The following is a 53866-nucleotide window of genomic DNA, read 5'->3' on the forward strand; positions in this document are numbered from 1 at the left end:
GGACCGGACGCCCGGTCCCGTACGGCCCCGGCGCGGCTCAGGAGGCCCCCGCCCCCGTGGCGCTCAGGAGGCGCCCGGGTCGTCCGCCCTCTGCTCGGCCGCCCGGACCTGCTCGGCGAACTCGCGCGCGTCGATCCGCTCGACCGAGGCCCCGTGCCGGGCGGCCAGCTCGTCCGCCGGGGCGGGCGAGGACTCCCGGAGCTCCACGGCGAGCAGCGCCCCGCCGTCCGGCACCCGGGGCGAGAGCATGATCAGCCCGGCGCCGCCCTCGCTCGCCTGGTGCTCCTCGGCCGCGTTGCCGAGCGCCGCGCCGGCCGCGAAGCCCAGCAGCACGCCGACCGGCCCGCCGAGCAGCCCGATCAGGCCGCCCAGCACACCCGAGCCGACGGTCGCCACCCCCGCGCCCCGGGTGAAGGTGTCCGCGACCTCCAGCAGCCCGTCGGCGCTGCGCTCCATCGCCGCCACCATCCGCAGGCCCGGCAGGTGCTGCGCCTCGTCGAAGGCCGGGCGCCAGGCGGCGGCCTCGGGGAAGGTCAGCAGGACGACGTTGTGCTGGTCGCTCATCGCGCTCCGATCGGGCCGGGGCCGGAGGTGGCCGGGCTTCCATCGTGACCCCCGGTGCGGGGCGCTGCCACCCCGGCGGCCTCAGCGCGGTTCGTCCGCCGGGTGGTTGAACACCGGCCCGAGGTCCGGCGGGAGGTGGTCGACGAGCAGGGCGACGGCCTCCTCCGGGGTGGCGGGCGTGCCGAGCACCCCGGCGCCGCCCTGGCCGCGGACCTGGTAGCCACCGCCGTCCAGCGGCACGGCGAACGGCACGCCCGCGGCGGTCCACGGGGACGAGGTCGACAGGCTGAAGTGCAGGTCGTGGTGGCTGGTCCAGGGGAAGAGCCGGCCCAGTCGGGGCTCGGCGCGGGCGGCCTTCAGCAGCCGCACCAGGCCGTCGTGGCAGCTGCCGGGGCCGTGCCCGATGTCCTGCTGGAGCCACTCCCAGGACAGGACGATCCCCTCCCAGCGGGCCTCCACCGCGGCCTCGGGACCGATCGCGCGGGCGGCGGCGACGTCCGGCAGGACGGGCTTGGGCAGGGCGCCCCTCTGATCTTCTGATCGCATGGTGAGCAGTCTGCCCCAGCGCTGCCCGGAACGGAGAGGATCGTCGAGTCGGGGCGGCTTCGCTGGTCGAACGTCAGTCAGTCCGAGGCATCCTGTCGGTCGATCAGATCATCGAGGCGGATTCCTTGCACCGGGCTGTCGCTGCCGTCGCCGCAGGCTACCCGGCCGCGCCGCGCAGGCGGCGCCAGGTGCGGCCGACGGAGGCGAGCCCGGAGCGGCCGTCGGTCGAGGTGGCGGACTCCCAGGTGCGGGCGGCCTCGGTGAGGGTTTCCGCGGGTTCGGCCGGGGCTGCCGGGACCTGGTGGACTCGGTGCGCGGCGCGGGCGGCGCGCAGGAGGTCCTCCGGTCCGAGCGCGTCGAGCCTCGTCCGGGCGTGGGCGAGCAGGGCGGCGCAGGCGTCGGTGATCGCGGGCTCGCCGAGCGGGCGGGCGGGCAGGCCGAGGCCTTCGGCCAACTGCCCTTCCAGGGCGGTGCGCAGGTCCTGGACGGAGAGGTCGCGGACGGTCAGCGACAGGTGGGCGGACAGGCCCCCGGCGCCGACCGCCCGGTGGGCGAAGCCGCGCGGGATGTAGAGCACGCCGCCGGGTTCGAGGACGCCGTGCAGGCGCAGCGGGGAGCGCTCGTCCTCGGGGAGTTCGCCGAGCCGCCAGTCCGCCGTCGTCGGGGCGTCGTGCACGTACCAGGTCTTGCGTCCGGCGGCCTGGAGGACGAACACGTCGGCGTCGTCGCGGTGCACGGCGAGGCCCTGGGCGCCGGCCGGGGTGACGAAGAAGAACGCCTCCACCCGCCGGTCGAGTTCCTCGGAGAGCCGCGCCACCAGTTCGCCGGTCGGGCGGTGCCACTGGTCGACGCAGCGCAGCAGCAGGGTCGCCCCGCGGCGCAGCTGGGCGAGCACCTTCGCGCGGTCCGCGAAGCCGTGGTGCGCCGTGCCGTTGACGGTGCGCGAGGTGGTGAAGGCCTCCGGCGGGATGGTCACCTTGTCGGAGCGGACCATCTCCAGGTAGGGCGTGCGCAGCAGCCCGCCGTCGAAGGCGGCGTCGAGTTCGTCGAGGTCGAACGGCGAGGCGGGCGTGGCGGGCGAGGCGGGCGCCTCCGGGGCCTTCCGGGGGAAGAGCGCGGGCTCGCGCTGCCACTGGCGGCCGGTGAAGCCGTCGACGTCGCCGACCCAGTCGGCCAGTGTGGGCGATTCCATGGTGTGTCCCGTGGTGTCAGGGGTCTTCCGGGGCGGCGGGGGTGTTCCGGAGGCGGCGCCGGGGCGTCAGGCCCGGACCCGCGCCTCGAACCGTACGGCGAGCAGGGAGCGCAGCGGCACCTGCGCGTCCTGCCGCGGGCTGTGGACGACCAGCCGGTTGTCCAGGGCCGCGGTCAGCAGCTGCTCGGCCAGCGGCACGATCAGGTGCTTGGCCCAGCAGCGGGCGCCGTCGAAGCCGAAGGGCATGAACCCGGGTGTCTTCTCCGGGTCCGCGACGCCGTCCCAGCGCTCGGGGCGGAAGTCCAGCGGGTCGGACCAGTAGTCGGGGTGGCGGTGCATCAGCAGCGGGAAGAGCGCGACGTCGTCCTCGGGCCGGATCTCGGGGTGGAGTTCGGTGTACGCCGCGCCGCCGTTGCGGTAGAGCATCCAGGCGGGCGGGAGCAGGCGCAGGGTCTCCCAGAGGACGTCGGTGAGCTTGGCGCGGTGCTCCGGCCGGTCCTGTTCCGGGCCCATGAGCCACAGGGCGTTGCCGGCCAGGGCGGCCACGCCGTCGCAGAGGGTGGCCGTCGCCCGCCGGTACATCGCGATGGCCTGCTTGCGTTCCAGCGTCTCGTCGGCGCCGCGGATCAGTCCGGCCAGTTCGGTGCCCCCGTCCTGGTCGGCGGAGCCGGGCCAGGCGGTGACGGCGCGGTCGACGAGCCGGGAGAGGGTGTCGGAGCGGGTGACGCCGCGCTTCGACAGCAGGGAGACCGGCAGCGGGTCGTCGGAGAACAGCCAGCGGCGCAGGTAGGAGGTGCCCGCGTAGGGCCAGGAGCCGGCCATGCCGCGCGCCGGGGGCGGCGGCTTGCGGATGCCCGCCATGGCGTCCTGCCCCAGTGCGCGGATGGTGCGCGTCGCGCTGTCGTGGGGGATGTCGGAGCCGGCGGCGGGCTTGTAGACCGATCGCTCGGTGGAAAGGACGGGGCGGGCCGCGACGATTTCGGCCATCAGCCGGGAGTCCGAGACGCCGACCTTCGACGGGTCGATCCGGAACACCTTCTCGTCCCTGGCCAGCAGCTCCTGAATCCTCGGGGCGAACACGAGGGAACGGCTGCGCGCGGTTGCCGTCGCCATTTCTTCCACGGGAATCCGGCCTCCAATGCGCAATGGCAGGTCAGTGTGTTCGGCGTGGCGCGCGGAGGAATCCCGGACGCGCCGTGGCGCCGGCGGGGGCTCGGCCGACCCGGCCCCCGCCAGCGGCTGGACACGTTAGATAACGTGCAGCACCCACGCGTGGTTCGCGAGGTCGTCGTTCTTCTTGAACTTCTTGACGAGCGCCTTGACCATCTTCATGACTAACTCTCCATTCCGGGGATTGGCGGGTGTGGCGAGAATGCCGCACCCGAGCCGTCAGAGATATTCGGCATTCCGTTGCCGGAGGCCGAACCGGTTGATCTGTTCATGGACACTAACCGAAACTTCGCCGCCCGGACACCCCCTCGGCAGAGGAATATGCGATCTCTTACGGGCCGTTGACGGCCTATTCGATGGCCGAATCGTTATAACCCCTGGATATCCCCGGGCGGGGGGGTCGGAACGGGAAAGCGAAAGGGCCCCGCGAAGTCGCGGGGCCCTGCTGCCTGCGGCAGTCGGTCGGTCGTGGGGCGTCGGTGTCAGTTGTAGGTCGTGGTGACGGTGACGCCGCCGAAGCCCTGCTGGGCGTAGAGGCTGAAGAAGACGTAGCCGGCCGGCGGGTTGGTGATGGTCAGGGTCTCACCGTTGCCGCCGGTGGCGGACTTGGCCGTGGAGGAGCCGGTGGTGGCCCAGGAGCCGGCGTTGTAGTAGAGGTCGGCGTTGCCGGTGCCCCCGCTGGTGGTGATGGTCAGCTGCTTCACGCCGGCCGGCAGGTTCAGGAAGCTGTAGCTGTAGTTCCCGGTGGTGGCGGCGACGTTGTCGCGGCGGCAGTTCTTGTCGTACTGCCGGGCGTCGGTGGCGGTGCAGAGCGGGGCCTTGGGCTGCTCGGTGGTGGGCAGCGAGCCGCAGTTGTCGGCGGCGCAGGCCTTGAGCCAGGTGGCGAAGTCGGCGTCGTACGCGGTGCCGATGGTGGTCTTCAGCAGCGTGCGGGCGCCGTTCCAGTCACCGGCGCGGTACTTGGCGAGCAGCGCGTCGACGTCCTGCGGGTGCGACTGGAGCATGTAGCGGACGGCCAGGTAGCCCCAGTTGTAGATCCGGGTGGAGTCCGCGTTGTCGTAGGTGGTGTCGAACAGGGTGCTCAGCGCGTAGGTGCCCTTGCCGGCCTGGGCGACCGCGTCGTCGTAGTGGGCGCCGCGGTAGCTGTAGGAGACGTACTCGGCGAGGCCCTCGACCCACCAGATGGTCGGGGTGGTCATGCCGGCCTCGAAGTCGCCGTACATGTCGTAGCGGCCGTCGAGGTAGTGGGTGTACTCGTGGTTGAGGTTCCAGATCTGGAACTGGGGGCGCAGCCAGGAGGCCTCGTGGGCGATGAAGCGGGCCTGGTTGCCGACCGTGGCCGGGTTGCCCTCCTCGTACATGCCGCCGTTGTCGACCTCGATCTTGTACATCTCCCAGGCGTACAGGCTGTAGTTGTAGTAGTCGTCGAAGACGACGACCTCGAGGTTGGTGTTGTTGTCGTTCGGAACCGGGCCGTTGTCCTTGACCACCTTGTGGAAGAACGCGTCCTGGTTGACCAGGCTGGTGCAGGTGTCGGCGAGCTGCTGCGCGGTCATGTCCTGGGCGCGGATGCGCAGGTTGGCGTTGCAGGTGTGGTCGACGGTGAGCACCAGCGGCACGAGCTTGGCCGGGACGTCACAGGTGCCGTAGTAGGAGCAGTTGCCGGCGTCCTTCTTCTCCGTGAACCAGAGCAGGTTCATGGTGAGCGGACCGGTGTTGCCGACCAGCGGGTAGCGGTTGATCAGGTCCTTGACGATCGGCCGGCCCTGGGCGCGCAGCGCGTCGTTGGCGACCAGGTTGCCGAGCTGGATGCCGATCTTGGTGACGGTGTCGCCGCCGTTGAGCTGGCCGCTGTTGCGGGTGACGAAGGACGACACGGTGGTCGCGAAGGCCGGGTCGGCCTGGAGGGCGGAGACGAACTCCGGCAGGTCGAAGCCGCGCTCGATGATGGTCTCGGTGTTGGCCACGGCGGTGGCCATCGTGGCGGGCCAGCTGCCGGTGTAGTCGTTCAGCAGCCGCTTGACGACGCCGGTGTAGCGGGCGTTCTCCTGGGCGCTGTCGATCAGGGTGACGGCCTCGGCGAGGGTGGCACCGTTGGCGTCGGTGGCGTCCTTGCTGTGCGGGGCGGCGTAGAAGGCGTCCAGCGCACCGCGGATGGCGGTCTGGAGGCCGGTGCCGTACGGGCCGACGACGTCCTTGTTGTACCACTGCACGTAGTAGCCAGCCCGCAGGAAGAGCACCAGCTGCCCGGCGGAGGTGGAGTTGTCGCCGGGGTAGGTGGCGGCGGTGTCGCGCAGGGCGTTGGCGACGGTGACCATCTGGGCCTCGTTGAAGGCACCCTTGGCGTCGTTGCCGGTCAGCGTGAACAGGGTGTTGACGCAGTCGAGACCGGCCCCCTTGACCTGCTGGACCAGCGCGGCACCGGACTTGCCGGTGAAGGCGGAGACGTCGCAGGCGGCGGCGGTGAGCGCCCGTGCCGACCTGGCGGCGCCGACGGTGCTGCCCGCCGTCGGGGCGGTGGCCTTGGCCTGCGGGTCCGAGACCAGCGGACGGGCGTCCTTGGGGGTGTCGGGGGACTTGGGCACCGGGATCGTGCGCGGTGCGGCGGTCTGGCCGGCCGAGGTGGCGGGCTGACCGGCCGGGGCGGCCGCGGGGGCGGCGGCCTGCGCCGCGGGTGCGAACAGGCCGAGCGAGAGGAGGAGGGCGGTGCCGAGCGCAGGGAGTCTGCGCGCGCCGTCCTTCGCTATCGAGGAGGGACGCATCTGTGGGGGCCTCCGGGGCCGTTGAGGGTGGGGGTGGCCGCGCTGCGTGGGGCGCACGGGCCTTGCTGTGTGACATGTAAAATGGCACAACGGCGAACACGGAGGGAAGCCCCGGGAACGGATTGCCGGTCTACGAGACCGAAACGTTGCCGGAGGGGCGCCGGTGCGGCGGAGTGACGGGCCGCCGGGGTGACGGGGCGTACGGGCCGGGCAGGTCGGCCGGGCCGGGCGGGCGGGGCGAGTCGGCTGGGCCGGACGGGTGGTCAGCGGCGGTCATTGTGCCCGACGGGACGTGCGGGAATAAGCAGGAGCCCATGCTTCGTTCTTGCAACTGATACGCAATAGTGTTGTCCCGGCACGATCACCACCGTTCAACCCGCCGAAAGGGGCCGTGTCCTGATGGGCACCTACACGCTTCCCGACCTGCCGTACGACTACTCCGCGCTGGAGCGGGCGATGTCGGCCGAGATCCTGGAGCTGCACCACTCCAAGCACCACGCCGCGTACGTCAAGGGCGCCAACGACACCCTGGACCAGCTGGCCGAGGCCCGCGACAAGGAGCAGTTCGGCGGCCTGGTCGGCCTGCAGAAGACCTTCGCGTTCCACCTGTCGGGCCACGTGCTGCACTCGCTGTTCTGGCAGAACCTCTCGCCCGAGGGCGGCGACCGCCCCGAGGGCGAGCTGGCCGACGCCATCACCGAGCACTTCGGCAGCTTCGACGCCTTCAAGAAGCAGCTCACCACCGCCACCACCGGCGTGCAGGGCTCCGGCTGGGGCATCCTGTCCTGGGAGCCGCTCGGTCAGCGCCTGATCGTCGAGCAGGTCTACGACCACCACGGCAACGTCGGCCAGGGCACCACCCCGCTGCTGGCCTTCGACGCCTGGGAGCACGCCTACTACCTGCAGTACCGCAACGTCCGCCCGGACTACGTCACCCGCCTGTGGGACGTCGTCAACTGGCAGGACGTCTCGGACCGCTTCGCGGCCGTCAAGAGCGCCTGACCCGGTTCGGGTGACGGAGGGCCCCGGACCGGTCGGGCGGTCCGGGGCCCTCCCCTTGCGCCCCAAGGGACGTCCCGCGCGGGCGGGTTGACGCCGGGCGCGGCCGACGCCCCGGCGGACCGGTGATTGCACCGTTCCGCTCGCTCGATTCAACCCGGCGTTCGCCCGCGGGCCGCATACGGTCCGTATGCTCGGGCCACTGTCGGTGACCGGCGGTCGACGGCCGCCCGGCCCGTCCGCTCGTGTCCTGAGCGAAAGGCCGTGCGATGGCCCCGCGTCTCTCCCTCGTCGTCCCGATCTACAACGTCGAGCGCTACCTCGGGGAGTGCCTGGACTCGATCGCGGCCCAGACGTTCGAGGACTTCGAGTGCGTCCTGGTCGACGACGGCTCGACCGACGACGGCCCCGTCATCGCCGAGGAGTACACCGAGCGGGACGGGCGCTTCCGACTGGTCCGGCAGCGGAACCAGGGCCTCGGCGCCGCCCGCAACACCGGCTGGCGCCACCTCACCCCCGGCACCGAGTACCTGGCCTTCGTCGACAGCGACGACGTCGTGCCGCCGCACGCCTACCAGCTGATGATCAGCACCCTCGACGGGACCGGCTCCGACTTCGCCGCCGGCAACGCCCTGCGGTTGCGCACCTCCGGCCTCAGCCCCTCGCACGCCCACCGCCGCCCGTTCCACGAGACCCGGCTGCGCACCCACATCGGCGAGACCCCCGCCCTCGTCACCGACCGCACCGCCTGGAACAAGGTCTACCGGCGCTCCTTCTTCGACGGCGCCGGCCTGACGTACCCCGAGGGCATCCTGTACGAGGACGCCCCGGTCAGCGTGCCCCACCACTTCCTCGCCGCACGCGTCGACGTGCTCGCCGACCCGGTCTACCACTGGCGGGTGCGCGAGGACGGCGACCTCTCCATCACCCAGAAGAAGACCGACCCGCGCGGTGTCGTCGACCGGGTCCGCTCGATGGAACTCGTCCGCGAATGGCTGCTCGCCCGTCCCGAACCCGCCTTCGCCGAGCACCTGCGCGCCTACGACCGCAACTGCCTGGTCGAGGAGATCCCGATGTTCTTCTGGACCGTCCCGGACGGCGACCGCGCCTACCGCGCCGCCTACCAGCAGCACGTCGCCCGGCTCCTCCAGGCCATCGGCCCCGAGGCCCAGGCCGGCCTCAGCCCCCAGCTCCGCCTCAAGTACCGGCTCACCCAGGCCGACTCCATGCCCGCCTTCGTCGCCGTCCAACGCGCCCACCGCCTCGCCCGCCGCACCCGCCAGGCCCTCCGCCGCTGAGCCGGGGGGCGCGGGGCGGACGGTTCCGCGGGTACGGCGGCTCAGCGGACGGGACCGGCGCGGTCGGCGCTGTGCAGGAGGACGGGCAGGGCGGCGGCCAACCGGTCGTACTGGTCGTGCGGGTCACGCTGGTCCTGCCGGGCGGCGAACGGCAGCCGCAGGCGGCTGCGGAAGCCGTCGACGGCGGAGAAGGCGGGCCCGGGCACCACCAGCACCCCGGCCCGGCGGGCCAGTTGGGCGGTGGCCTCGGCGTCGGTGCCGGGGAGCTCGACCCACAACGCGGAGCCGCCGGCCGGCCGCTCCCAACGCCAGTGCGGCGCCTGCGCGGTGAGCAGCCGCTCGGCCGCGGTGAGGCGCTCGCGCAGCTGCGCGCGGCGCCGGGCCCGCGCCTCCGGCAGCCCCTGGAGCAGCCGCACCGCGAGCAGTTGCTCCACCACCGGGCAGGAGAGGTCGACGGACTTGCGGAGCTCGGCCAGGCGGTGGATGACCGGGCGGGAGGCGCGGATCCAGCCCAGCCGGAGGCCGCCCCAGTAGAGCTTGGAGAGGGTGCCGATGGTCGCGGTCGTGCCGTCCGGCAGCTGTGCGGCGAGCGGGGGCGGCGCGCCGTCCTCGGACAGGGACAGCTCCGCGTACGCGTTGTCCTCGACGGTGTACAGGCCGCGCTCGGCCAGGACGGCGGCCCAGGCCCGTCGGGCCGGCCCGCTCATGGCGCGCCCGGTCGGGTTGTGCACGGCCGGCTGGAGGTACACCAGGCGCGGGCGGATCCGGCCGGTCAGCCGGGCCAGGGCGGCGGGCCCGTCGTCGTGCACGTCGGTGGCGCGGGCCGCGCCGGAGCGGGAGCCGTACGCGGGCAGCGGCACCAGGCGTGCGCCCCGGGCGCGCAGCGCCTCCAGGGCGCCCCGGTAGGTCGGGTCCTCGACGACCACGGTGTCGCCCGGCTCGACCAGCCCCTGGGTGATCAGCCAGAGCGCCTGCTGGGACCCGGCCGTGACCAGGATCTGCTCCGGCGAGGTCGGCAGGCCGGCCGCGCGGTACTGCTCGGCCAGCAGCTCGCGCAGCCGCGGCAGCCCGTACGGGAGGTAGCCGTCACCGGCGAGCGCGGCGGCGAGGTCCCGGCCGGACAGCGAGTCGAGGGCGTCCGCCACGGCGGGCAGGCCCTCCAGCGCCCCGCTGGAGAGGTCGACGACGCCGTCCCGGGTGCCGAAACTGGCGAGCCGCCCCTCGCCGACGGGCTCGCCGACCGCCCCCGAGGCGCGCAGCCGCGAGCCGCTGCCGTGCCGGCTCTCCAGCCGCCCCTCCGCCTCCAGCAGCCCGTACGCGGAGGTGACGGTGGAGCGGCTGACCCCGAGGGCCGAGGCCAGCGCCCGCTGCGAGGGCAGCGCGGTGCCGGGGGCCACGTCACCGCGCTCGGCCAGCTCGCGCAGCGCGTCCGCGAGCAGCCGCGGCAGGGCCCCCGGACCGTCGGCGGCCCAGCCGGTGAGCAGGCGCGACAGGCGGGTGGCGGGGATCCGGTCCATGCCGTCCATGATGCCCCGGTGGCCCCGGCCGCCGTCCGGCCCGGTGACCGGGGCCGACGGCAGGCCACTTGCCCGCAAGTGGTCTTTGCCGCCGTCCCGGCCCCGCCGGATGATCGGGGCACCGTCCGTTCAAAGGAGCAGGGACATGGCGACCGTCGTACTGGTCGGGACACTGGACACCAAGGGCGCGGAGTACGCGTGGCTCGCCGAGCGGCTGCGGGAGGACGGCTGCGAGGTGGTCATGGTCGACGCCGGCGTGCTGCCGCCGCCCCCCGGCACGCCCGCCGCCGACCTCGGCCCGGAGGAGGTCGCCCGGGCCGCCGGGCACGACCTGGCGGCGCTGCGCTCCGCGGGCGACCGCGGGGCGGCCGTGACGGCGATGGCTCAGGGCGCCGAGCGGCTGGTCGGCGAGCTGTACCGGTCGGGCCGGCTGCACGCCGTCCTGGCGGTGGCGGGCAGCGGCGGGTCGTCCATCGCGGCCCGCGCGATGCAGGCGCTGCCGGTCGGCGTGCCCAAGCTGCTGGTGTCCACCATGGCGGGCGGGGACGTGGCACCGTACGTGGGCAGCAGCGACGTCACCCTGATGTACAGCGTGGTGGACGTCGCGGGCATCAACTCGGTGTCCTCGCTGATCCTCGGGAACGCGGCGGCGGCCGCCGCGGGCATGGCCGTCCGGCACGAGCGGGTGCTGGCCGCCCCGCGTCCGCACGGCCGCCCGCTGGTCGGCGCCAGCATGTTCGGCGTGACCACGCCCGCGGTCGACGTCGCCCGCGAGCGCCTGGACGAACTCGGCTACGAGGTCCTGGTGTTCCACGCCACCGGAGCCGACGGCCGGGCGCTGGAGAAGCTGGTCGCGGGCGGCTTCCTGGCCGGCGTCCTGGACCTGACCACCACCGAACTCGCGGACGAACTGGTCGGCGGCGTGCTCAGCGCCGGGCCCGACCGGCTGACCGCGGCCGGACGGGCCGGCATCCCCCAGGTGGTCGCGCCGGGCGCGCTGGACATGGTCAACTTCGGCCCCCGGGAGACCGTTCCGGAGCGCTTCGCCGAGCGCCGGCTGCTGGTCCACAACCCCACCGTGACCCTGATGCGCACCACCGCCGAGGAGATGTCCGCCGTCGGCGCCGACCTCGGGCACAAGCTCAACGCGGCGCGCGGCCCGGTGACGGTGCTCTGGCCGCTCGGCGGGGTGTCCGCCGTGGACGCGCCGGGCGGGCCGTTCCACGACCCGGCCGCCGACCGGGCCGGCCTGGCGGCGCTGCGCTCGGCGCTGGCCGGCGGCCCGGTCGAACTGCGCGAGGTGGACGCCCACCTGAACGATCCGGCCTTCGCCGTCGCGGCCGCCGACCGGCTGCACCAGCTGATCACCGCGCACGCCTGACCGTTGCCGTTACCCCCCACCGAACGACACCCGCCGAACGAGGAGCCCACCCGTGAACCGCACCGAAGCCCTGGCCCGCCTGACCGCCCAGATCACCGCCGGGAAGCCGGTCATCGGAGCCGGCGCCGGCACCGGCCTGTCCGCCAAGTGCGCGGAGGCCGGCGGCGTCGACCTGCTGATCATCTACAACTCGGGCCGCTACCGGATGGCCGGCCGCGGCTCGCTGGCGGGCCTGATGCCGTACGGCGACGCCAACGCCATCGTGCTGGAGATGGCGGGGGAGGTCCTGCCGGTGGTCCGCGAGGTGCCGGTGCTCGCCGGGGTGTGCGGCACCGACCCGTTCCGGATCATGGGCAACTTCCTGGACCAGCTGAAGGCCGTCGGCTTCACCGGGGTGCAGAACTTCCCCACGGTCGGACTGATCGACGGCACGTTCCGGGCGAACCTGGAGGAGACCGGGATGGGCTTCGGCCTGGAGGTCGACATGATCCGCCAGGCCCACGAGCGCGAACTGCTCACCGCCCCCTACGTGTTCGACCCGGAGCAGGCCGCCGACATGGCCCGGGCCGGCGCCGACGTGCTCGTCCCGCACGTCGGGCTCACCACCAAGGGCTCCATCGGCGCGGCCACCGCGCTCACCCTCGACCAGGCGGCGGCCGCCGTACAGGAGATGCACGACGCCGCGAAGCGGGTCAACCCGGAGATCATCGTGCTCTGCCACGGCGGCCCGATCGCCGAACCCGAGGACGCCCGCTACGTGCTGGAGCACACCACCGGGATCGCCGGGTTCTTCGGCGCCTCCTCGATGGAACGGCTGCCCACCGAACGCGCCATCACGGAGCAGGCCCGCGCGTTCAAGTCCCTGCCGCTCGGCTGAGACCGACGGGCGGTGGCCGGACGGCGGCGTACCCGGGAACGGGAGCGCCGCCGTCCCGCCCTCCCGGCGGCGGGAGATCCCGGCGACAGGAAATCCCGGCGCCGGCGCGGTCCGCGTCCCGACGGACGACCGGTCGGTCGAGGACCTCGCCCAGGACGCCCTCCGGGCCGCCGCCTGGTAGCGGCGGAGCCCCGCAAAACGGTTGGCAGGCTGCCGCCCGCCCCGGTGAGAATGGGCGGATGATCGCCGCCGCGCCCCAGGGCCCCGTCCAGCCGCCACCCGTCGTCACCGAGCTCGCGGCCGGACGGCCGGTACGGGCCGTCTGGGAGAACGAACTCGGCGGACTGACCTTCCAGCTCGGCCACGGCGACACCCGGCAGTTCGTGAAGTGGACGCCGGCCGGCAGCGGCAGTGGCAGCGGCAGCGGCACCGGCATCGGCATCGACCTCGCGGCGGAGGCGGTCCGCCTGCGTTGGGCGGCGAGGTTCGCCGTGGTGCCACCGGTCATCGGCGAGGGCGCCGACGAAACCGGATCCTGGCTCGTCACCCAGGGCCTGCCCGGCCGGTCGGCCGTGGACGAGCACTGGAAGCGCGACCCCGCCACCGCCGTCCGCGCCATCGGCGCCGGCCTGCGGGCGCTCCACGACGCACTGCCCGTCGCGGACTGCCCCTTCGACTGGTCCGCCGAAACACGCCTGTCGAACGCCCGGGCCAAGGCGGAAGCGGGCCGCACCGACCCGGCCGACTGGCCGGAGGAACTGCGCCACCACGGCACCGTCGAACGCGCCCTGGCCACCCTCGCCGACATCCCCCCGATCGACCACCTCGTCGTCTGCCACGGCGATGCCTGCGCCCCCAACACCCTGATCGGCGACGACGGCACCCACACCGGCCACGTCGACCTCGGCACCCTCGGCCTCGCCGACCGCTGGGCCGACCTCGCCATCGCCACCTGGAGCACCCAGTGGAACTACGGCCCGGGCTGGGAGCAGCCGCTGCTCGACGCCTACGGCATCGCCCCGGACCCGGAGCGGACTGCCTACTACCGGCTGCTGTGGGAACTGACGGACTGAGCCCCGCATCGGCCAGGAGGTAGCCGCTGCGATTCTCGACCAACCGGGGCCTGGCGAGTTCCCCTGCCGCATCCGTGCATGAGCGATAGATGGTGGCCGTCCTCTCGGAGTGGCCGGACATGGTCGAGTTCCGGCTCACTGCCGTCCAAGCGGACGCGCTCAAGGGGCACCAGCTGCTCCGGAACCCAGAGCCGAGGAGGCGCGCAGGGGTGTGCCCGGGAGCGGGTGCGGTCCTACCGCAAGGGCCACCCGTTCGCCGGGTCGTCGAGCCAGGCGGTGTGCCCCTCGGGCGTGACGGTCAAGCCGAACCGGTCCGGCCCGGGGCGGTCGTTGTCGAGCCACCAGCGGTGAGCGGCCTCGACCTCCTCCCAGAGCCGGCGCCGGCCGTGCTGCCACACCGTGTAGCGCTCGGTGTTCTCGCGGCCGTCCCAGTCGACGGCCGCCCAGGAGCCGCCGTCGGTCGTTGCCACCCAGAGGCGGGTCACCACGCCTTCGACCTCGGGTCCGTGGTGCCAGGCGTACCAGAGGTCGCCGAGGCGGTGGCCGAGGGCGAACTGGGTCTCGAAGGCGGAATCCGCGACGGCCCACGGGTCGAGGGCGGTCGTGGACTCGGTGGGCACGTGCTCGTCCAGGGCGACGTCCCGGAAGAGCCGGAGGTCGAGACGCTGGGTACGCATCAGCATGAAGGCGCTGTCAGGGGAGTAACGGCCGTTGGCGGTCCCGTCGTCGCCGACGGTGAGGCGGAGCAGTCCGCCGTGACTCCAGTCGTCGCACCACGGGGTGAGGATGACTCCGCCAGGCCGACTCTGGCGGATCCAAGCGTACGGAACCCGCCGTACCGAGCACGTGGCCACCACACGGTCGAATGGCGCTTGGACGCCCCATCCGAGACCTCCGTCACCCCGGACCACGGTGGGGGCGTAGCCGGTGGCCTTGAGGTTGGAACGAGCGAGTTCGGCGAGGACGGGATCGATCTCGATCGTGGTCACGTTGGCGTCACCCAGCCGGTGGGACAGGAGAGCTGCGTTGAACCCGGTGCCCGTGCCGATTTCGAGGATCCTCATCCCCGGTTCGACGTCCAGGAGTTCGAGCATCCGGAAGACGATCGACGGGGCGGAAGCCGAGGAGGACGGAAGGGCGTCGGACGGGTCCTTCACCTCCTGCCCATCGTTGATCTGCGTCACGACCGGCTCGTCCGCGTAGGCGGCGGCCAACCACCGGTCGGGCTCGCGTCCACGGTCGCACGGTGTGAGGGAGCCGCCGTCGGGCCCCAGCCAAATGTGGTCAGGGAGAAAACGGTGGCGCGGGGTCGCTTCGGCCGCCTTGCGCCACTCCGGGGCCACGTCGTGGCCGAGCTGGCGGGAAACAGCCTGCAGCAGGCCGGTCGTTCCGGCCTGCCGCAGACTCTTCTGGCTGGTGGTCACTTCTTGTCGTTGTCCTTGCCGTGCTTGCTGGTGGACTTTCCCGACTGGTGATCCTGGTTCTGCGGCGTCGTGTTGAAGTCCTTCTTGCCGGCGTGCTTGCCCTGACCGCCGTCGTTGGCGCCGCTGCCGCCGCCGGAGCTTCCGCCCTTGCCGAGGCCCCATCCCATGGGAGTCTCCTACCTGGTCGTGATGGTCGTCGTGGAGTCGCGGCCGGTCGGCCCGCTCACCGGCATGTCCGGCCCGGGGCCGGGAGGCGCCGGCGGCCTCGGGGGTTTGGGCTGCGGGGTGGTCATGTGTCCGCTCCTGTCGTTCGCCGCGTCCGTGTGTCATGGCCGTTCTGGGACTGCCGAGTTCGATCCGGTGCGCCCTCGTCCGCACTGTCGGCCGCGCATCCAGAATCGCGTCACCGAATGCAGTCGGCGATATCCAGACGGTAATCTCACGGTGGAATGGATCGATTGACGAGGGGTTCGCCTCATGGGCACTGCGCTCGAACCGATCAGGCTGGCCGACCTCGCCTGGCAGAACGAGCAGGTGCGGTGCGCGCTGCGGGACCGCGATGTCGCCGCGCTGTTCCGCTATGTGCAGCACCACAGCGGCGCGAGTCAGGCCCGGTTGGCGGTTCAGGTGGGTATGACGCAAGGCCGGGTGAACGAGATCCTCAACGGCCGTCGGCTGGTGACGAAGCTGAACGTCTTCGAGCGGATCGCCGACGGGCTCAACCTTCCCGACGATGCGCGGCGGCTACTCGGGCTGGCACCACGGTCGACCTGCCGACGGACGTCCGGATCCGCCTTTGATCTGGCGGCGTTTCCCGAGATCGTCCGTGTGTACGGCGACCAGGAATCGGCCTCCGCCGAGATCCAGTGTGCGGCGGGATCGGCAGCCGAACTGGACGTCCTGGCCGTGCGTGGCCTTGGTCTCCTCGCCCTGCGCGATTCCCTGTTGCGTCAGCACCTGCGCCGCGATGGCGGCCCCGCCCCCCGTCTGCGGGTGCTGCTCCTCGATCCGGAGTCGCCGGCCGCTGAGTGCCGGGCCGCCGAGATCGGAGAGTCCACGGCTTCGCTGGCCGGAGGTATCCGACTGGCGGAGGCCCGGCTCCGGGAGCTGTCCGACTACGGACAGGTCGAGGTCTACCGGTACCGCACGATGCCTGTGTGGCGGATCATCCGGCTGGACCGCACCCTGTTCGTCGGAGCCTTCGACGCGGATTGGGAAGGGCACGAGTCGGCAACCTATAAGGTGCTGCCCACTCCGCACGGCCCCTTGTACCGGGGCTGGTGTCGGCAGTTCGATGCCATGGTGGACAGTGCCGAGCGTGTGATCTGAGGGAAGGCAGAGGGATGGCGATCGAAGCGGAGCTCAAGGCGATCGTGCGGGACCCGGAGGGCGTGCTCAAGCAGCTGGAGGAGCGGTACGGTTCCGGCCGGGCCGAGGTCTACCGGGACACGTACTATGACGCGCCGGACGGCAGTCTGATGGGCGCTGACCGGGAGCTGCGGATCCGTACCGTGCACAGCCAGGACGACACGCGCACCGTGCTGACGTACAAGGACGCTCGGGTGGACGAGGCGTCCGGGTCGAAGCCGGAGGCCGAGACCAGGGTCGCGGATGCCGACGCGATGCACGAGATCGTCCGAGGCCTCGGCTTCACCCCGCGAATCGCGTTCGAGAAGCGGTGCCGCAACTACAGCTTCCAGCAGGACGGGTGGCCTGTGCTGGCCACGCTCGTTCGCGTTCCGGAACTGGATGGAGCGACGTTCATCGAGGTGGAGACATCGGCTGCGACGGCGGCCGAACTCGCCCCCGCCCTCTCCCTGGTCCGTGCCGTACTCGGAGAACTCGGCATCGGCGAGGACGACTTGACCACCGAGTTGTACACCGATGCGGTTGCGGCGGCCCGGCCCGCGTAACGTCGGTCGTGGCGTGGATGAGAGGAGTCGGCAGTGACGGACGACCTGGGCTCGGTGGCGAGGTTCCTGTTCGAAGCCGGGACGCTCAAGCAGACCAAGCGCACGGGCTGGTGGATGGCCGGTGTCCGTGACCCCGAGTCGGTCGCCGAGCACTCCTGGCGGGCCGCGTTGATCGCCTCGGTCATCGCCAGGCTCGAAGGCGCCGATCCGGCGCAGGCCGCGTTCCTGGCGGTCTGGCACGACTCCCAGGAATCGCGCACCGGGGACGTCAACCACCTGGGCAAGAAGTACGCGCCGAGTGCGGATCCGGTGGCGGTGACGGCCGACCAAGTCGGGGGAATGCCGGACGTCCTGGCCTCGACCATCCGGGACCTCGTCGCGGAGTACGAGGCGAAGGAGTCGTTGGAGGCGGTCTGCGCCCGGGACGCGGACAAGCTGGAATGCCTGATCCAGGGCGTCGAGTACAAGGCGCAGGGCTACGCGAACGCGCAGCGGTGGATCGACAACAGCCGCGGCCGGCTCACCACGAAGACCGCGAACGACCTCGCCGATGCCGTCCTGGCGACCGATTCCCTCGACTGGCTGCGGGCCGCTCTCGGCGAGAAGCCGATGTGACGCGGTCGGCGGCGGGCTCCCTCCGGCCAGATCGCCCCGACCGGTACGCCTTGCCGGAGCGGAGGCTCATGGCTCACGCGGCCTTCTGCCGCGCGACCTCGCGGGTGCGCTCCCGGAGTCGGCGTACCGTGCCGTTGGCGGCGTGGGTCGGGAGGGCGGTGTTCAGGGCGCGGAAGTGTTCGTCGCCGCGGACGGAGCTGAGCGTGACGTAGTCGTCCAGGAAGGTGTCCCAGGTGGCGCAGGCGGCTTCGACGTGGCCGAGTTCCATCTGCCGACGGGCGAGCAGGCCGTTGCCGTGCACGCGGCCCTGCTTCTCGTTGGCCGGGCGGGCCCGGTTGGAGAGCTGGAGTTCCTTGATCGCCCCCGGGAGGTCGCCGAGTTCGTACAGCACGTGCGAGACGTGGAAGTGGTACGCGCTCTGGTCGTAGCCGCCGATGGAGTCGTTGCGGCCGTCGGCCTGGGCCAGCGCCGTCTCGGTCTCGGCGAGGCGTGCGAAGGCCTGGCGCCGGTCCTTCACCATGGCGGCGCCGTGCGCCTGTTGGCCGGTGAGGAAGGCCCGCAGGCGGGGGCCGGAGGCCGGAGCGGCCTCGGCGGCCGAGTCGGCGAGTTCGAGGGCTTTTGGACCGTAGCCGAGGTTGGACGCCTGGAGTGCCATGCCGCGCAGGGTGCGGCAGTACGTCACGTGGTCCTGGGCCTCCCGCGCGAGCCTGAGGGCCTGGACGTAGTACTTCTGGCCGAGGCCGTGGGCGGTCTCGTACATCGCCATCCAGCCGGTGAGGTAGGTGAGATCGGCGGCGGCCGACAGCAGGTCGGCCTTCACCTGGGTCGTGCCGGACGCCTGGAGCCAGGGCCCGACCGAGTTGACCAGGAACGCCGCAGCCATCGGGCGGGCGTGGGCGGCACCGAGCTCGTCGAGGATTCCGGCGATCCGGTCGGTCACCGTCCGTACGGTCTGGACCTCGCCGTCGCCGACACGCACGGTTCGGCCCGCGGCGGCACGGGTGATCCGCTCGGGGCTCTCGTCGAACTCCGGCAGTGTCAGGGTCAGCGAGTAGAGACCGGCGGTCAGGACGCCACGGCGTGAGGGATCCATGTCGGACCTGCCGATCGACATCAGATCGGACAGCACGCCTTTGCTGTGTTCGTTCCCGTCGCCGGAACCGAAGCCGGTCTCCTCGGGCGTCACCGGGCGCCTGAGCCGACGTGAGAAGACCTCCCGGACGACCTCCTGCACCTCGGCCCGGGGGATCGTGCCGGAGAGCCAGTAGGAGATGGCGGACTTGTCGTAGGTCAGCCGGAGCCCGGCCTCGCAGCCGACCCGGTTCACGGCCCGGGCGAGCTGGTCATTGCCCCACTGTGCTTGCTTCATGAGAGCGGCGAGCTTGGTGTTCGGTGTACGCGGTCGACTGGTCATCGCGGTCCCGTCCTCTGGTCAACCGGGTCAACGGCCGCACCAGCATCTCTGGTTCTCCTCTCCGGTGTACCCGCATTGACTCGTCGTCAGCCTTTCGGACGACGGATGCAGTGTGAGGAGGCGGCGCTTTCCGACGGGCGACTGGCTGCGGGCTGCTCCCAGGTGAAGGGCTGATATGACGCGGTCAGCGGCGGGCTCCCTCCGGCCAGATCACCTCGACCAGCACGCCGTGTCGCCGGGCGAGGGCGACGACATCCGCCGTCCCGCCCTGGCCGCGAGCCGGCAGGCCGTCCCAGACGGCGAGAAGCTTGTCGACGTGGTGTACGAGGAGTTCGCCTCCGGCCAGGTGCGCGGGTTCGTCGGATTCGACGTGGCCGGTGCGGTGAACGGCGGCGGCGCTGTCGAACAGCCGGTCGTAGACGGGGTGGTGCCACTCCGGTAGCCCGTCCCGGTACTCGTCGGCCGGGACGATGACCTCCAGCCGCCCGCCCCGCTTGAGTGCGATCTCCGCCAGCCACGAATCCGGCCCGTCCGCGATGCAGGACACGACGGTGAGGTTGGCGGACTCCCTCTTCGGGAGGGCGTCTTCGAGTAGTTGTCGGACCTGTGTCTCCGCCTTGGCTGTCAGCCCTCGGTGGCCCGTGATCCCGATTCGCATGTAATTCCCTTCCTAGAGGTAGACGCCGTGAAGTCGTTCATCGAACTCCCGCACGGCCTTGGGCGGTGAGGAGGTGTTGAACCTCCGCCGAAGTTCGCGGCTCCGCTCGACGATTCGCCCGGAACGGTACGTGAGGCCGGTCTTCAGGGCTTCCGTCGCGAGCGCAAATGTCGCCTCGATCTGTCCTTCGGCAAGCTGGCCTGCTGCGAGGTCCAGCATCAGGAGCGCACGCTGCTTCGCATGACCGGTGGCGAGAACAGGGCCAGTGCTGTCTGAGACCCACTTGGAGAGCCCGAGGTTGGCGCCACATGTCACCCTGAAGCTGGCAACCTTGGCCTCATCGAAGGTGAATACCCACGGCCAAGGGGGCTGCTCTCCATGGGTGTTGGACTCGAGCGAGGCTCGGCTGCGTGTCAATGCGCGGTCGCAGCTCCGCTGATCACCTGCGGCTGCGTGTCCGAGAGCCTCCACTGACGACAGCCATGCGTCGGCAATTGCGGGGGAGTCGGTCTCAAGGAAGCCACGGGCTCGCTTTACGAGGCCGAGCGCCATGACCCCATTGCCGGCGTGTGCCTCGAATTGAGCGAGGCTCCCCGTCTGGTAGGCGGCAAGGAGCGGATTCGCTCCTGACCGAGCGGCCTTGATCGCTGCCCCGTAGAACGAGCGTGCTGACCCGTTGTCTCCGGTGTCCCATGCCAGCCAGGCAGCCAGGCTCGCCGCCTCGCTCGCGATGGCGGCGAGCCTGATCCGATGGGCATGGGTCGGTGCTGCACTGATGAGCCCTTGGATCAGCCGCAGATGTGAACGGACGGCATCGGCAAGTTCCCGGGAAGGAGTCGATCCGTCCAATCGACGGTAGGACGTCGTGACAAGCCGAAGTGAGGAGGCCTGGTGATCGGCCTCGTCGACACAGCTGGCGGCGACGGCCAGCGCGGGTGATACGGCGACTGCTGCGGCCGCTCCCAGGAATTGACGTCTCTCCACACTCTCAGTTCCGATTCGTGCCAGGGTCGGGACTTCGGCGAGACCGAGGAGCGCCACTGGGATGCCCAGGTGTTGCGACACCTTCAGCAGCACATCCATGGCGTAGGGGCTGACGCCGCGCTTCTCCAGCCGGGAGATAGCTGATTGCGACAGTCCGCATACTTGGCCTAACTGGGCCTGCGTCATGCGCTGGTGGGTTCGAGCCAGCTCGATGATCCTGCCGTAGTTCCTTGCCTGTGATGCTTCCCGGATCGCTTCCGATTTCCAGTTCAAGGGTCCACCCAACGCTACGAGCAATGCCATACCGACTGAAGCGGCTTGATGCGGCGCTCGCATATCCATATGCGAGCGCCGCATGATCGATGGTCTCACGGGCGTGACGAGTTGTTCACTAGCGGTGAGAAATCGGCTGTGCGTCGGCGTCTCGGCGACTGCCGAGGCGCCGACGAGTAGGCCTTCGTCGGCAGTTGCGGCGCCCAGTTGGCTTGGAGAGTGCACATGCTGGTTAGTCCATTGAGCAACGCCCGGTTTCCGGTTCCGTTGGAGTGGGAGGAACCGCCGGGGGCCGGCGCCGTGCCGGCGGCGCGGCGGTTGGTGGTGGCGATCGTGCGGGAGTGGGGGGTGCCGCTCTCGGATGATGCGCTTCAGGAGCTGGAGTTGTGCGCGAGTGAGGTGATCGCGAATGCACTGGTGCACACGAGGGAGCGGTGTGTCGTCACCGTCTGTTGGTACGGCGGGCGGGTGCGGGTGGAGGTGGCTGACCGGGGTGCGGAGCTGTCGGGCCGGGAGTGCGCGGAGGGGGCCACGAGCGGGCGTGGCCTGCTGCTGGTGGAGGCGCTCGCGGATGTGTGGGGGTGGCACCCGGTGGAGACGGGCAAGGTGGTGTGGTTCGAGTACCCCGAGAGTCGAGAAGCGCCGTGCCCCACGCGGGGGTGGGGCACGGCGCTCGGTCTGCGAGACCTGGGTCAGGCGAAGAAGGTGTCCAGGATCTGCTGGGCCGCCAGCCCTGCCGGGAGGGTGCCGGCGCGGACCTGGGCTTCCAACTCGGGGGTAAGGCGCCGTACTTCGGGGTTCTCGTGGAGGCGGGCGTAGAGCTGGTCGTGGACCATGGACCAGGTCCACTCGACCTGCTGGTCGCGGCGCTTCGCCGCCAGCGCGCCCGTGGCGTCCAGCACCTTGCGGTGCTGCTGCAGCCGCTCCCACAGGACGTCCAGGCCCGCGCCGTTGAGGCCGCTGCAGGTGAGCACCGGCGGCGTCCAGGCGGCGTCCGGGGCCTGCAACAGGCGTAGCGCGCCCGCGAGTTCGCGGGCCGCCGCCTTGGCGTCGCGTTCGTGCGGGCCGTCGGCCTTGTTGACGGCGATGACGTCCGCGAGTTCCAACACACCCTTCTTGATGCCCTGGAGCTGGTCGCCGGTCCGCGCCAGGCTGAGCAGCAGGAAGGTGTCGACCATCCCGGCCACCGTCGTCTCGGACTGGCCGACGCCGACCGTCTCGATGAGGACGACGTCGTACCCCGCCGCCTCCATCACCACCATCGACTCACGGGTGGCCTTGGCGACCCCGCCGAGGGTGCCGGACGTGGGGGAGGGCCGGACGAAGGCGGCAGGGTCGACGGCGAGGCGCTCCATCCGGGTCTTGTCGCCCAGGATGGAGCCGCCCGTCCGGCTGGAGGTCGGGTCGACGGCGAGCACCGCGACCCGGTGGCCCTGGCCGGTCAGCATGGTGCCGAAGGCGTCGATGAAGGTCGACTTGCCGACGCCGGGAACGCCCGTGATGCCCACCCGGACCGCGCCGCCCGCGTGCGGCAGCAGCCGTTGGAGCAGCTGCTGCGCGAGTGCGCGGTGGTCGGGTCGGGAGGACTCGACGAGGGTGACGGCGCGCGCGATCCAGGCGCGCGAGCCGTCGAGTACGCCCGTCACATAGCTGTCGAGGTCGATCGTCCGCGGAGGCATGCGTTCAGGCAATCACAGCTCGTGGCCGAGGTCGGCCGCCAGGGACTTGAGCAGGTCGTACGCCGCGTCCGGGATGACCGTCCCCGGGGGGAAGACCGCCGCGGCGCCGGCCTCGTACAGGGCGTCGAAGTCCTGCGGCGGGATGACTCCGCCGACCACGATGGTGATGTCCTCCCGGCCCGCCGCGGCGAGTTCGGCGCGCAGCGCGGGCACCAGCGTGAGGTGTCCGGCGGCGAGCGAGGACACGCCGACGATGTGCACGTCGGCCTCGACGGCCTGGCGGGCGACCTCGGCCGGGGTCTGGAAGAGCGGGCCGACGTCCACCGTGAAGCCGAGGTCGGCGAAGGCGGTGGCGATCACCTTCTGGCCTCGGTCGTGGCCGTCCTGGCCCATCTTGGCGACCAGGATGCGCGGACGGCGGCCCTCGGCCTGCTCGAACCGCTCGACCAGGTCGCGGGTGCGCTGGAGGGAGGCCGACGGGCCCGCTTCGTCTCGGTACACACCGGAGATGGTACGGATCTGGCCGGAGTGGCGGCCGTAGACCTTCTCCAGGGCGTCGGAGATCTCGCCGACGGTGGCCTTGGCCCGGGCCGCGTTGACGGCCAGGTGCAGCAGGTTGCCGTCCAGTGAGCCGCCGCGCTGCGGGCCGGCCTCGGCGGCGGCCGTCAGCGCGCGCAGCGCGTCCTGGCACGCGGCCTCGTCGCGTTCGGCGCGCAGTCGGCGCAGCTTCTCGACCTGCCGTGCCCGCACCGAGGAGTTGTCGACCTTGAGCACGTCGATCTGCTCGTCGTTCTCCACCCGGTACTTGTTGACGCCGATCACCGGCTGGCGGCCGGAGTCGATCCGCGCCTGGGTGCGGGCGGCGGCCTCCTCGACGCGCAGCTTGGGGATGCCCGCGTCGATGGCCTTGGCCATGCCGCCGGCCGCCTCGACCTCCTGGATGTGCTCCCAGGCCCTCGACGCGAGGTCGTGGGTCAGCTTCTCGACGTAGGCGGAGCCGCCCCACGGGTCGATCACCCGGCAGGTGCCCGACTCCTGCTGGAGCAGCAGCTGGGTGTTGCGGGCGATCCGGGCGGAGAAGTCGGTGGGCAGGGCGAGGGCCTCGTCCAGGGCGTTGGTGTGCAGCGACTGGGTGTGGCCCTGGGTCGCGGCCATCGCCTCCACGCAGGTGCGGGTGACGTTGTTGAACACGTCCTGGGCGGTGAGCGACCAGCCCGAGGTCTGCGAATGGGTGCGCAGCGACAGGGACTTGGGGTTCTTGGGGTCGAACTGCTTGACCAGCTTGGCCCAGAGCAGCCGGGCCGCGCGCAGCTTGGCGACCTCCATGAAGAAGTTCATGCCGATCGCCCAGAAGAACGACAGCCGCGGTGCGAAGGCGTCCACGTCCAGGCCCACGTCCAGGCCCGCGCGCAGGTACTCCACCCCGTCGGCCAGGGTGTAGGCCAGCTCCAGGTCGGCCGTCGCACCGGCCTCCTGGATGTGGTAGCCGGAGATGGAGATCGAGTTGTACCGGGGCATCTTCTGCGAGGTGTACGCGAAGATGTCCGAGATGATCCGCATCGACGGCTGCGGCGGGTAGATGTAGGTGTTGCGGACCATGAACTCCTTGAGGATGTCGTTCTGGATGGTCCCGGCGAGCTTCTCCGGCGGTACGCCCTGCTCCTCGGCCGCGACGATGTACAGCGCGAGGACGGGCAGCACGGCGCCGTTCATGGTCATCGACACGGACATCTTGTCCAGCGGGATGCCGTCGAAGAGTTGGCGCATGTCGTAGATCGAGTCGATCGCCACGCCCGCCATGCCGACGTCGCCGGTGACCCGCGGGTGGTCGCTGTCGTAGCCGCGGTGGGTCGGCAGGTCGAAGGCGACGGACAGGCCCTTCTGGCCGGCCGCGAGGTTGCGGCGGTAGAAGGCGTTGGACTCCTCGGCGGTGGAGAAGCCCGCGTACTGGCGGACGGTCCAGGGCTGGTTGACGTACATGGTCGGGTACGGCCCGCGCAGGTACGGGGCGATGCCCGGGTAGGTCTCCAGGAAGTCCAGCCCGGCGAGGTCGGCCCCGGTGTACAGCGGCTTGACGCCGATGCCCTCGGGGGTGTCCCAGAGCAGCTCGTCGACGTCCTTGCCGGTGGACTGGCGCCAGGCGGCCCGCCACTGCTCGTCGGTGACGCCAGGGCCGCCCGTGAGGCTGCCGCCGGCGCCGTCCAGCCCGATTCCGGTGAAGTCGGGGATCATCGAGCGGCTCCGATCTGGTCCAGCAGGGAGGTCAGGACGGCGACCGCGTCGCCCCCCGCGAAGATGAACTCGTCCACGCCGTCGGGTACTTCGGCGGGTCGCCCGGCGAGCAGCACCCGTTCGGCGCCGGCCGCCTTCAGGGCGCCGGCGACCGGGGCGGCGTGCTCGGCGTACAGCGCGTCGCTGGAGCAGAGGCAGGCGACGGTCGCGCCGGAGGCCCGGAAGGCCTCGGCGAAGGCCGCCGGGTCGACGGACTCGGCCGAGACCGTCGCGATGCCGCCCGCCTGGAACAGGTTGGCGGCGAAGGTGGTGCGCGCGGTGTGCGCGGAGGCGGTGCCGATCGAGGCGAGGAAGAGGTTCGGGCGGGCGCCGTGCGCGGCGGCGTGGGCGTCCGAGCGGTCCCGCAGCGCCTCGTAGGCCTCGGCGCGGCGCACCCGCGGCAGCCCGCCGCCGGGTGCGGCCGGGGCCGGTTCGCGGACCAGCGGCTGCTCGTCCAGGTGCGGGAACTCGCTGACGCCGGTGACGGGTTCGCGCCGCTTGGCGAGCCGTACCGAGCGCTCGGCCCAGGTCGCGGCGATCCGCTCGCCGACCAGGCCGGACTCCAGGGCGGCCTGCTGTCCGCCGGCCCGCTCGATCTCCTGGAACCAGGCCCAGGCTGCCCGGGCCAGCTCCTCGCTCAGCTGCTCGACGTACCAGGAGCCGCCGGCCGGGTCGATCACCCGGGCCAGGTGGGACTCCTCCAGCAGGATCGCCTGGGTGTTGCGGGCGATCCGGCGGGCGAAGGCGTCCGGCAGGCCGAGTGCGCTGTCGAAGGGCAGCACGGTGACGGCGTCCGCGCCGCCGACCCCGGCGGCCAGGCAGGCGATCGTGGTGCGCAGCATGTTCACCCACGGGTCGCGGGCGGTCATCATCACCCGGGAGGTGACGGCGTGCTGGCGCTGCGCCGAGGCGGCCGCACCGGCCCCCGAGACCTCGGCGACCCGGGCCCAGAGGCGGCGCGCGGCACGGAACTTGGCGATGGTGAGGAACTGGTCGCCGTCGGCGGCGTAGCGGAACTCCAGCTGGCCGAGCGCGTCGTCGACCGGGAGGCCGGCGGCGGTCAGCGCGCGCAGGTAGGCGACGCCGGTGGCCAGCGAGCAGCCCAGCTCCTGGGCGGGGGAGGCGCCCGCCTCGTGGTACGGCAGGGCGTCCACCGTGAGCGCCCGCAGGCCCGGGTACCCGGCGGCGCAGCGGGCGGCCAGCGCGGTGGCCTCGGCGAGCAGTGCCCCGGTGCGGTCGGTCCGGCCGGTGCGGGCCTGGAGGCCGAGCGGGTCGGCGCCGAGGTTGCCGGCGGCGGCACCGGGGGAGACCTCGCGCTCCTCGTACAGGTTGAACAACTGCTCGGCGGCGTCGGTGAATTCGGCGCCGGCGTCGAGCGCCACGGCGGCCAGGTCCAGGTACACGCCGGTGAGCGCCTCGGGCAGGGCGTCCACCGGGAGGCCCGCGCCGCCCAGCTCCAGCCAGAGCGAGCTCACGCCGTGCTCCAGGTCGGCCAGGACGGCCTCGTTGGCGCGCCGGCGGTCCGGGTCGGCGTGCCGCTGGCGGACGTCCCAGCCGGCCACGGCGGAGCCCTGCGGCCGGCCGCCGCGCACGAACGGCGGGAAGCCCGGGTAGCCCGGGTCGGCGTCGGTGTCCTCGGCGGTGTACAGGGGGCGTGCGCTCAGCCCGTCCTGGAGCCGGGTGGTGAGCGCCTGCTCGGCGGCGGGACCGTCCTCGGGCTGGGCACCGGACTTGCGCAGCACGCCCTGGACGAGCTGCTGCCACTGCTCTCGGTGCGCGGCCGGGAACTCGGCAGCGAGGGGGAGCCCTTCGGGCGGGACCTTCATGTGCGCAGGTTAGCGCCCGTGCGCGGGGCTGCAGGAGAGGAATCTCATGTGACCTTTCCCTCGGTTCGGCCGCTCGCGAGCACTCTCCGGGGCGGGGGGTGCCATGGCGTGCGGGGACGGCTGGCACCCGCGGCCGATAGGGGTGTCGGCAGGGGGTCGGAGGTCAGGGGGTCGGAGGTGCCGGGTGGGGTCGTCCGGGGTGTCCGCGGAGGCGGGCGGCGCGGTCGTCCGAGCGCGTCGTCCGGGGGGCGTCCGGGCCGTCGTCGGTGATCCGACCGGCGGTCGCCGGGTGGTGGGAGGTGTCCGCGGTGTCCGGAGGTGTCCGAGGTCAACGCCGATGGCACGGAACGCGATCGATGTCCTGTCATGCTGTCAAAACGTCATGATCAGGGGGATTGCGGAACCCGGCCCCTCATCTATTAAGTTACTTCGAAGAAGGTGGGCGGGGCAGCACCCCCCCGTTGCTCGTCCTGCCCGCCTTCGTCGTCCCCAGGCACCGGCCGAGCCGTCCCCCCGCTCCGCCCGGACCGTCCCGAGATTCCCCCGAAGGAGAGCGACCGCCATGGGAAAGCGCCGCAAGCCCAGCCCCCCGAGCCGGGCCCGCATGGCGGTCCTCACCACGGCCATGGCGGCCGGCGGCGCGGTCCTCGCCTCCGGTACCGCCCACGCCGAGCCGACCCCGAACCTCGCCACCGTCAAGGAGCAGGTCGACCAGCTCAACGAGGACGCCGAGCAGGCGATCGAGAAGTACAACGGCTTCCAGGCGAAGCAGCAGAAGCTCCAGGGCGAGGCCAACCAGATCCAGGAGAAGGTCGTCCGGGGCCAGGAGGCGATGAACGAGCTGCGGACCCGGCTCGGCGCGGTCGCCGCCGACCAGTACCGCACCAACGGCATCGACCCGTCGGTCCAGCTGATGCTCGACTCCGACCCGGCCGCCTACCTGGAGCGTGCCTCGGTGCAGAACCAGGTCTCCGACTCCCAGGCGAGTCTGCTCAAGCAGGCCCAGGACGAGCAGCGCAAGCTCGACCAGGACCGCGCCGAGGCCACCGCCACCCTGGCCGCGCTCGACTCGGTGGGCACGCAGCTGGCGGAGCAGAAGAAGGACATCCAGACCAAGCTGGCCCAGGCCCAGGGGATGCTGAACAAGCTCAGCGCCGAGGACCGCGCCAAGATCAACGCCCAGCAGAACGCGGAGAAGGCCAAGGCCGAGGCCCAGCAGGCCGCCGCCGCCGCGGCCAAGGACCGCGCCTCCCGCTCCAGCGACCGCCCGGACATGAACGCCCCGGTGCCGTCGGCCAGCGGCCGGGCCGGTGCCATCATCGCGTTCGCCCAGGCCCAGCTCGGCAAGCCCTACGGCTGGGGCAAGACCGGCCCCGCGACCTTCGACTGCTCCGGCCTCACCAGCCAGGCCTACCGCGCGGCGGGCGTCACCATCTCCCGGACGTCCGAGGAGCAGTGGAAGGACGGCCCGCACGTCGACCGTGCCAACCTCCAGCCCGGTGACCTGGTGTTCTTCTACGACGACCTGCACCACGTCGGCCTGTACATCGGCGACGGCAAGATGATCCACGCCCCGTACACGGGCAAGAACATCGAGGTCCTGCCGATCTCCGTGATGCCCTACAAGGGCGCCGTCCGCCCGGCCTGACCGCGTCCGATCGCGCGCCGCGACGGCCTGCTCCCGCTTCGGCGGGGGCGGGCCGTCGTCGTCCGTGCGGGTCGTTGTCGTGTGCCCGGGGCGGCCGGGCCGGGCCGGTCAGAGCGCGGCGAGCCGCCGCAACACGTGCGCCGGGTCGGTGAGGCCGCAGGCCCGGCGCACGGCGGCGTCGTGGGCGGCGGCGAGGGCGTCCAGCCGGGTCAGCCGGGTGCGGCCCTGGCGGGAGAGGTGGGCGGTGATCCGGCGGCGGTCCTGGTCGTCCTGGCGCCGGTAGACCCAGCCGGAGTCGGCCAGCGAGTCCACCAGCCGGCTCAGGCTCGCCTGCGGGATCAGCAGGGCCTGGGCCAGCTCGCCCATCGCGTGCCCCCGGTCGTCCGCGAGGACGCGCAGCAGTCGCCACTGGTCGACGGTGCAGTCCTCCTCGGCGAGGGCGGCGGCGAGGCCGCCGGAGAGCCTGCGGTGGGCCAGCGTGACCAGCTCGACCAGCAGCGGCTCCGGGGCGGCCGGGGGTCGCGCCGCGGCGCCGACGGTCTGCTCGGCGGCCGGGGCGGCGGTCCGGGCGGCGGGATCGCCGGGACGGCCGTCGACCCCCGGTGCGGCACCAGCTGCGGTCATCGGACCCTCCCGTTCCGGCCTTCCCCGATATCGGCGGTACGACGATACTCGCACCGTGAGCATCGAGGTGAGGGTGATCGATCCGCTCGATGCGCTGCACTCGGCTCGGGACGGGGCGGCGTTCCGGGTGGGCCTCGTCGTGCCGCAGTCCGGCCCGCTCGGGCTCACCGGCCCGTCCGCGCTGGACGGCGCGCTGCTCGCCGCGCACGAGGTCAACGCGGGCGGCGGGGTCCTCGGCCGCCCGCTGGAGCTGGTGCTGGTGGATGGTGGCGGCGCGCCGGGCCCGGTCGCCGGGGAGGTGCGGCGCCTGCTGGACGCCGGGGCGCTGGACGCGCTCGCCGGGTGCCACACCAGCGATGTGCACCGGGCGGTCGAGACCGTTGCCGCGGGCCGTCTCGCGTACGTCTTCACCCCGCCGCACGAGGGCGGCTCCCGGCTGCCCGGAGTGCTCTGCACCGGCATCGACCCGTCCCGCCAATTCGGCCCGGCGATCCAGGAGTTGACGGATCGTCACGGGATCGGCCGGTGGGCGCTGATCGGCAACGACTACATCTGGCCGCGCTCCGTCCACCGGGCCGCCGAGGGACTCGCGGCGCGGGCCGGCGCCCGGGTGGTGCTGGAGCGGCGGGTCCCCTTCGGGGCGGTCGAGGAGGCGCTCGACCCGCTGCTGGACGCGCTGCGTTCGGCCCGCGCGGACGCCCTGCTGCTCAGTCTGATCGGGCGCGACCTGGTGCAGTTCAACCGGGCGCTGCGGCGCAGCGGGCTGGACCGCGGGCTGGTGCGGCTCTCCGGCTCCCTGGAGGAGAACGGCCTGCTCGCGCTCGGCGGCGACGACACCGGGACGCTGTACGCGGCGATGCCCTCCTTCGCGACGCTGGCCGAGGAGCGCCGGCAGAGCCTCGCCGAGCGGCACCGGGCCCTGTGCGGTCCGTGGGCGCCGGTCCTGGACGCCTACGCGGTGGGCCTGTACGAGGGCCTGCGGCTGCTCGCCGACCTGGCGGCCCGTCGGGCCCTGGCCCCGGACGGCCTGCTGGCGGCCGCGGGCCGGCTGCTGCACGGCGAGGCCGCGGGCCTGGCGCCGATCCACCTGGCCCGGGCCGAGGGCCTCGGCTTCGCCGTCCTGCCCCGGTAGGTCAAGCCGGCTCCGGGTGCTCCGTTCTCGTCAGGTGGAATGTCGGAACGAAACCCTTCCATCTGGAAATAGTTCCCTCTACAGTCTCCCCACACCCCCTCAGGGTCGTCACGGAGAGAGAGCACCATGGCCGACACACCCGCACCCCAGGGCATCGAGAGCTACGGCTACCAGCAGGAACTGCGCCGTTCGCTCGGCTTCACCGACCTGCTCGTCTACGGGCTGGTGTTCATGGTGCCGATCGCACCGTTCGGCATCTTCGGCGGCGTCTTCCAGGGCTCCGGCGGCATGGTGGCCCTGGCCTACGTCCTCGGCATGGTGGCGATGATGTTCACCGCCCTGTCGTACGCCCAGATGTCCCGGGCCTTCCCGATGGCCGGCTCGGTCTACACCTACGCGGGCCGCGGCATCGCCGCCCCGGTCGGCTTCCTGTCCGGCTGGATGATCCTGCTCGACTACGTGCTGGTGCCCGGGCTGCTGTACCTGATCGCCGGTGTCGCGATGAACTCGCTGGTGCCGTCGATCCCGGTCTGGCTCTGGCTGATCGGCTTCGTACTGCTCAACACCGTGGTCAACTACCTGGGCATCGAGACCACCAACCGGGTCAACAAGGCGATGCTGATCGGCGAACTCGTCGTGCTGGCCCTGTTCGTGGTGGTCGGCGTGATCGCGCTGGCCAACGGCAAGGGCCGGGGCTTCGACTTCACGCCGCTGTACAACGGGCACACCTTCTCGTGGAGCCTGGCCTTCGGGGCGGTCTCGATCGCGGTGCTCAGCTTCCTGGGCTTCGACGGCATCTCCACCCTCTCGGAGGAGAACCGGGACTCCGCCAAGGCCATCGGCCGGTCCATGGTCGCCGCGCTGCTGCTCGCGGGCACACTGTTCATCGTGCAGACCTGGGTCGCCTCGCTGCTGGTCGCCGACCCCGACGCGCTGATCCGGGACGGCGACCCGAACGGCACCGCCTTCTACGACGCGGCCCGCACCGCCGCCGGCGGCTGGCTCGCCACGCTGACCGCCGCCTCCACCGCCGTGGCCTGGGGCTTCGCCAACTCGCTGGTCGCCCAGGCGGCCACCTCCCGGCTGCTGTACGCGATGGCCCGCGACCGCCAGCTGCCCGCCTTCCTGGCCCGGATCCACCCCACCCGCCGGGTGCCGGTCAACGCGACCCTGCTGACCGCCGGGATCTCGCTGGTGCTCGGCCTCTACACGGCCTCGCGTGAGGACGGCATCACCCTGCTGAGCACCCTGGTCAACTTCGGTGCGCTGTCCACCTTCCTGGTCCTGCACGTCGCCGTGGTCGTCCACTACCTGGTCCGCAAGCGCAGCAAGGACTACTGGCGGCACCTGATCGCCCCGGCGCTCGGCTTCGCGATCCTCGCGTACGTGGTGGTCAACGCCAACATCGCCGCCCAGCGGCTCGGGTTCGTCTGGCTGCTCGTCGGCGGGATCGTGCTCGCCGGGCTGGTGGCGACCGGGCGCAGGCCCCGGCTGGCCGTCGCCGAGACCGAGGCCGATGCTGAGGCCGCCGCCACCGGTGCCACGGCCGGGAACGCCACCACCACGAACACCACTGCCACGACCACCACTGCCGCGAACAGCACCGCCATGAACAGCACCCCCGCCGAGGAGAAGCAGTGAGCCTGCCCGAGACCGTCCGGCTGTCCCCGACCCCGGAGGACTACGCCTACACCTTCGGCGGCCGCGCCCCGCTGGTCACCGTCCAGCCGGGCACCGTCGTCGAGTTGACCACCGAGGACTGCTTCGGCGGCAAGGTGCGCGGCACCGGGGACCTGCCCAGCCAGGTGTGCGTCTTCCCCTACCTCAACCCGGTCACCGGCCCGATCGCGGTGGCGGGCGCCGAGCCCGGGGACGTCCTCGCGGTGCACTTCGCGGAGATCACCCCGGCCCGGGAGTACGGCGTCTCCAGCACCTTCCCGCACTTCGGCGCGCTGACCGCGACCCACACCACCGCGATGCTGCACGCGCCGCTGGAGGAGCGGGTCTGGGTCTACGAGCTGGACGCCAAGGCGGGCGTCTGCCGGTTCCGGGCCCGCAACAGCGGGTTCACGGTGGACCTGCCGCTCGACCCGATGCACGGCACGGTCGGCGTCGCCCCGGCGGCCGGCGAGGTGCTGGCCTCGATCACCCCGGGCGCGCACGGCGGCAACCTGGACACCCCCGAGATGCGGGCCGGCACCACCGCCTACTTCCGGGTCAACGTCGAGGGCGGCCTGCTCGCCATCGGTGACGGCCACGCCCGCCAGGGCGAGGGCGAGGTGTGCGGCACGGCGGTGGAGGCGGCGATGCGCACCACCGTGATCGTCGACCTGGTCAAGGGCGGCGGCCCGGCCTGGCCCCGGCTGGAGAACGACGACTTCCTGATCAGCACCGGCTCCGCCCGTCCGCTGGAGGACGCGTTCCGGATCAGCCAGCACGACCTGGTCGGCTGGACCGGCGAACTGCTCGGCCTGGACCAGCTGGACGCCTACCAGCTGGTCAGCCAGGCCGGGCTGGCCCCGGCGGCGAACGTCTGCGACACCAACTACACGATGGTCGCCAAGCTGCCGAAGACCCTGCTCGGCCGGGCCCGCGCCTACGACGGGCTGCACGACCGGCTGCGCCGGACGGCGGAGGCGTACCTGCGGCACCGGTGACGACGAGGCACCGGTGACAACGCCGGTCCGGCCGCGCGGGTTCAGGCGCGCGGGTCAAGGACACGGCAAATCCCACGAACCCCCACCCCCCACCCCCACCCGGGGCCCGTCGGTACCCCCACGCCGACGGGCCCACGGGGGCGTGTCCGGGGACGGATCCGAGCGCGAGGACTACCCGGCCTCCCGGGACCTCGCGTGTTCGAGGGCGGCGAGCAGGGCCGAGGCCTCCGCCCCGCTGATCCGGTCGACGAAGTGGAGCAGCGCGCCCGCCCGGTCGGGGGTGGTCTCCAGCGCCCGGTGCATCAGCCGGGCGGTGTACTCCTCGCGGGTGCAGCTCGGCCGGTACACCCAGGCGCGGCCGACCTTGTCGCGGCGCAGCCAGCCCTTGGTGTGCAGGATGTCCGCGACCGTGGTGACGGTGGTGTACGCGACGGCCCGGTCCCGCTGGAGGTCGTCGACCACCTCGCGCACCGTGGCGGGCCGGTCCCAGGACCAGAACCGGTCCATGATCTCGGCCTCCAGGTCCCCGAACCCCCGCAGCACCGCCCTCTACTCCCTCTGCTCCCTCGCCGGACCGGACGCCGACGCCCTTGGCCCGCCGGATCGCGGCCCATGGTACGGCGAGCGCCGGGCGCCCGCCCCCGGGTGAAGGGGACGGACGCCCGGCGCGTAACGGTCGGTGCCCGGGTGGTGCCCAAGCGGTGTCAGCCGGTGGTCGGTACGTGTGCAAGACGTGTCCGAGGCCGACGGGGCCGTCAGGACAGCCGCCGCCCGAGCGGGATGCGGGAGCGGGTGAGCAGCGCCGCGAGCAGCCCCGCGACCACCGGCAGCACCAGCACGATCAGCAGCAGCTCGCCCCAGGGCGCGGTGATCAGCGCCGGCTTGGCCCCGAACCCGCTGGCCCGGGACTTCAGCAGCCCCACCGCCGGCACGAACCCGTTGACCGCCCCGAGCAGCGCGCCCAGCAGGGCGATCAGGGTGCACTGGAGTCCCGCCATGCTCCGCCGGATCCGCGGCGGCGCGCCGACCGCGGCCAGGGTGGCCTGGTCCTGCCGGGAGTCGGCGGCCGCCAGGCCGGTGGCGATCCCGGCCGCGCCGAGCACGACCAGCGCGGCGAAGCCGGTGAGCGCCAGGCTGAGCGCGTCGCCCGTGGGCTGGTAGCCGCGCTCCACCTCCAGCGTGGCGAAGCGGTCCAGCCGGACGGCGGCCGCCGCGGCGCGCTGCTGGGCCTTGCGGTCGGGCGGCGTGGCGGGCAGCCAGACCGAGCCGGACGGCCGGGACGTGAGCCCGAGCGCGGGCAGCGCGGAGGGCAGCGCCAGGCCCTGGGCGAAGTCGGCGGCGGCCGGGTTGTCGACCAGCACCGCGTCGACCGGGACCTCCTGGACGTCCGGCTTGGGCACCTCGCCGGGCTGCAGCGGAGCGCCGCCCCCGCCGCGCAGGACCATCACGGCCTTGCCGTCGGCGCCCACCAGGGACCGGTCGAAGACCAGCAACTTCCCTGCGGCCAAAGCCTGTTCGGCGGCCGGGTCGTGGACGGCGAACAGGTTGTGCAGCACGGTGACGTCACCGGCGGCGATGTGCGGCGGCGAGCCCAGGCCGCGGCGCTCCGGCGGGCCCTGGAGCTGGACGACGCTGGAGCAGTTGTCGCAGAAGCGGTACTCCACCTGGCCGAGGTCGCCGCGCGGGCCGAGCCCGGACAGCTGCTTCTCCAGCTCGGCCCGCTCCTCGGTGAGCCGGGGCCCGTCGACGTACGTCATCAACTGGACGGCGCCGTACGGGGCCTGCGGCCGGTAGTCGCGCCGGTCCTCGGCGTCGGTGCTGGTGGAGTAGACGCCGATGGCGACGGCGCCGGCCACCGCGGCCATCACCGCGGCCACCGCCGGAGCGGTGCGCGAGCGGTGCCGGGCGGCGTCGCGCAGCGCCAGCCGGGGGCCGAGCGGCAGCCGCCCGGCGGCCCGGCCGATCAGGGCGACCAGCATCGGGGTGCACAGCAGCAGGCCGATCTCGGCGGTCACCGAGCCGCCGAGCACGGTGAGCGTACGGGTGTCGTAGCCGCCCGCGCCCGGCTGGTCGCGCTTCACGGCGCCCGCGCCGTACATCGCGAGCACGGCGCCGAGGACGAGCAGTCCCAGGCCGGCGAAGGTGACCAGCCGGCTGGGGGCGCGGACGGTGTCCCGGCCGGTCAGCCCGGCGGTGACGCTGCGCCGGGCGGCCTGCAGCGCGGGCAGCGCGGCGGCGAGCAGCGCGGTGAACAGGCCGATCCCGGCGATCGCGAGGAGGTCCAGCGGCGGCACGGCGAAGTGGCCGAAGCGTACGCCGCCGAACTGCTCGATCCGCGGCCGCAGCAGGGCGACCACCGCGGTGCCGAGCACCACGCCGACCACCGCCCCGGTCACGCCGAGGACGACGCCGCCGCCGAGCACCACCGCGCCGACGTGGGCCCGGCTCCCGCCGGCCGCGCCGAGCAGGGCGAGCTGGCGGCGGGAGCGGCGGGCGCCGACCGCGAAGGCGGGCCCGGCGAGCAGCGCGATCTCCAGCAGCGCCATGCCGCTGACGACGGCGACGACCATCTTGGTGTTGTTGGCGGCCGTCGGGTCGTGGTAGCGGTACGCGTCGCGGTAGTAGGGGACGGCCTGCTCGGGCGGCGGGGCGATCGCCACCGAGCGCGCGGTCAGGGTGTAGCCGTGGGCGTTGAACCGCTGGACGGCGGCCCAGTCGAGGGAGGCCCCGGACGGCAGCCGGACCAGCCAGCCGGACCGGGTGGCCGAGGGCTTCTCCGCGACGGGCCCGCCGGCCGCCAGCGCGGTGTTCAGCGGCTCGATCAACTCGCCGGGCCGGGCGACGAGTTCGACCCGTCCCAGCTCGCTCGGGTGCTCCACCACACCGGTGATGGTGTAGGTGGTGCGCTCCAGGCCCTGGAGGGTGGTGGTGGCGCCGGTCTTGAGCCCGGAGCGGTCCAGGAAGGCCCGGGTGACGGCGACTTCGTGCGGGGCGCTCGGGGCGCGGCCCTCGACCAGGTCGAGCCGGCCGCGCCAGATCGGGTCGCCGAGGTCGGCCTCGGTGGTGAGGGTGCGGACCAGGCCCTCGGGCGAGTCCGCGCCGGCCTCCGGCCCGGGCCGGGCCGGGGTGAGCGCGCTGCCGGGCGGCAGCAGCGCGGCGACCAGGGCGGCCGGGTCGGTGCTCGCGCCCTTCTCCTGCTCGGCCGTCGGCTTGTCGCCGGGGCGGGCCGGGACGGTGAAGGCGCCGTCCTCGGCGATCGGGGCCTGCTCGACCGGTGTGCCCGGGGCGAGCGAGGTGACCAGGGCGTCCGCGCCGCCCACCACCCGCTCGACCCGTTCGGCCGGGGTCAGCTGCCCGCTGCGGTGGACCACGTCGGCGCCGGTGACGCCGAGCACGGGCAGTGCGATCATGGCGGCGATCAGCGCGCTGCGGCCCTTGGCGCGCAGCGCGTCGCGGCGGGCGATGCGCAGGGCGACCCGCCAGGCTCCGAGCCTCACTGCGCCACCTCGCCGACCGCACCGGAGGGGTGCACCGCGGCGAGGCGGGCGGAGGAGCGGCGGCCGGGGGCCTCCGAGGCGACCGCGCCGTCCCGCAGGTGGACCACCCGGTCCGCCCAACTGGCGTGGGCCGCCTCATGGGTGACCATCATCGCGGCGGCGCCGACGTCGCAGCGGGCGCGCAGCACGGCGAGCACCGCCTCGCCGGTGGCCGAGTCGAGGGCGCCGGTCGGCTCGTCGGCGAGCACCAGCCGGCGCTCGCCGATCAGGGCGCGGGCGATGGCCACGCGCTGCTGCTGGCCGCCGGACATGTCGTCGGGGAAGCGGTCGGCGAGCTCGCCGATGCCCAGCTCCTCCAGTGCGGCCAGCGCCTCCCGGCGGGCCCGGCGGCCCGGGACGCCGTCGAGTTCGCGCGGCAGCGAGATGTTCTCGGCGGCGGTCAGGGCCGGGATCAGGTTGTAGTCCTGGAACACGTACCCGATCGAGCGCCGCCGGAGGTCGGCGAGCCGGCCGCGGCCGAGGCCGCCGAGGGCGACCCCCTCCACCAGCACCTCGCCGTCGCTGGGCTGGTCCAGCCCGCCGGCCAGGGTCAGCAGGGTGGACTTCCCGGAGCCGGACGGGCCCATGACGGCGACGAACTCGCCCGGGTGGACGGTCAGGTCGATGCCGCGCAGGGCGTGCACCTCGGCGGCGCCCCGCCCGTGCACGCGGGTGACGTTGGCCAGGCGCAGGACGGGTGCGGGCCGGTTCGGATCGGTGTGGGACACACTTCCCCCTCGTGAGCTGCTCAACTGCATATGTCGGTGAACTATATATGTCGGAGGACGTGACGCAAGGCGGGTCGGTTCCCGGGCGGCGGTGATCGGATTCGGTCAAACTTCTACAAAGCTGTCGAGGAAGAGCGGGAAACCCCTGCCCCGGTCGTTCGGAGGCGGTCTATGCTCGGGACGGCTCACGGCTCCGGAGGCGCCCGAGACCCCCGATGCGCCGACGCGCCGTCACGTCGTCCGGGGCCGACCGCACGGCCGGCCCCCGCGCCCTGCGCGCCTCCCCGCCGACCACCGTGGCGATGGCCATCATCGAGGTCGCCCGGCCTGCCGGGAGCACCGACCGCGTGCCACCGTCCGTCCCCCTCCTCCCGTGAAGGAGGTGCCGTCGTGCACACCCTGACCACCGTCGACTTCCTGGTACGGCTCGCCACCGGCGTCGCCTGCGGCGCGCTGATCGGCGTCGAACGCCAGTGGCGGGCCCGGATGGCCGGCCTGCGCACCAACGCCCTGGTCGCCGCCGGCGCCACCCTGTTCGTGCTCTACAGCGAGGCCGTCGGCGACGCCGGCAGCCCCACCCGGGTCGCCTCCTACGTCGTCTCCGGCATCGGCTTCCTCGGCGGCGGCGTCATCCTGCGCGACGGCGCCGGCGTACGCGGCCTCAACACCGCCGCCACACTCTGGTGTTCGGCCGCCGTCGGGGTGCTGGCCGCCTCCGGCAAACTGCGGTTCGCCGTCCTCGGCACACTCGCCGTGCTCGTCGTCCACCTGGTCCTGCGCCCGGCCGGCCGACTCCTCGACCGGGCCCCACAGGCCGGCAGCGACCCCGACTCCACCACCCGCGCCACCGTCCACCTGGAGTGCGACCGCAAGTCCGAGACCCACATCCGGGCCCTGCTGCTCCAGGCCCTCGCCGGCTCCGGGCTCTCCCCGACCGGCCTGCGCGCCCGCCGCACCGACAACGGCGACGCCACCAGCCTGCGGGCCACCGTCGCGATCACCGGGCAGGTCGCCCCGGCGCTCGAACAGGTCGTCACCCGCCTGTCGTTGGAGCCCGGCGTACGCGACCTGCACTGGCACCTGGAGGACGAGCCGGAGGACCCCGGCAACCCGGCGCTCGCCTGACAGGCGGCGCGGACGTACCGTCACCACCCGGACCGCGTCGCCGGACCGTGTCACCGGACCGCGTCACCCGGACCGGGTCACCCGAACCCCCGCCCGAACCGACTGGAGGCAGGATGCCGACCCCCGATCCCGAGCACGGGCCGCTGGTGCCGATGCTGCTGGTGCTGACCGTGGTCACCGGAGTGGTGGACGCGGTCAGCTACCTCGAACTCGGCCACGTCTTCGTCGCCAACATGACCGGCAACGTGGTGTTCCTCGGCTTCGCCCTGGCCGGCGCGGCCAACCTCTCCGCCACCGCCTCGCTGGCCGCCCTCGCCGCCTTCCTGCTCGGCGCCCTGGCCGGCGGCCACCTCGCCCGCCGCCTGCCCGGCCACCGCGGGCACCTGCTGGCCGCCGCCGTCGCCGTCCAGTCGGCGCTGGTCGCGGCGGCCACCGTGCTGGCGGCCGTGGCCGGCCACACCTCCGAGCCGGCCCGCTACACCCTGATCGGGCTGCTCGGCTTCGCCATGGGCGGCCAGAACGCGGTGGTCCGCGCCCTGAAGGTCCCCGACCTCACCACCACCGTGCTGACCATGACCATCACCGCCCTTGCCGCCGACCGCACCGGCCCCCGCCGGCTGGCCTCCGCCGTCTGGATGTTCGCCGGCGCCCTCCTCGGCGCCCTCCTGGTCCTCCACGCCGACATCCCGCTGGCCCTGGCCCTGGCCCTCGCGCTGCTCCTCGCCGTCGCGGCCCTCACCCACCGCGCCGCCAGGGCCGTCCCCGCCCCCGCCTGGACCCACCCGCGCTGACCGGGCGTCCGGTGATCCGCCGCCCGCCCATGGCCGGTGCCCGGCACGGACGGTGTCGAACCCCCGCTCTCCCCAGGGGGTTTCGGGCTGCCGGCCGGTGGCCCTCGGCCCGGGCGGCCTCGACCTCCGGCGACCGGCCGGGGTGGCCGGCTCAGTCCTCGCTGCGGTGCCCGGCGCGGCCGCTCCAGAGGGGTTCGAGGCGCTCCCACTCGGTGCTCCAGGCGGCCTCCGCCCGGCGGTCGAGCGCCTGGAGGCGCAGGCGGAGGGCGAGGGCGAGCAGGGCCAGCAGGACGAGGAGGCCGCCGGCGCCGGTGCAGGCGGCGGAGACGGCGAGGGCCACCCGGTCGGCCGGGGCGACGGAGACGGTGCCGGCCGCGTCGACCCAGACGGGGATCCGGCTGCCGGTGACGGCGGAGTGCGGGGCCTGGACGGTGCCGTGGCGCGGGCTGCCGTCGGGGGCGGTCCAGTCCGCGTCGACGTCCACCTGGTTGCTGTAGCCGCCGGCGAAGCGGCTGCCGGTGGCGGTGGTGCGGTCCGGGACGCCGCTGACCACGGCGTCGACCTGCTGCAGCCGCCCGCGGTCGGCGTCGGCCCGGTGCGCGGTGGCGCGGTAGAGGAGCAGCGAGCCGCCCGCGCACAGGGCGAGGGCGAGCACCGCGCCGAGCACGGCGGACAGCCAGGCGCGGGCGCGGGAGCGGTCGAGGGGGCGGGCGAGCGGCTCGTGCCGGGCACCGAGTGCCCGCCGCAGCCGCCGGCCGGTGCGCCGCGGGAGCGACGCGGGCAGGGCCGGACGGGGAGTGCTGGACACGGTGAGGGCTCCTCAGGGGCGCGGGGACGCTGGGCGGTTACGCCCCAATGTCCACCCGGCGGCCCCCCGCGCACAAGAGTCGTGCGCGTTCGGAGGACCGCCGGTACCTACCGGTCAGGGCCGGTCGGCCCAGTGGTCGGGACGTTCGGCCCTCGGCATCCGCACCCGGTCCGGGCAGGCTGGGGTGTGGCGGCGTCCTCCCGGTGCTTGGGCGCGGCCGTGGCCCGGTCGGCCGTGGGGGCGCCGGGCCGAGGTACGGGGCAGGGGGTGGTCGTGGGGCCACCCCCTGCCTGTGCCGTGTCCGGCTCCGGCCCGTTCTCCGCCTTTTCCTCGCCGATGAACTGACGATGTCCCAGGTCGGGGCCGTATTCTGCCCAGATATACACTCGGGGTATACGCCGGGTGTATGTTTCCCCCATGAGTGTTCCTTTGACCCTTCTGGGGCTGCTGGAGCGAGAGCCGAGCCACGGCTACGACCTCAAGCGCGACTACGACGCCCTCTTCGGCCGCGGCAAGCCCCTTCCGTACGGCCAGGTCTACTCGACCCTCGGCCGGCTGGCCCGCGACGGCAAGGTGGTGGCCGGCGAGGCGGAGCCCGGCGACGGGCCCGAGCGCAAGCGGTACGTCATCACCGAGACCGGGGCGACCGAGTTCGAGACCTGGCTCCAGGAGCCGGTCGCGCCCGAGCCCAACCTCCAGTCCGTGCTGTTCACCAAGGTGGTGCTGGCCCTGATGCTGGGCCGGGACGCCGAGCACTACCTGGACACCCAGCGCGCCGCCCACCTGCGCCGGATGCGCGAGCTCACCGAACTGCGCCGCACCGGAGCCCTGGTGGACGCCCTGCTCGCCGACCACGGCCTGTTCCACCTGGAGGCCGACCTGCGCTGGATCGACCTCACCGCCGCCCGCCTGGACGCGCTCGCCGCGGAGGTGAACGCGTGACCGCCGTGATCGAGGCCCGGGACATCGCCCTCGCCTTCGGGGAGACCCCCGCCCTGCGCGGGGCCAGCCTGTCCGTCCAGGCCGGCGAGGTGCTCGCCATCATGGGCCCCAGCGGCTCCGGCAAGTCGACGCTGCTGCACTGCCTGGCCGGCATCCTGGTGCCCGACGCGGGGGAGGTGCTGTTCGACGGGCAGCGCCTGGACACCATGCCGGAGGCCCGGCGCAGCGCCCTGCGCCGGGACAGGTTCGGCTTCGTCTTCCAGTTCGGCCAGCTGGTACCGGAGTTGACGGCCGAGGAGAACGTCGCGCTGCCGCTGCTGCTGAACGGCGTGCGCCGCTCCGCCGCGCTGGCCCAGGCCCGTCCCTGGTTCGCCCGGCTCGGCCTGGACGGCATGGAGCAGCGCCGCTCCGGCGAGCTGTCGGGCGGTCAGGCGCAGCGGGTCGCGCTGGCCCGCGGCCTGGTGGCCCGGCCGCGGGTGCTGTTCGCCGACGAGCCGACCGGCGCGCTGGACTCGCTGACCGGCGAGCAGGTGATGGAGCTGATGGTCGCCTCCGCCAAGGAGCAGGGCACCACCGTCATCCTGGTCACCCACGAGGCCCGGGTCGCCGCGTACGCGGACCGCGAGGCGGTCGTCCGCGACGGCCGGGCCCGGACGCTCTCGGCCGGCGCCGGAACGGTGGCCCCGTGATCGCCTTCTCGCTCCGGCTGGCCGTCAGCGGCGGCCGGGAGGCGGTGGCCCGGCTGCTGATGATCGCGGCGGCGGTCGCGGTCGGCGTGGGGCTGCTGCTCTCGACCTTCGCCGGCGTGAGCGCGATCGACCGGGCCAACGAGCGGCAGCTCTGGATGAACACGGGCGTCAAGGGCGCGACCGCGGCCACCTCGGCGGACCCGCTCTGGTGGGGCGCCCGGATGGACTACTACCGGGGGAGGACCGTCTTCCGGGCCGATGTCGCCCCGACCGGTCCCACCTCGCCGCTGCCGCCCGGCCTGAGCCGGCTGCCCGCGCCCGGCGAGTACTACGCCTCGCCCGCGCTGGAGAAGCTGCTGCGCGACACCCCGGCCGTCGAACTGGGCGACCGCTTCCCCGGACGGCAGGTCGGCACCCTCGGCGAGGACGGGCTGCCCTCCCCGGACACCCTGGCGCTGGTCGTCGGCCGCACCGCGGACGAGGTCAAGGCCCTGCCGAGGGCCACCACCGTCACCAGCCTCGCCACCGTCCTGCCCCACGACTGCGAGTACGACTGCTACGGTGCGGGCGTGCACGGCGACGCGATGGTCCTGGTGCTCACCGTGGTCGCCGCCGCGCTGATCTTCCCGGTGCTGGTCTTCATCGGCACCGCGACCCGGCTCTCCGCCGCCACCCGGGAGCAGCGCTACGCCGCGATCCGCCTGGTGGGCGCGACGCCCGGCCAGGTGTCGGTGATCTCGGCGGTGGAGTCCACTCTGGCCGCGGTGATCGGCACGGCCCTCGGCTTCGGCCTGTTCGCCGCGCTGAAACCGGTGGTGGCCGACGTGCCGTTCACCGGCGACCGCTTCATCGCCTCCGACCTGAGCCTGACCCTGCCGCAGGCGGCCGGGGTGGTGCTGGGCGTGCCGGTGGCGGCCGCGCTCGCCGCCCGGCTCGCGCTGCGCCGGGTCACCGTCTCGCCGCTCGGGGTCTCCCGCCGGGTCACCCCGAAGCCGCCGAGCGCCTGGCGGCTGGCACCGCTGGTGGCCGGCCTCGCCGAACTCGGCTACTTCGTGGGCAACCGCCCGGAGACCACCGACGGGCAGTCCACGGCCTACCTGACCGGTTTCGTGCTGGTGATGCTCGGGCTGGTGGTCTCGGGGCCGTGGCTGACCATGGCCGCGGCCCGGGCGGTGGCCCGGCGCACCCGCCGTCCGGCCGCCCTGATCGCGATGCGCCGCCTGGCGGACGACCCGGGGGCGGGCTTCCGGTCGGTCGCCGGCGTGGTGCTGGCGCTGTTCGTGACCACCGCGACCCTGGCCATCATGAGCACCATCAACGCGAACCAGGGCATGCTCAACGGCGCCCCCGAGGTGCGCAAGGCGATCGTGGACGCCCCCTTCGGCAACCGGAACGACGCGGCCCTGCTGCCGTCGGTGCCCGATCGCGTGCTGGCCCGGGCGCGGGCCGTCCCCGGGTTCCAGGGGATCGCCCTGGTGCACGAGGACCCGGCCGGTACGGGCCAGCGGAGCGGGCGGGGCATCGTGCCCGGCCTGGTGAGCTGCGCGGACCTCGCGCAGATCCCCGTGGTCGGCCACTGCGCTCCCGGCGCCGCCGTCGCGGCCGTCGACCCCTACCAGCTGGTCGGCCTGGTGGACGCCTCCGACCGCGAGTGGCCGGCCGCACCGGTCTCCGAGGCCGAGGCGGCCGGGCTCCCGGTGCGGATGCTCTACGCGACCACCGACGGCTCCAAGGCGGCCAAGGAACAGCTGCGGACCCTGTTCATGAAGGAGTTCCCGCACTACGAGGCGAGGCTGGCCGAGGACTGGTCCTCCGCCGGGCAGAAGAAGCTCCAGGGCTGGCGGCAGCTGGCGAACGTGGTGCTGCTGACCACCCTGCCGATCGCCGGGTGCAGCCTCGCGGTGAGCGTGGTGGCCGGACTGTCCGACCGCCGGCGGCCGTTCGCGATGCTGCGGCTGACCGGCGCACCGCTGCGGCTGCTGCGCAGGGTGGTCGGACTGGAGAGCGCGCTGCCGCTGCTGGTGGTCTCGGCGCTCGCGATCGGGACGGGCTTCGCCGCGGCCGCGATGTTCCTCAAGGCGCAGAAGGACTACGACCTGGTGTCCCCGGGCCCGGCGTACTACGGGCTGACCGGTTTCGGGCTGGCCGCCTCGCTCGGGATCATCGCCTCGACGCTGCCGCTGCTGAAGCGGATCACCGGACCGGAGGCGGCCCGCAACGGCTGAGCGCCGTCAGGCGGTCGGCTGCCCCGTCACCCGTTCCAGCGGGCGACGGGGTAGCCGTGCGTTCCGGCCAGCAGCCGCGGGGACAGCCGCGGCAGCCAGCTGCCGAGCACCAGCGCGGACGGGTAGAACATCGGCTCGGGCAGCGCGTCCACCGGGACGCGCTCCCAGCCGCCGCACGCGTGCGGCTCGGTGACCACGGCCTCGGCCAGGCTCGGCGGCGCCAGCACGGCGGCGGTCAGCCGGGGCCGGCCGAGCTCGTGGTCGAGGTGGACGGCGAGCACCCGCATCTCCTCGGCGGGCAGCACGATGCCCGTCTCCTCGGCGAGTTCGCGGGCCGCGGTCCGCTCGAAGGACTCGCCGGGGTCGACCTTGCCGCCGGGCAGGCTCCAGGTCGGCGGCTCGCCGGCCGTGGTCCGGCGGCCGATCAGCACCCGGCCGTCCCCGGTGGGCACGATGACCCCGGCGCCGAGCAGCGGCGCGGTCGGCGGGACCGGCGCGGCGGGTCCGGTGGGCCCGGCGGGTCCGGTGGGCGCGGTCGGTCCGGTCGGTCCGGTCGGTCCGGACGGTGCGGTGCTCAACTCGCCATCCCCTTCGGCTGGTTACCAGTTGGAGCGGTCGTAGTCCTTGAGGAAGCAGCCGTACAGGTCCTCGCCCGCCTCGCCGCGCACGATCGGGTCGTACACCCGGGCCGCGCCGTCGACCAGGTCGAGCGGGGCGTGGAAGCCCTCGTCGGCGAGGCGCATCTTGTCCGGGTGCGGCCGCTCGTCGGTGATCCAGCCGGTGTCGACGGCGGTCATCAGGATGCCGTCGGACTCGAACATCTCCTGCGCGCTGGTGCGGGTGAGCATGTTGAGCGCGGCCTTGGCCATGTTGGTGTGCGGGTGGCCGGCGCCCTTGTAGCCGCGCGAGAAGACGCCCTCCATCGCGGAGACGTTGACCACGTACTTGCGGCGGGACGCGGAGGCGGCCATCGCCGGGCGCAGCCGGCTGATCAGGATGAACGGCGCGGTGGAGTTGCAGAGCTGGACCTCCAGCAGCTCCATCGGGCCGACCTCGCTGACGGTCTGCACCCAGCTGTTGGTGTCCGCGAGGTCGGGCACCAGGCCGCCGGCGTCGATCGCGGTGCCGGCCGCGATCCGGTCGGGCGTCGCGGAGCCGGTGACCAGGGCCAGCGAGGTGACGTCCTCGGCGGTGATCCGCTGCGTGTCGCCGCCCGCCTGGTGGGGGAGGGCGGGCAGGTCGACGCTGCCGCTGCCGAAGCGGCCGATGGTGGTGGCCTGGGGCAGCTCGCCGGCCGGCAGCGGGGCGGACTCGGCGTTGACCAGCTCGCGGTAGGACTCCGGCGGGCGGCGCACGGTCTGCGCGGCGTTGTTGATCAGGATGTCCAGCGGGCCGTCGGCGGCGACCTCGTCGGCCAGGGCCATCACCTGGGCCGGGTCGCGCAGGTCGATGCCGATGATCTTGAGGCGGTGGATCCACTCGGCGCTGTCCGGCATCGCCGTGAAGCGGCGGATCGCGTCGTTGGGGAAGCGGGTGGTGATGGTGGTGTGGGCGCCGTCGCGCAGCAGCATCAGCGCGATGTACATCCCGATCTTGGCCCGGCCGCCGGTGAGCAGCGCGCGCTTGCCGGTGAGGTCGGCGCGGGCGTCCCGGCGGGAGCGGTTCTTGACCGCGCAGTCCTGGCAGAGGTTGTGGTAGAAGGCGTCGACCTCGATGTACCGCTGCTTGCAGGTGTAGCAGGAGCGCGGGCGCTCCAGGATGCCGGCGATCTCGGTGGTGGTGACGGTGGTCAGGCCGAAGGCGCCGGCCGTCTCGTCGTCGATCCGGGTGGGCGCGCCGGTGGCGGTACGGGCGGTGACCTCGCGGTCGTTGGCGGTCTTGCGGGCCCGGGTCTCCTGGCGGCGGCGCTGCTTGAGGGTGCGGAATATGCCGCCGACGGCCTTGCGGACGGTGATCGCGTCCGGGTGGTCCACGTGCAGTTCGTCGAGCTCGGCCAGCACCTCCAGGCAGAGCCGCAGCCGCTCGGGGTCGAGGCCGGGACCGAAGTCGATCTCCTCCTCGGCGCCCTCGACCGGGTCCTGGCCGAGGTCCGTCCGCCCGGTGCCCGTCTGCTCGATGCCCGCCTGTCGGAGGTCCGTCTGGTCGATGTCCGTCTGACCGATGCTCACGCCTGCTGCCGCTTTCCCGATTCGCCACGCCCACACGCGTGAAGCCAAGCCCCTTACCGCGTGAATGCTACGGGAGCGGTCCGGACCGGGGCGAAAAGCCGACGTCGGAGGGGGTCTTTGGATGATCCTCCATGTCTACGCGCGGAGTATTGATCACGGTTTGTACGCAGCCCCAGCAATGCCCGTCGAACTGGCTTTTGCCCCCACCCTCACGGAGAATCGAACGCTGGGTGCCGGGCGCCCGAGTGCGCTCCGGCGGCATCGCCGCAACCGCACCCGAGGTGTATCCCCCCAGCCAGAGAGCCCTCCTTCATGCGCTTCCTGAACGACCTCAAGCCCTCGTACGACCTGACGTACGACGACGTCTTCATGGTCCCCAGCCGTTCCGCCGTGGGCTCCCGGCAGGGCGTCGACCTCTCCTCGAACGACGGCACCGGCACCACCATCCCGCTGGTCGTGGCCAACATGACCGCCATCGCCGGCCGCCGGATGGCCGAGACCGTCGCCCGCCGCGGCGGCCTGGTCGCCATCCCGCAGGACATCCCCACCGAGGTCATCGCCGAGGTCGTCTCCTGGGTCAAGCAGCGCCACCTGGTGTTCGACACCCCGATCACGCTCGCCCCCGGCGCCACCGTGGCCGAGGCGCTCTCGCTGCTGCCCAAGCGCGCGCACGGCGCCCTCGTGGTGGTCGAGGACGGCAAGCCCGTCGGCGTGGTCACCGAGTCCGACTGCCAGGGCGTGGACCGCTTCACCAGCCTGGCCGACATCATGTCCCGCGAACTGCTGCTGCTGGACGAGGGCATCGACCCGCGGACCGCCTTCGAGAAGCTCACCGAGGCCCACCGCAAGCTCGCCCCCGTCGTGGACGGCGAGGGCCGACTGGTCGGCATCCTCACCCGCAAGGGCGCGCTGCGCGCCACCCTGTACACCCCGGCCGTGGACGAGGCCGGCAAGCTGCGGATCGCCGCCACCGTCGGCATCAACGGCGACGTCGCGGGCAAGGCCGCGGCGCTGATCGAGGCCGGTGCCGACGTGCTGGTGGTCGACACCGCGCACGGCCACCAGGAGTCCATGATCAGCGCGCTGCGCGCGGTGCGCGGCCTGGACCCGCGGGTCCCGATCGTGGCCGGCAACGTGGTCTCCGCCGCCGGTGTCCGCGACCTCGTCGAGGCGGGCGCCGACATCCTCAAGGTCGGCGTCGGCCCCGGCGCCATGTGCACCACCCGGATGATGACCGGCGTCGGCCGGCCGCAGTTCTCCGCCGTCCTGGAGTGCGCCGCCGAGGCCCGCCGGCTCGGCAAGCACGTCTGGGCCGACGGCGGCGTGCGCCACCCGCGCGACGTCGCGATGGCGCTGGCCGCCGGCGCCTCCAACGTGATGATCGGCTCCTGGTTCGCCGGGACCTACGAGTCCCCGGGCGACCTCCAGACCGCCGCCGACGGGCGCCAGTACAAGGAGAGCTTCGGCATGGCCTCGGCCCGCGCCGTCAGCAACCGCACCGCCCAGGACTCCTCGTACGACCGGGCCCGCAAGGCGCTGTTCGAGGAGGGCATCTCGCACTCCCGGATGTTCCTCGACCCGACCCGCCCCGGCGTCGAGGACCTGATCGACTCGATCATCGCGGGCGTCCGCAGCTCCTGCACCTACGCGGGCGCCGGCAGCCTGGAGGAGTTCCAGGAGAAGGCGATCGTGGGCATCCAGAGCGCGGCCGGCTACGCCGAGGGCAAGCCGCTGCACTCCAGCTGGGCCTGACCGGCTCCGGCGCCCGCTGCGCCTGTTGTGCCTGCCGGGCCCGCCGCGTCGGGGCCCGCACCGTCGGCCGTCCGGTTCCTCGCCTCGGGGAGCCGGGCGCCCGTGGCCGTTGCGGGGGGCGTCGCGGGGGCCGCCGCGGGGGTCGTTACGGGGGTGCGGTGCCCGGGGGCCTGGCCGCTGATCCGGCCGCCGGCCGCTCCGGTGCTCCGCCCGTCCTCCGGTCCGCCGCCGTGCCTCCCGCCCTGCCTCCCGCCCGGCCCGAGCGGGAGCAGCAGGACGCGGCCGAGCAGCCCGACCGAACCGTCCAGCGCCGTGGCGAGGGCCCGGGCGGCGCCCGGCAGGTGCCGCAGCTCCCACAGCGCCTCGACGGTGCCCCAGGCGCCCTCGCGGGCGGCCCCGACCGACCAGGCGCCGAGCAGGTGGGTGAGCGGCTCGGCGCGCTCCAGGAGGTCGGGTCCGGGCATCAGCTGCTCCCGGGCGGCCGTCTCCACCTCGGCCAGCACCCGGTCGATCCGGTGGTAGTCCGGCTCGACGTCGGACGGCTCGCAGCCCCGGCGGCGGCAGGTGTCCACGACGGCCAGCGGCAGGTCGTGCTGGATGTGGGCGGCCATCCCGGCCAGCGCGAACTGCAGCGGGTGCACCCCCGGGTGGGCGCGCAGCGCGAACAGCGGCCGCCAGCAGGCGGGCGGCTCCTGCCCGGCCGCGTCGGCGGCCACGGCCCGCAGGTACCGCCCGGCGAACACCACGTCCAGCTCGGCCACCGCCGACGGGTCGGCGAAGCGCCCGCCGTCCAGCCGGTCGCGGACCGCCTCCGTCACGGTGAGGTAGAGCCGGTTGAACACCCCCACCCCGTCGGCCGGGGGCAGCCCCGCCCCGATCTCCCGCAGCCGGCCGACCACCTGCTCGACCGTCCGCGCCTCCACGACCACTGCCGTCGTACGATCCACCGCCGTGTCGGGCATGCGCCACCCTCCGATGTCGATCGTGCACTGATCGCATCATCGTGACAGCGCTGCCCGTGCCCGGGCGGATGCGGCACGCCTCCGTCGATCCGGTGTCGCACGGTCAGGCCGGTGTCGCACGACCAGGTCGCTGTCGTACGACCGGGCCGATCCCGTCGTGACATGGCGTCGACTTGGCCAAAGCCTTGCCGGTACTTTTCCGATCCCCCACCTCCTGTCATGATCCGTGACCGTGATTAACCGTCGTACCCTGATCGCCGCGTTCGCCGCGGCCCCGGCCCTCAGCACCCTCGGCGCCGCCGTGGGCAGCACCCCCGCGAGCGCCGCCGCCGACCTGTACCCCTCCAACACGGCCCTCTACGCCAACCCGACCGTGGTCGAGGGCGTGGACTACGGCCGCCGCTACCGCCGGCACCTGGTCGACGACCAGAGCCCGCAGGGCCGTACGCCGTTCGTCCGGACCACCGTCATCGCCCCGCACGGCGGCGGCATCGAGGGCGGCACCTCCGAACTGTGCCTGGCCATCGCCGGCTACCACCCGGCCGACCTCGCCCCGGCCCCGGCCGCCGGGCCGACGCACGACTTCTGGATGTTCGAGGGCCTGCGCTCCTCCAACAACAGCGAGTTGCACGTCACCTCGACCCACTGCGACGACGGAGTGGCCCGCGCGATGTGTGCCGGCAGCCGCAACGTGCTGTCGCTGCACGGCTGTACCGCCGCCCAGGCCGGACTGGAGGCCGGTGCCCAGGCCGTGCTGGTCGGCGGCCTGAACCCCACCTTCCGCCAGTACCTGATGGAGGAGTTCGCGGCCGCGGGCATCCGGGCCGTGACCGCCTCCGGCGAGGAGGAGATCGCGGGCATCTCCCCGGAGAACATCTGCAACCGCAGCCTGCTCGGCATGGGCGCCCAGCTGGAGATGACCACCGAGCTGCGGGCCGCGATGTTCGCCCCGGGCAAGAACACCCGCACCGAGCGGGCGGCCAACACCCTGCCGCTGTTCTGGGCCTACGCGACCGCGGTCCGGACCGCGATCCAGCGGCTGGAGGCGACCCAGCCCATCCTCTGACGGACCGGGGCCGCCGGCCGCGCGCGCCGCGGCCGGCGTCAGCCCAGCCCGTACTCCAGGACGTAGGTGTGGGTGCCGGACCCGTCGACGGTCAGGTGGAACTCGCCGGTGATCCCGGCCAGCTCGCCCGTGCCCGTGCCCGGCACCACCCGTATCGTCGTGCCGGTGGTGTCCCAGGCCGCGTGCTGGAGCACGAACGAGCCCTTGCGCCCGTCCAGTTCACCCGTCACGTGCTCCACCGCGACGTATGAGGCCGGGCTGCCGGAGGGGCCCGCGACGGAGAGCATCCGCACCTCGCTCTCCCCGCTCAGCCCGCCCGTGAAGGTCTTGGCGATCCGGACCCGCCCGAACGCCGCGCCCTCCCGCTCCTCCGTCTCCACCGGCTCGAACGCCGTGACCTCGAAAGACCCGCTCGCCCTGCTCCCGCTCCCCATGGCACCGTCCCCTCGTCGATCCGCGACCACCCTGCGGCCGACTCCCCGCCGACCGTGGACCGAGCCTTGCACACACCACTGACATTGATGCTGGTACTCAGGTTCCGGTGGTCGTGGCTCGGCCACTGACTGACGTCCTGCTGGACTGTCCTCGGGTTGTTCTGTCCGGCTGCCGGGACCTGTTCTCACGGCACCGGCCGGGCGGAACATGACCTGATAGGAGCTTGGTCCAGAAGCCCCTTCAATGTCCTGTCTGCTCCACCCGGCCGGCGCCGACCTCCGGCAAGGGAAGGCATCACCAGCATGACAGCAGCGGTCGTCGGACACACAGCGGGCCAGGACGTGTTCGGCGGGGTCGACTCCCACACCGACACCCTCCACATCGCCGTGATCAGCGACAACGGCGGCCACCTCGCCGACGCCGAGTTCCCCACCACCGCGGCCGGATACACCGCGGGCCTGGCCTTCCTGAACGCCCACGGCCACGTCCTGGCGATCGGCGTGGAGGGCACCGCCTCCTACGGGACCGGCTTCACCCGCGAAGCCCGCGCGTGCGGGCACCGGGTCGTCGAGGTCAACCGCCCGGACCGGGCCGAGCGCCGCCGCATCGGCAAGTCCGACCCCATCGACGCCTACGCCGCCGCCCGCGCCGCCCTGTCCGGCCGCGCCTCCAGCGCTCCGAAGGACGACACCGTCGCCGGCATACGCGCCCTGCACAACGCCGCCCGCTCCGCCGTCAAGGCCCGCACCGCCGCCCTCAACCAGATCGGACAGCTCCTCGTCACCGCACCCGAGGCCGTCCGCACCCGATACGGGCGACTCAAGACGGCCGAGCGCACCGACGCCCTGGCCCGGCAGCGGCCGGCCGGGGACGCCGTCCACACCGCGGTCCTGACCGCGCTCAAGAGCCTCGCCCGGCGCGTCAAGGAGCTCACCGCCGAACACGAGGCCCTCACCAGAGCCCTCGACGCCGAGGTCACCGCCCACAACCCCGGCCTGCGGGCCGCCTACGGTGTCGGCCCCGACACCGCCGCCCAGCTGCTGGTCACCGCCGGAGGCAATCCCGAGCGCATGCGCACGGAGGCGGCCTTCGCCGCCCTGTGCGGAGCCGCCCCCGTCCCCGCCTCCAGCGGCAGGACCAACCGCCACCGCCTCTCACGCGGCGGTGACCGCGCCGCCAACGCTGTCCTCTACCGCATCGCCCTGGTCCGCATGTCCGGTGATACCCGCACCCGTGAGTACGTGGTCCGGCAGACCGCCGCCGGCCGGACGAAGAAGGAGATCATCCGGCTCCTGAAACGGGCCGTCGCCCGGGAGGTGTTCCGCTGCCTGACCACCACGGTCACCGTCCCCGGCATCGCCGACCTGCGACCCCTGCGACAGTCCAAGAACATCACCCTCACCGCCGTCGCCAACCACTTCGGCGTCTGGCCCGCCACCATCTCCACCCTCGAACGCGGGATCCGCCGAGACGACGACCTCGCCAACGCCTACCGCGAATGGCTCACCGCCGCTTGACAGCCCATAGGAGCATCAATCGCGGCCGGGAAGCTCTCCGGAGCTGCTCCCCGGGCAGTTCTCCGGACCGCTTTCCGGACCGCCCTCCCGAGCCATCGGCGCGGCCCGATCACGGCTCCCAGCGGATCGCCAGCACCGCCGCGTCGTCGGCCAGGCCGGCGTCGCCGACCCAGCCGCCGACATCCGTCAGTACGGCGTCCAGCAGGTCCGCCGGGGTGCCGCCGTGCAGTCCGGGCAGCCGCTCCGCGATCGGGTAGAACCGGCCCGCGGCGTCCCGGGCCTCCGACACGCCGTCGGTGTGCAGGAGCAGCAGGTCGCCCGGCTCCGGGTCGAACCGCCGGTCCGGGTAGCTGTCGTCGGTGAGCCCGAGCAGCCCCAGCGGAGGCGCCGGGAACGGGGGCTCCAGCTCGCTCACCCGGCCCGCCCGGCGCAGCAGCGGGGGCGGGTGGCCGCAGTTCACCAGCCGCACCGGCCCCCGGTCCGGCGCCACGTCGAGCAGCAGCGCGGTGGCGAACCGCCCCTCCTCCGACGGCCGGGCGGCCAGCGCCGCGTCCAGCCGTTCGGCGAGCCGCCCGGGGTCCGGCTCGGTCCGCGCGGCCTCCCGGAACACCCCGAGGACGTCCGCCGCCGTCTCCACCGCCGGGAGGCCGTGCCCCTGGACGTCCCCGAGCAGGATGCGCAGCCCGAAGCGGGTCTCCACCACGGCGTACAGGTCCCCGCCGATCCGGGCCTCGGCGGCCGCCGCCACGTACCGCACCGCCAGACGCAGCGGCCCGATCCGCTCCGGCGGCGGGCGCAGCAGGGCCCGCTGGGCCGCTTCGGCCACCGTCCGGACCTGGAACAGCTCCCGCTCGCGGGCCGCCACCAGGACGACGCTGGCCGCGCTGGCCAGGGTCGAGGCCAGGACGGTGACCGGCACGCTGATCCGGACCGAGAGCGGCAGCTGCGCGTTGGCCGACTCCAGCAGGCCGACGGCGACCACCGCCGCCGCGCCGACCAGCAGCGGCACCCGGGCCCGCCGGGTGGTCGCACCGGCCAGCACCGGGGCCACCGCGAGCAACGGCGCCAGGGTGGTCCCCGGCCCGATGGCCAGCGCGGCCACCACGGCGGCGACCAGCAGCAGGAGCGAGCCGTAGAGCAGCAGCCGGGTCCGCCTCGGCAGGTGCAGCGGCGGCACCCCGTCCGGGCCGTCGGCGGTCACGCGTCCTCCAGTGGTGCCGGCCGGTCGGTCCGGCGGATCGGTCGGTTGCTCGGTTCGGCCGGTGGGGCGGCTGGTCGGCCCGGTCGGCGGACGGTCGGAGGCCCCCGGCGTCACGAGGGCCTCCGGTCCACTTTCCCTGCCCGGCCCCGGGTCAGCACCTCGGCCGAGGGGCGCGCGCTGGCGCGCACTAGGCTGGGCCGGGAGATGAGACGCAAGAGCCGCCGCCCGGCCTCCCCCCTCCCGCAGCGCCACGGTGTGGACCCGGTCCACCTCCGGCTGCCGCTCGAAGGCCCCTGGCCGACCGTGCGGGACCACCTGGTGGACCGGCTGCCCGCCGTCCCGGCCGAGCGGATCGACGCCGCGCTGCGGGACGGCGAGATCGTCGGCGAGCAGGGCCCGATCGCCCCGGCGGAGCCGTTTCGCCCCGGCGCCCACCTGTGGTTCTACCGGGACCTCCCCGAGGAGGTGCGCGTCCCGTTCGAGCTGGTCGTGGTGCACCGCGACGAGCACCTGGTGGTGGTCGACAAGCCGCACTTCCTGGCCACCACCCCGCGCGGCCGGCACGTCACCGAGACGGCGCTGTCCCGGCTGCGGCACGCCCTCGACCTGCCCGCGCTCAGCCCCGCGCACCGCCTGGACCGGCTCACCGCGGGCCTGGCCATGTTCGTCGTCCGCCCGGAGGACCGCGGCGCCTACCAGACGCTGTTCCGGGACCGCCTGGTGCGCAAGGAGTACCAGGCCGTCGCCGGGTACGACCCGGAGCTGAGCCTGCCGCGCACCGTACGCAGCCACATCGTCAAGGAGCGCGGGGTGATCGCCGCCCAGGAGATCGACGCGCCGCCGAACAGCGAGAGCCGGATCGACCTGCTGGAGCGCCGCGACGGACTCGCCCGCTACCGGCTGCGGCCGCTGAGCGGGCGCACCCACCAGCTGCGGCTGCACATGTGCGGCCTCGGGCTGCCGATCCTCGGCGACCCGGTCTACCCGGTCGTGCTGCCCGAGCCGGCCCCCGACGACTTCCGCCGCCCGCTGCAACTGCTCGCCTCGACGATCGAGTTCACCGATCCGCTGACCGGCCGGGAGCGCCGCTTCGAGACCCGCCGCACACTGACCGCCTGGACCGACCCGCAGGGCTGGGCCGACGACGCCGGTCCCGGGCCCCAGGACCTCCGAACGATCTAGCTAGGGCCTGTGTGAGGTTGCGATCAGTCTTCGGGTTCTGCCCTCACCTGAGGGCAGAACCCGGTAGAACGGTTGGTCGTGACGCGCAGGCAACTGACGGACGAGCAGTGGAAGTTGATCGAGCCCTATCTGCCGATCGGGAGGTTTGGACCGTACCCCGAGCGGCTTCGGGAGCAGTTCGAGGGCGTGATCTGGCGGTTCCGCTGCAGCGCCCAGTGGCGGGAGATGCCTTCCGAGTTCGG

46 protein-coding genes and 1 pseudogene are annotated in these 53866 nt (G+C 73.3%); 23 read left to right on the plus strand and 24 right to left on the minus strand.

Going from position 1 to position 53866, the window contains the following annotated elements:
- Window positions 1-63: 63 nt before the first annotated feature.
- From ACFRQN_RS10300 to ACFRQN_RS10320, 5 genes are all read right to left on the minus strand, one after another.
- Window positions 64-564, minus strand: coding sequence for a histidine kinase (locus ACFRQN_RS10300; protein WP_380739628.1), 501 nt, complete (start codon window positions 562-564; stop codon window positions 64-66).
- A gap of 81 nt (window positions 565-645) precedes the next feature.
- Window positions 646-1110, minus strand: a complete 465-nt coding sequence (locus tag ACFRQN_RS10305; RefSeq protein WP_380739630.1) for a DUF6193 family natural product biosynthesis protein — start codon at window positions 1108-1110, stop codon at window positions 646-648.
- A 157-nt stretch (window positions 1111-1267) separates the two neighbouring features.
- The gene (locus ACFRQN_RS10310) at window positions 1268-2302 is read right to left on the minus strand and encodes a JmjC domain-containing protein (RefSeq protein WP_380739632.1); all 1035 of its coding nucleotides are present in this window, start codon (window positions 2300-2302) and stop codon (window positions 1268-1270) included.
- Window positions 2303-2368: 66 nt separating this feature from the next.
- Entirely contained in the window at window positions 2369-3415 is a 1047-nt protein-coding gene (locus ACFRQN_RS10315; RefSeq protein ID WP_380739634.1) for a cytochrome P450, read from the minus strand.
- Between the two features lie 539 nt (window positions 3416-3954).
- Complete coding sequence (locus ACFRQN_RS10320; protein ID WP_380739636.1) at window positions 3955-6234, minus strand: M9 family metallopeptidase; 2280 nt, start codon at window positions 6232-6234, stop codon at window positions 3955-3957.
- A 399-nt stretch (window positions 6235-6633) separates the two neighbouring features.
- Here ACFRQN_RS10320 and ACFRQN_RS10325 point away from each other — a divergent pair, with 399 nt between their 5' ends.
- Both ACFRQN_RS10325 and ACFRQN_RS10330 read left to right on the plus strand, forming a co-directional pair.
- On the plus strand, window positions 6634-7236 hold the full coding sequence (locus ACFRQN_RS10325) for a superoxide dismutase (protein WP_049649981.1): 603 nt from the start codon (window positions 6634-6636) through the stop codon (window positions 7234-7236).
- Between the two features lie 266 nt (window positions 7237-7502).
- The gene (locus ACFRQN_RS10330; RefSeq protein ID WP_117487007.1) at window positions 7503-8531 is read left to right on the plus strand and encodes a glycosyltransferase family 2 protein; all 1029 of its coding nucleotides are present in this window, start codon (window positions 7503-7505) and stop codon (window positions 8529-8531) included.
- A gap of 41 nt (window positions 8532-8572) precedes the next feature.
- On the opposite strand, the gene ACFRQN_RS10335 is transcribed toward ACFRQN_RS10330, so the two are convergent.
- Window positions 8573-10048, minus strand: a complete 1476-nt coding sequence (locus tag ACFRQN_RS10335; RefSeq protein ID WP_380739639.1) for a PLP-dependent aminotransferase family protein — start codon at window positions 10046-10048, stop codon at window positions 8573-8575.
- 145 nt (window positions 10049-10193) lie between these two features.
- Between ACFRQN_RS10335 and ACFRQN_RS10340 the strand changes: the two genes are divergently transcribed.
- The 3 genes from ACFRQN_RS10340 (at window position 10194) to ACFRQN_RS10350 (ending at window position 13379) form a co-directional block, all read left to right on the plus strand.
- Window positions 10194-11429: a Tm-1-like ATP-binding domain-containing protein gene (locus ACFRQN_RS10340; protein ID WP_380739640.1), complete on the plus strand. Its 1236-nt coding sequence runs from the start codon at window positions 10194-10196 to the stop codon at window positions 11427-11429.
- A gap of 52 nt (window positions 11430-11481) precedes the next feature.
- Window positions 11482-12306: a phosphoenolpyruvate hydrolase family protein gene (locus tag ACFRQN_RS10345; RefSeq protein WP_074002548.1), complete on the plus strand. Its 825-nt coding sequence runs from the start codon at window positions 11482-11484 to the stop codon at window positions 12304-12306.
- A gap of 239 nt (window positions 12307-12545) precedes the next feature.
- Window positions 12546-13379, plus strand: a complete 834-nt coding sequence (locus ACFRQN_RS10350) for an aminoglycoside 3'-phosphotransferase (protein WP_380739642.1) — start codon at window positions 12546-12548, stop codon at window positions 13377-13379.
- Between the two features lie 233 nt (window positions 13380-13612).
- Here ACFRQN_RS10350 and ACFRQN_RS10355 read toward each other — a convergent pair whose 3' ends face one another.
- On the minus strand, window positions 13613-14803 hold the full coding sequence (locus ACFRQN_RS10355; protein ID WP_380739644.1) for a methyltransferase domain-containing protein: 1191 nt from the start codon (window positions 14801-14803) through the stop codon (window positions 13613-13615).
- Window positions 14800-14970, minus strand: coding sequence for a hypothetical protein (locus tag ACFRQN_RS10360; RefSeq protein WP_375874852.1), 171 nt, complete (start codon window positions 14968-14970; stop codon window positions 14800-14802). The genes ACFRQN_RS10355 and ACFRQN_RS10360 overlap by 4 nt, the downstream gene beginning before the upstream one ends.
- Window positions 14971-15280: 310 nt before the next feature.
- On the opposite strand from ACFRQN_RS10360, the gene ACFRQN_RS10365 reads away from it, so the two are divergent.
- Genes ACFRQN_RS10365 through ACFRQN_RS10375 form a run of 3 tightly spaced genes read left to right on the plus strand, consistent with a single transcriptional unit; the run spans window position 15281 to window position 17331 of the window.
- The gene (locus ACFRQN_RS10365; RefSeq protein ID WP_380739646.1) at window positions 15281-16132 is read left to right on the plus strand and encodes a helix-turn-helix domain-containing protein; all 852 of its coding nucleotides are present in this window, start codon (window positions 15281-15283) and stop codon (window positions 16130-16132) included.
- Between the two features lie 14 nt (window positions 16133-16146).
- Window positions 16147-16716 (plus strand): class IV adenylate cyclase, encoded by a 570-nt coding sequence (cyaB, locus tag ACFRQN_RS10370; protein ID WP_380739648.1) that lies wholly within the window; start codon window positions 16147-16149, stop codon window positions 16714-16716.
- 33 nt (window positions 16717-16749) lie between these two features.
- Entirely contained in the window at window positions 16750-17331 is a 582-nt protein-coding gene (locus tag ACFRQN_RS10375) for an HD family hydrolase (RefSeq protein ID WP_049649992.1), read from the plus strand.
- A 73-nt stretch (window positions 17332-17404) separates the two neighbouring features.
- Here ACFRQN_RS10375 and ACFRQN_RS10380 read toward each other — a convergent pair whose 3' ends face one another.
- The 3 genes from ACFRQN_RS10380 to ACFRQN_RS10390 form a co-directional block, all read right to left on the minus strand.
- Window positions 17405-18700 carry a hypothetical protein gene (locus tag ACFRQN_RS10380; protein ID WP_380739651.1) on the minus strand — a complete coding sequence of 432 codons (1296 nt, stop codon included), beginning with the start codon at window positions 18698-18700 and terminating at the stop codon, window positions 17405-17407.
- Between the two features lie 229 nt (window positions 18701-18929).
- Window positions 18930-19292 (minus strand): hypothetical protein, encoded by a 363-nt coding sequence (locus tag ACFRQN_RS10385; protein WP_310593108.1) that lies wholly within the window; start codon window positions 19290-19292, stop codon window positions 18930-18932.
- Between the two features lie 123 nt (window positions 19293-19415).
- On the minus strand, window positions 19416-20660 hold the full coding sequence (locus ACFRQN_RS10390) for a helix-turn-helix domain-containing protein (RefSeq protein ID WP_380739653.1): 1245 nt from the start codon (window positions 20658-20660) through the stop codon (window positions 19416-19418).
- A gap of 225 nt (window positions 20661-20885) precedes the next feature.
- Here ACFRQN_RS10390 and ACFRQN_RS10395 point away from each other — a divergent pair.
- Window positions 20886-21266: pseudogene (locus ACFRQN_RS10395) on the plus strand (ATP-binding protein); the annotation flags it as partial.
- Between the two features lie 86 nt (window positions 21267-21352).
- On the opposite strand, the gene meaB reads toward ACFRQN_RS10395, so the two are convergent.
- From meaB to mutA, 3 genes are read right to left on the minus strand one after another with little or no spacing between them, the layout of a single operon-like run.
- On the minus strand, window positions 21353-22339 hold the full coding sequence (meaB, locus tag ACFRQN_RS10400; protein WP_380739655.1) for a methylmalonyl Co-A mutase-associated GTPase MeaB: 987 nt from the start codon (window positions 22337-22339) through the stop codon (window positions 21353-21355).
- Window positions 22340-22351: 12 nt separating this feature from the next.
- Window positions 22352-24571 (minus strand): methylmalonyl-CoA mutase, encoded by a 2220-nt coding sequence (scpA, locus tag ACFRQN_RS10405; protein WP_074002557.1) that lies wholly within the window; start codon window positions 24569-24571, stop codon window positions 22352-22354.
- Window positions 24568-26436, minus strand: coding sequence for a methylmalonyl-CoA mutase small subunit (gene mutA, locus ACFRQN_RS10410; RefSeq protein ID WP_380739657.1), 1869 nt, complete (start codon window positions 26434-26436; stop codon window positions 24568-24570). The genes scpA and mutA overlap by 4 nt, the downstream gene beginning before the upstream one ends.
- 562 nt (window positions 26437-26998) lie before the next feature.
- On the opposite strand from mutA, the gene ACFRQN_RS10415 reads away from it, so the two are divergent.
- A complete protein-coding gene (locus ACFRQN_RS10415; RefSeq protein ID WP_074002559.1) occupies window positions 26999-28084 on the plus strand; it encodes a C40 family peptidase in 1086 nt (361 codons plus the stop codon).
- A gap of 108 nt (window positions 28085-28192) precedes the next feature.
- On the opposite strand, the gene ACFRQN_RS10420 is transcribed toward ACFRQN_RS10415, so the two are convergent.
- Entirely contained in the window at window positions 28193-28708 is a 516-nt protein-coding gene (locus tag ACFRQN_RS10420; RefSeq protein WP_380739659.1) for a MarR family winged helix-turn-helix transcriptional regulator, read from the minus strand.
- A 55-nt stretch (window positions 28709-28763) separates the two neighbouring features.
- On the opposite strand from ACFRQN_RS10420, the gene ACFRQN_RS10425 reads away from it, so the two are divergent.
- The 3 genes from ACFRQN_RS10425 (at window position 28764) to ACFRQN_RS10435 (ending at window position 32497) form a co-directional block, all read left to right on the plus strand.
- Window positions 28764-29840, plus strand: coding sequence for an ABC transporter substrate-binding protein (locus ACFRQN_RS10425; protein ID WP_380739661.1), 1077 nt, complete (start codon window positions 28764-28766; stop codon window positions 29838-29840).
- A 126-nt stretch (window positions 29841-29966) separates the two neighbouring features.
- Entirely contained in the window at window positions 29967-31481 is a 1515-nt protein-coding gene (locus tag ACFRQN_RS10430; protein ID WP_380739663.1) for an APC family permease, read from the plus strand.
- The gene (locus ACFRQN_RS10435; RefSeq protein WP_049649998.1) at window positions 31478-32497 is read left to right on the plus strand and encodes an acetamidase/formamidase family protein; all 1020 of its coding nucleotides are present in this window, start codon (window positions 31478-31480) and stop codon (window positions 32495-32497) included. Before ACFRQN_RS10430 ends, ACFRQN_RS10435 begins: the two co-directional genes overlap by 4 nt.
- A 171-nt stretch (window positions 32498-32668) precedes the next feature.
- On the opposite strand, the gene ACFRQN_RS10440 is transcribed toward ACFRQN_RS10435, so the two are convergent.
- The 3 genes from ACFRQN_RS10440 to ACFRQN_RS10450 form a co-directional block, all read right to left on the minus strand.
- Window positions 32669-33037 (minus strand): BlaI/MecI/CopY family transcriptional regulator, encoded by a 369-nt coding sequence (locus tag ACFRQN_RS10440; RefSeq protein ID WP_049650008.1) that lies wholly within the window; start codon window positions 33035-33037, stop codon window positions 32669-32671.
- Between the two features lie 215 nt (window positions 33038-33252).
- Window positions 33253-35994: an FtsX-like permease family protein gene (locus ACFRQN_RS10445; protein ID WP_380739665.1), complete on the minus strand. Its 2742-nt coding sequence runs from the start codon at window positions 35992-35994 to the stop codon at window positions 33253-33255.
- A complete protein-coding gene (locus tag ACFRQN_RS10450; protein ID WP_380739667.1) occupies window positions 35991-36791 on the minus strand; it encodes an ABC transporter ATP-binding protein in 801 nt (266 codons plus the stop codon). The genes ACFRQN_RS10445 and ACFRQN_RS10450 overlap by 4 nt, the downstream gene beginning before the upstream one ends.
- A 360-nt stretch (window positions 36792-37151) precedes the next feature.
- Between ACFRQN_RS10450 and ACFRQN_RS10455 the strand changes: the two genes are divergently transcribed.
- Window positions 37152-37886: an MgtC/SapB family protein gene (locus ACFRQN_RS10455; RefSeq protein WP_375874863.1), complete on the plus strand. Its 735-nt coding sequence runs from the start codon at window positions 37152-37154 to the stop codon at window positions 37884-37886.
- Between the two features lie 113 nt (window positions 37887-37999).
- Window positions 38000-38677 carry a YoaK family protein gene (locus ACFRQN_RS10460; RefSeq protein WP_380739670.1) on the plus strand — a complete coding sequence of 226 codons (678 nt, stop codon included), beginning with the start codon at window positions 38000-38002 and terminating at the stop codon, window positions 38675-38677.
- A 151-nt stretch (window positions 38678-38828) separates the two neighbouring features.
- Here ACFRQN_RS10460 and ACFRQN_RS10465 read toward each other — a convergent pair whose 3' ends face one another.
- Window positions 38829-39485 (minus strand): hypothetical protein, encoded by a 657-nt coding sequence (locus ACFRQN_RS10465; protein WP_380739672.1) that lies wholly within the window; start codon window positions 39483-39485, stop codon window positions 38829-38831.
- A gap of 417 nt (window positions 39486-39902) precedes the next feature.
- On the opposite strand from ACFRQN_RS10465, the gene ACFRQN_RS10470 reads away from it, so the two are divergent.
- Genes ACFRQN_RS10470 through ACFRQN_RS10480 form a run of 3 tightly spaced genes read left to right on the plus strand, consistent with a single transcriptional unit; the run spans window position 39903 to window position 43341 of the window.
- Complete coding sequence (locus ACFRQN_RS10470) at window positions 39903-40427, plus strand: PadR family transcriptional regulator (protein WP_049656925.1); 525 nt, start codon at window positions 39903-39905, stop codon at window positions 40425-40427.
- Complete coding sequence (locus ACFRQN_RS10475) at window positions 40424-41116, plus strand: ABC transporter ATP-binding protein (protein ID WP_049656924.1); 693 nt, start codon at window positions 40424-40426, stop codon at window positions 41114-41116. The genes ACFRQN_RS10470 and ACFRQN_RS10475 overlap by 4 nt, the downstream gene beginning before the upstream one ends.
- Window positions 41113-43341 (plus strand): FtsX-like permease family protein, encoded by a 2229-nt coding sequence (locus ACFRQN_RS10480; RefSeq protein ID WP_380739674.1) that lies wholly within the window; start codon window positions 41113-41115, stop codon window positions 43339-43341. The genes ACFRQN_RS10475 and ACFRQN_RS10480 overlap by 4 nt, the downstream gene beginning before the upstream one ends.
- A gap of 26 nt (window positions 43342-43367) precedes the next feature.
- On the opposite strand, the gene ACFRQN_RS10485 is transcribed toward ACFRQN_RS10480, so the two are convergent.
- A complete protein-coding gene (locus tag ACFRQN_RS10485) occupies window positions 43368-43919 on the minus strand; it encodes an NUDIX hydrolase (RefSeq protein WP_380739676.1) in 552 nt (183 codons plus the stop codon).
- Between the two features lie 21 nt (window positions 43920-43940).
- Window positions 43941-45392, minus strand: a complete 1452-nt coding sequence (locus ACFRQN_RS10490; RefSeq protein ID WP_074002653.1) for an SDR family NAD(P)-dependent oxidoreductase — start codon at window positions 45390-45392, stop codon at window positions 43941-43943.
- Window positions 45393-45821: 429 nt separating this feature from the next.
- On the opposite strand from ACFRQN_RS10490, the gene ACFRQN_RS10495 reads away from it, so the two are divergent.
- A complete protein-coding gene (locus ACFRQN_RS10495) occupies window positions 45822-47261 on the plus strand; it encodes a GuaB1 family IMP dehydrogenase-related protein (protein WP_049656920.1) in 1440 nt (479 codons plus the stop codon).
- Here ACFRQN_RS10495 and ACFRQN_RS10500 read toward each other — a convergent pair.
- Window positions 47222-48223, minus strand: a complete 1002-nt coding sequence (locus tag ACFRQN_RS10500; protein ID WP_380739678.1) for a DUF5995 family protein — start codon at window positions 48221-48223, stop codon at window positions 47222-47224. The genes ACFRQN_RS10495 and ACFRQN_RS10500 overlap by 40 nt on opposite strands.
- Before the next feature lie 226 nt (window positions 48224-48449).
- Here ACFRQN_RS10500 and ACFRQN_RS10505 point away from each other — a divergent pair, with 226 nt between their 5' ends.
- Window positions 48450-49289, plus strand: coding sequence for a poly-gamma-glutamate hydrolase family protein (locus tag ACFRQN_RS10505; protein WP_117486985.1), 840 nt, complete (start codon window positions 48450-48452; stop codon window positions 49287-49289).
- Between the two features lie 38 nt (window positions 49290-49327).
- Here ACFRQN_RS10505 and ACFRQN_RS10510 read toward each other — a convergent pair whose 3' ends face one another.
- Window positions 49328-49723: a DUF3224 domain-containing protein gene (locus tag ACFRQN_RS10510; RefSeq protein ID WP_380739681.1), complete on the minus strand. Its 396-nt coding sequence runs from the start codon at window positions 49721-49723 to the stop codon at window positions 49328-49330.
- A 303-nt stretch (window positions 49724-50026) separates the two neighbouring features.
- On the opposite strand from ACFRQN_RS10510, the gene ACFRQN_RS10515 reads away from it, so the two are divergent.
- Window positions 50027-51241: an IS110 family transposase gene (locus tag ACFRQN_RS10515; protein WP_380739684.1), complete on the plus strand. Its 1215-nt coding sequence runs from the start codon at window positions 50027-50029 to the stop codon at window positions 51239-51241.
- 109 nt (window positions 51242-51350) lie between these two features.
- On the opposite strand, the gene ACFRQN_RS10520 is transcribed toward ACFRQN_RS10515, so the two are convergent.
- Entirely contained in the window at window positions 51351-52442 is a 1092-nt protein-coding gene (locus ACFRQN_RS10520) for a PP2C family protein-serine/threonine phosphatase (protein ID WP_049655986.1), read from the minus strand.
- A gap of 204 nt (window positions 52443-52646) precedes the next feature.
- On the opposite strand from ACFRQN_RS10520, the gene ACFRQN_RS10525 reads away from it, so the two are divergent.
- On the plus strand, window positions 52647-53624 hold the full coding sequence (locus tag ACFRQN_RS10525; protein ID WP_380739686.1) for a pseudouridine synthase: 978 nt from the start codon (window positions 52647-52649) through the stop codon (window positions 53622-53624).
- A gap of 78 nt (window positions 53625-53702) precedes the next feature.
- The coding region (locus ACFRQN_RS10530) for a transposase (RefSeq protein ID WP_380739688.1) at window positions 53703-53866 on the plus strand (164 nt) is incomplete at its 3' end.

The sequence above is a fragment of the Kitasatospora sp. NPDC056800 genome (assembly GCF_042789775.1).
GTDB lineage: Bacteria > Actinomycetota > Actinomycetes > Streptomycetales > Streptomycetaceae > Kitasatospora.

Coding starts and splice junctions, on each gene's coding strand:
- ACFRQN_RS10300 (WP_380739628.1), bottom strand. CDS start 564: ATGAGCGACCAGCACAACGTCGTCCTGCTGACCTTCCCCGAGGCCGCC.
- ACFRQN_RS10305 (WP_380739630.1), bottom strand. CDS start 1,110: ATGCGATCAGAAGATCAGAGGGGCGCCCTGCCCAAGCCCGTCCTGCCG.
- ACFRQN_RS10310 (WP_380739632.1), bottom strand. CDS start 2,302: ATGGAATCGCCCACACTGGCCGACTGGGTCGGCGACGTCGACGGCTTC.
- ACFRQN_RS10315 (WP_380739634.1), bottom strand. CDS start 3,415: ATGGCGACGGCAACCGCGCGCAGCCGTTCCCTCGTGTTCGCCCCGAGG.
- ACFRQN_RS10320 (WP_380739636.1), bottom strand. CDS start 6,234: ATGCGTCCCTCCTCGATAGCGAAGGACGGCGCGCGCAGACTCCCTGCG.
- ACFRQN_RS10325 (WP_049649981.1), top strand. CDS start 6,634: ATGGGCACCTACACGCTTCCCGACCTGCCGTACGACTACTCCGCGCTG.
- ACFRQN_RS10330 (WP_117487007.1), top strand. CDS start 7,503: ATGGCCCCGCGTCTCTCCCTCGTCGTCCCGATCTACAACGTCGAGCGC.
- ACFRQN_RS10335 (WP_380739639.1), bottom strand. CDS start 10,048: ATGGACCGGATCCCCGCCACCCGCCTGTCGCGCCTGCTCACCGGCTGG.
- ACFRQN_RS10340 (WP_380739640.1), top strand. CDS start 10,194: ATGGCGACCGTCGTACTGGTCGGGACACTGGACACCAAGGGCGCGGAG.
- ACFRQN_RS10350 (WP_380739642.1), top strand. CDS start 12,546: ATGATCGCCGCCGCGCCCCAGGGCCCCGTCCAGCCGCCACCCGTCGTC.
- ACFRQN_RS10360 (WP_375874852.1), bottom strand. CDS start 14,970: ATGGGATGGGGCCTCGGCAAGGGCGGAAGCTCCGGCGGCGGCAGCGGC.
- ACFRQN_RS10365 (WP_380739646.1), top strand. CDS start 15,281: ATGGGCACTGCGCTCGAACCGATCAGGCTGGCCGACCTCGCCTGGCAG.
- cyaB (WP_380739648.1), top strand. CDS start 16,147: ATGGCGATCGAAGCGGAGCTCAAGGCGATCGTGCGGGACCCGGAGGGC.
- ACFRQN_RS10380 (WP_380739651.1), bottom strand. CDS start 18,700: ATGAAGCAAGCACAGTGGGGCAATGACCAGCTCGCCCGGGCCGTGAAC.
- meaB (WP_380739655.1), bottom strand. CDS start 22,339: ATGCCTCCGCGGACGATCGACCTCGACAGCTATGTGACGGGCGTACTC.
- scpA (WP_074002557.1), bottom strand. CDS start 24,571: ATGATCCCCGACTTCACCGGAATCGGGCTGGACGGCGCCGGCGGCAGC.
- mutA (WP_380739657.1), bottom strand. CDS start 26,436: ATGAAGGTCCCGCCCGAAGGGCTCCCCCTCGCTGCCGAGTTCCCGGCC.
- ACFRQN_RS10415 (WP_074002559.1), top strand. CDS start 26,999: ATGGGAAAGCGCCGCAAGCCCAGCCCCCCGAGCCGGGCCCGCATGGCG.
- ACFRQN_RS10420 (WP_380739659.1), bottom strand. CDS start 28,708: ATGACCGCAGCTGGTGCCGCACCGGGGGTCGACGGCCGTCCCGGCGAT.
- ACFRQN_RS10430 (WP_380739663.1), top strand. CDS start 29,967: ATGGCCGACACACCCGCACCCCAGGGCATCGAGAGCTACGGCTACCAG.
- ACFRQN_RS10450 (WP_380739667.1), bottom strand. CDS start 36,791: ATGCAGTTGAGCAGCTCACGAGGGGGAAGTGTGTCCCACACCGATCCG.
- ACFRQN_RS10460 (WP_380739670.1), top strand. CDS start 38,000: ATGCCGACCCCCGATCCCGAGCACGGGCCGCTGGTGCCGATGCTGCTG.
- ACFRQN_RS10470 (WP_049656925.1), top strand. CDS start 39,903: ATGAGTGTTCCTTTGACCCTTCTGGGGCTGCTGGAGCGAGAGCCGAGC.
- ACFRQN_RS10495 (WP_049656920.1), top strand. CDS start 45,822: ATGCGCTTCCTGAACGACCTCAAGCCCTCGTACGACCTGACGTACGAC.
- ACFRQN_RS10500 (WP_380739678.1), bottom strand. CDS start 48,223: ATGCCCGACACGGCGGTGGATCGTACGACGGCAGTGGTCGTGGAGGCG.
- ACFRQN_RS10510 (WP_380739681.1), bottom strand. CDS start 49,723: ATGGGGAGCGGGAGCAGGGCGAGCGGGTCTTTCGAGGTCACGGCGTTC.
- ACFRQN_RS10515 (WP_380739684.1), top strand. CDS start 50,027: ATGACAGCAGCGGTCGTCGGACACACAGCGGGCCAGGACGTGTTCGGC.
- ACFRQN_RS10525 (WP_380739686.1), top strand. CDS start 52,647: ATGAGACGCAAGAGCCGCCGCCCGGCCTCCCCCCTCCCGCAGCGCCAC.